Genomic DNA, 45,440 nt, shown 5'->3' on the forward strand with positions numbered 1-45,440 from the left:
TTGTGCATAACGGCCATCAGCATCTTTAGTCGCGCCGAAGTTGCGCCATTGATGACCGTAAACAGGGCCCAGCTCACCTTCAGGACGGCCAAAACGCGCAGTTTGTTCAGCCGTAGCCCATTCATCCCAAATCGTAACTTTGTTGTCTTGTAGATACTGCACATGAGTATCACCTTTGAGGAACCAGAGGAGCTCAATGGCAATCGAGCGGAAATGGACTTTTTTGGTCGTTAACAGCGGAAATCCTTTAGAAAGGTCAAAACGCATTTGGTGTCCAAAGACTGAACGCGTCCCTGTACCTGTACGGTCACCCTTGTCTGCGCCTTGATCGAGGATATGTTGTAGAAGGTCGAGGTACACTTGCATAAACGTTTTAAACTCCACTGAGGGTATGCATAATTGCTATGCAGATCTATTTTTAGGAACGAATCAGTATACTAAAAGCAGCTTGGATTTTATAGCGTATCGGTACGATCAACTCAAACTAAGCGTCCCATCTTTTTGCGCAGTTTGAGTGAGTAAGATTGAATTATTGTTCAATAAGTGAGCGTTATGGCCAAAGAGTAGGCTTTAATATTATCAAAAAAAATTTTTTTTAAATAAAAAGTTAAATGATATTAAAGTCAAAATTACAAGTTTCCTTACATTTTAAAGGGTTGGCTTTTCTTGATAGTCGGTTAGTATCTCAGGCTTGAAATTATTTGCTCGTGTTTACAGTATGTCTTTTCATACTTGAGGACAGTGAGTATTTAGAATGAAACTTGAGAGTTAACAATGCTTATAGACTATAACCCTTATGTGTCGGACCTACATTCAATCGTTGAACCCGCAGCAGAACATCTCGTTGTTAACCACTATACTCCCGAAGCAAAAGCTTATTTAGAATTTACTAATTCAACAAAAACAACAACTCCAGCTACAAACGACAATAATCATCAAAACCCATCTTATTTCAGCACAAAATATTCTTTTGAAAGTATTCAGAATGGCATTTCTGTAAATATCGATAAATTTACACAACGTTTAAAAAATATTTCTGCAACCAGCAGTTCAAGACGCTGTGCACGTAGTATTCGTCTAGCGCTAGAGAGTGCTGGTGCTAAATTTAGTGATCATCCAATTGCAGCGGCTGATTGGGGTAATACATTGCTCAAGATTGGTTATAAGCAAATTAGCCCAGCATTTGATCAGCCCCATGAAGGCGATATTTATATTATTAATCGTACTGCAAAACATCGTTATGGGCATATTGCTGGTTTTTCTGGTTCAGCATGGGTTTCAGACTTTCAGCAACGCAGTCATGATGTTTATAAAGAAGAAAACGTAACTTACACTTACTATCGTTTAACTTCATAACAGCTGATACAAACTTGAGTCTAGGTGTTGGGAGCGCTCCGACGACTGCGCTGACTATAAATAGAAATTAGAAAAAAGCCGAGCAAGCTATAGCCAATGATTTGTATCGCTGCGAGTGATTTATTCACCTCAGGCAGCCAAATAATCAGTCCAACAGCAATAAGACCTAAACCAAGATATAACCAAGTCGAGTAAGACAGATATTTTCTGAGCTTTGAGTGTAAGCGGATTTGATAAATCAAATGCACTGCACAGCCAAGCAATAGGCTAAATAATGCTACACCGCGCGGTATTTCCTGCAACTTTGCACAGTAGTATAAAAGTATAAAGGTGCCGATACAGAGCAAGAGTTTAACTTGCCGTGTGCAACGTGCTGAATACCAAAAATCGAGCATGAACTGTGCCTTGTGCGTTGAGCAATTAAATCTTAGGTTGAGCCAGTGGTCTTTGTGCGATTGAGTAAAGACATCGGTGAGAAAAAACAGACAGCCAAAGCCATAAAGCCTATGCCTTGTGCACCTGGGAGTAGAATCTCACCAGTTTGTATATTTTTTAAAATCAAAGCCAAAATCAACGCAACAGGTATCCATGTCAACAGGCGATAGAGTAAACCTGTTGGATTTTTCTGGGCAAAATGCAATTTCATATAGCGACAAATTAGGAAAATAATTCCTGTCCCAGTAAACATAAGGATTGAAGCGAGATCAAGGGGTTGATTGAGATAAAGTGCGATGGTCAGCAGCGCGATCAAGACAAAAAGCATCAGTTTCTTTGTGACAGAAATAGTCGTATCAAACCAGAATTCAAGCATAGTGATATCAAGTAAATAAGATGAAAAGTACTTTAACATATGTCTGTTCTATACATATAAAAAAGGGGAAAGCATGAATGCTTTCCCCTTAAGTGTTTGGTATCACTTTATACAGAGGTATTTTTCTGAGGACCCCAGTCAAAGATTTTTTTCTGGTAGGCGTACCAGATCATCCAGAGCCCTACTAATATCATAGGAAGTGACAATAACTGTCCCTTAGTGACCCAGCCTAGTAAGATAAAGCCTTGATCTGCATCAGGCTCGCGGAAGAACTCCATGAAGAAACGAGCACAGCCATAACCCATTAAGAAAACGGCAGATACAGCCATGCGTGGGCGAGGTTTGCTACTAAACCACCAAATCACAATGAACAGTATTAGGCCTTCACAAAGCGCTTGATAGATCTGTGAGGGGTGACGGATTAACTGTAGTGGATCAGTTGGGAAGATCATGCCCAAAGCGAAGTTTGGATCCGTGACTGGGCGTCCATAAAGCTCGCCACCAATGAAGTTACCTAGACGACCAAACATTAGTCCAGTTGGAACACAAGGTGCGATAAAGTCTAAGGTTTCAAACCAAGTCTTTTTGTATTTATGACACCAGAACAGCATGGCAATCATGACTCCAAGGAAGCCACCATGAAAACTCATTCCGCCCGTCCAGATCTTAAAGAGCCAAATAGGATCAGCTAAGAATTTATCAAACTCGTAGAACAATACATAGCCAAAACGACCACCGAGGATCACCCCCATTGCCCCATAAAATATTAAATCGGAGAGCATCTCTGGTGACCAATGATCACGCTGTTTCGCACGATAACTTGCAAGTCCCCAAGCACATAGAAATGCCAAGAGGTACATAAGTCCATACCAATGTACTTTGACTGGACCCAAGGATAATGCAATCGGGTCAATGTTCGGATAGGTCAGCATTCAAGATCCTTGATATTCTGTTTTGCACAGATTTTAGCTTAATCATATGAAAAATGTTGTACATTCAATGTGTAAAGTCATAGGAATTACGCGATGTGTATAGTTGCATTGGCATGGCAGGTTTTAGATGGACTGCCGCTTTGCCTAATCTCGAATCGTGATGAGTTTTATCATCGACCAAGTGCTCAGATCGATTTTTGGCCCAATAGTCAGATTATTGCAGGACAAGATTTGCAATCAGGAGGTACATGGCTTGGTGTGACGAAGACAGGGCGGTGGGCGATTATTACAAATTATCGCGATGCACGAGAACAGCAGCAGTATGCCACTTCACGTGGCCATTTGTTGCAACAGTTTCTTGAGTCAGATCAATTACCTTTACGTTTTGCCCAGCAATTAGAGCAGCACCAGTGTGATTACGCGGGGTTTAATTTATTTATTGGTGATCGTCGACAAGCTGTTTATATCAGTAATCGAGGAGAACCACCACAGGTACTGGCTGCAGGCGTATATACCTTATCTAATGGAATTTTGTCAGATGATTGGGTTAAAACACGACATTTACGCAAACGATTTACTCAAGAATTTTTGCCATTGCTACAGCTTGAACATACTCCTGAAGCAACAATTCAACAATTGGCTTGGGATTTACTGCAAGACCAACGTAAGGTTGAGATCGACCAACTACCACAAACGGGTATAGATACAGCGTTTGAATTGTTACTGTCCTCGACATTTATACAAAGTCCAAATTATGGAACGAGATGCTCAAACTTGCTCAGAATGAGCCAAGAGGGGTGGAGTTGGTTGGAGAAAACTCAGTATGGGGCAGCCCAAGGTGAGATTCGAACCATCAATACGATTTGGTCTGAAAAAAAGCCGACTTAAAGTCGGCAGATAAAACAGTTGAGTTTAATTATGTTGCTTCAGTAGGATCTACCTTGCGTTTTTCAATGAGTTTACCTAGCAATAGACCCAGTTCAAACAGCATCCACATTGGAATAGCCAGCATAATCATGGATAAGGCATCAGGTGGGGTTGCAAACATTGCAACAAAGAAACAGCCTACGATAATAAAGCGTCTTTTTTCCGCCAAAGTCTTCGTATCAACAATACCGATTAAAATCAGTACCAAAGTAATAATAGGAATTTCAAAGGTCAGGCCGAAGACCAAAAAGAGCTTTAAACAGAAAGTTAAGTAGCTATTGATATCAGTCATGGGTGCGACAGTATCAGGAGAAACACTGATAAAAAAGTGCAAAATTGAAGGAAGGGCAACAAAGTATGCAAAACAAATGCCTGCATAAAACAGGCTAATGCTACCTAATAATAATGGGATGGCTAAATTCTTTTCTTTTTCGTAGAGGGCGGGTTTGATATAGGCCCAAAGCTGATAAATGATAAATGGCATGGCCAACATAATCGCGACGAAAAAGTTGAGTTTAAAGGGAGCCATAAAAGTGGCAGTAACATCCGTTGCAATCATCGTAGATTGAGCGGGTAACTGCGCACGAAGCGGAGCGGATAAGGTGCTATAAGTCTTATTGGCAAAAGGAAGTAAGCAGAAAAATAAAACTAAGAGCACAGCAACGATTTTAAAAAGATGTTTACGTAGGATCACCAAATGCTTGGTAATTGGCATTTCTTCTAAAGTCGCTTGCTCTGTTGCAGATGGATCATGCAAAGCTGGTGGCTGAGTTTGGGAACTCATGGTATCACTCATACTGCTACCTGAAATTCGGGAACTACATGTGGGGTGTTGGTGCAAAGAATCAGAACACTGCTGCAACTGTGATATTGCAACCAGATCTGTGGTACATACAACATAGGTATAGTCTGTTCAATATATTGGTATTGTGAGCTACTGGGTTGCGGTGTGATCTCTGGTTCTGTGACGAGTGGCTGATTTGCTTGTTGTTGTAATTCTTGCATTTGCCGCTGCATCTTTTCTTCAAGCTCATGAATACGTTGCATTTCTTGATTCATTTGTTCACGTAGTTCAGACAAGCGTAATTCGCGGTCAATATCATTTTGCACGCTACTAATTGCACGTTTAAATTTACTGTACCACTTGGCTGCAAAGCGTGCGGCTTCTGGGAGCTTTTCTGGTCCAAGTACCAAGAGGGCAATGACACCAAACACCAGAAGTTCAGAAAAACCTACATCAAGCATAGCCTTACCTCACCAGTTTATTATTGTTTTACCGTTGAGTTTACATCGCTATTCGTTGTTTGATGCTCAAGCGTACGTGGCTCATTGATTGAAGCTGTAGTTGTGGTTTCTTCTTCTTTGATCGATTTTTTAAAATCTTTCACAGCACCACCAACATCTTTGCCTAAATTTTTAAGCTTTGACGTACCGAACAGTAAAATTACAACGATTGCGAAAATCACAACATGCCAAATTGATAATCCAGCCATGAGAAAAACTCCTAATTGATCAACCGCTATATCAACAGCAAAACGTGACAACGCCGTGACATTAATGTTGCAATTTAGGGACATAAGGACTAGACGAGCAAAAAGGAAAAGGAGCATGCTAAACTTTCTTGGATTTTTCTTAGGTGCTGCCGTTAATGCTTTTTCCGCTGTTCTCTTTTTTGTGTGGTATGGCTTTAGCCAGTGTAAAAGGGCATGCCCAGCTTAAGACAGTGTTATCGACACTCTTAGCGAAAATTCTGATTCCTTTTGTAATCATATATAACATGGTGTTCTATCAGGAGGGCCATCTTGCACTGATTGCTTTGAGTATTCTCGCAGCAGTATCACTTTATGCACTCTATGTGCTGTTATTTAAAGATCGTTTGCAGGCCCTATGTTGTAGCTATACCAATATAGGTTGGTTAGGTTTACCCATTGCCATGTCTATTTTTGGTTCAGAAGTGAGTGGTGCGATGATCGCTTTGTATATTGGGGGATCATTATTTGGCAATATTTGGGCTACGTCAGCAGTAAGTCAAACCGCACAACCTCCGCTCGTCATGATCAAAGGGTTACTGCGTTCACCGCCTGTCATTGCTTTATGTATTGCGGCAATATTGCGGGTACTTGGTGTAGATCACATGGCCCATCATGCACACATGGATTGGGCATATTTGGTTTCGAAGTGGGGTATGAGTTTTGCAGGGATGTGTGTGCTTGGAATGTGGTTAAGACATACACGGGTCAATGTGACTGATTTGATTTTGAGCAGTAAAATAGCGTTATTTAAGCTCTTGTGTGGGGCGCTGTTTTGTCTTGTGGTGTATTTGTTTATTGAGAATGATGCCATACACCAATCGATCGCGGTAATTTTCTTATTATTTTGTCTACCGCCAGCAGCCAATATCGTCGCTTTGGAAACCCATTATCAAGGAACAGGAACATCCGCGAAGTATATTGCTGCTGGTACGATTGTCAGTTGCGTTGTGATTGTGCTTTATGCTGCACTTTGGTATTTATTCGCATCACGTGTGTAATATCAAATTTTAACGTGCTGAATTGAGGCTGGCTTTAAACAATTGCATTGCTTGGCCGCGATGGCTTATTTTGTTCTTATCGGCTTTGCTCAATTCTGCACTGCTACAGCCAAGTTCAGGAAGCCAGAACAATGGATCATAACCAAAACCATTTTCTCCACGTGGAACCTCAAGTAATTCCCCATGCCAAATTCCTTGGAAAATTTGAGGTAATGGGTCTTCGGCGTGTTGTACAAGTACTAAGACACAAACAAACATAGCTTCAAGCGCCTGATCAGGTTTACGTAAAGCTTTAACATCTTCAAGAAGTTTGGTGTTGTTTGCTGCATCGTCACCATGTTCACCAGCATAGCGGGCTGAATAAATGCCTGGTGCACCACCTAAGGCAGGAATACATAGACCAGAATCATCAGCAATTGCAGGATGACCTGAGATTTTGGCAGCATGACGCGCTTTAATAATGGCATTTTCAACAAAACTTAAACCATCTTCAATTGCATCTTCAATGTTAAGTTGGCCTTGTGCAATCACTTGTACAGGTAGCTTAAGTTGTTCAAATAGGTGTTCAAACTCTGTAATTTTACCTTTGTTATTACTGGCTAAAATTAAACGACTTTGAGATAACCAATCTGTTGCTGACATATCGTAAATGCTCTAAAAAATTAATGTGCTTAGTTTAAATGATTTTCTGCAAGCCGTTGTAGCAGGTACAGCAGAATTCTTCAATTGGGAGGGGAGTGTAATGTGGTCATTGAGTCAGAAAAAAAGCACCGTTTCGGTGCTCTAGTTCTTCAATCAAAAATATTGAAATTATTGTGCTTGAATCCAACGGTCAGCACGCTCACGTGCCGTACGGATTTGGTCTTGAGTTAAGTTGGCAGCCAAAGCTGTTTTCTTTGTTTCAGACATATTCATCACTTTATTGTCAAGCATGCCATCACGGGTAGAAAGTTCATACCACTGGTAAGCGCCAATATAGTTTTTCTTTTGCTCTTCCATTACCGCAAGGTTAAAGCTGGCACGGTTGTCACCATGACTTGCTGCTTTTTCAAGATATTGACGTGCTAAGGTTTCGTTTTTAGAAACGCCAATACCATCAGCATACATACGGCCAACGTTGAGCTGTGCAGCAGAGATGCCTTGATCAGCTGCGGCTTTATACCAAGTAAATGCTTGCTTATCGTCTTTTTGAATTTCACGACCGAGTTGGTAGTGAGTTGCTAAATAAAACTGTGCCGCTGCTTGTCCAGATTTTGCCGCTTTAAAGAGGTCTTGAACTGGCATGTGCGCATATTGTGCAGCTAATGCTGAGGTAGAAGGTTTTTGCTGGGGAATATAGTCAGCATGCGCTTGCATACTGAGCATGCCAAAAAATAAGGTACTACCTAATAAAATTTTCTTCATAGAGCACTCACTCGATAAATTGCGACTTCACCAAACAAATTTGGGCTGTACTTACTGAGTAAGCTATCTTTCTGATTCCCATTCACGGCAAGTCGATTAATAATTTGTATACGGTTCTCAGCACAAAGTGCTTCAAAATCTCTAAAAGTACACAGATGGATATTGGGCGTATTGTACCACATATATGGTAAAGCTTTGGAAACGGGCATTTTCCCTTTCAAGGCCAAGTAAGAACGAGTCTTCCAATAAGCAAAGTTAGGGAAAGTGATAATTGCTTGTTTTCCAACACGAACCATATCACGTAATAAAACATCTGGTGCATCAACTGCTTGCAAAGCTTGTGCCATGACTACATAGTCAAAAGATTGATCTGCAAAGCGTTTCAAGCCCAGATTTAAGTCTTGTTGGATGATATTTAACCCTTTGCCCACTGCAATTGCAATCTTTTCTTGATCAATTTCTAAACCATATGCACGAATATTGTGCTTTTGGGTCATATGGGCAAGCATTTCACCATCACCACAACCTAAGTCTAAAACGGTAGAATTCGGTTTAATCCACTTTTCAGCCAGTTGATGATCTATACGCATTATGCCTGCTCCTGCGTTGATGTTTGAGCCTGCGATTTTCCAGCTAGAAATGCTTGCAATGATTTAACATATAAAGGAATCGGGAATAGAAATGAGTCATGTCCTTGTTCTGCATCTATATCTAGATAACTGACAGGCTTTTGATTACTGATCAGCGCATCAACGATCTCTTGTGAGCGTTCAGGGCTAAAGCGCCAATCCGTAGTAAATGAAATAACTAAGAATTTACACTGAGTGTTGGCCATAGCTGCTTTAAGTGATTGTTCGTATTCACGTGCAGGATCAAAGTAATCAAGTGCTTTGGTCATGATCAGGTAAGTATTGGCGTCGAAGTTACGGCTAAAACGTTCGCCTTGATAGCGCAAATAGCTTTCTACTTGGAATTCGACATCAAAACCATACATAAATTTGCCTGATTTTAAATCTCGACCAAATTTTTGCATCATGGCTTCTTCAGAAAGATAGGTGATGTGCCCAACCATGCGCGCTAAGATTAGCCCACGTTTTGGGTAACTGTCTTTTTCTAAATAACGTCCATCATGAAAGTCGGGATCAGATAAAATCGACTGACGTGCGACCTCATTAAAGGCAATGTTTTGTGCTGAAAGTTTAGGTGCACTGGCAATGATCACACATTTTTGTAAACGATCAGGATAGTCCAGTGACCATTGTAAGGCTTGCATACCCCCTAAAGAACCACCAACTACAGCATACCAAGTTTGGATTTCTAAACGATCTGAAAGCATCGCTTGAGTTTTAACCCAATCACGAACGGTGACTAAGGGGAAGTCTGGACCATAGGGGCGGTTGTCATTTTCAGGATTTGGAGATGTCGGGCCTGTAGAACCATGACAGCCACCAATATTGTTGATTGCTACAACAAAAAACTTTGAGGTATCAATAGCTTTACCAGGGCCAATACAGGCATCCCACCAACCAGTTTTTTTATCATTGGCATCATGATAACCCGCAGCATGATGATGTCCAGATAAAGCATGACAAATTAAAATTGCATTCGATTTATCGGCGTTGAGTGTGCCATAAGTTTCAACCATCATCTCAAAACGCGGTAACATTCGACCACACTCCAAGGATAAAGGTTGTTCAAACTGAAATTTTTGCGGGGACACTAATCCCACTGAGTCAGTTGGGTAGGACACAGTCATTATTTGCCTTAAAATGTAAGAATATCAATATGTAAAAGAGGATATCACCAGCGATATCCTTTCCAAAGTCATTTATTGCATAGCGCAGGCCTGTTTCATACACGCCTGCTGATTAAGCCAATATACAGCTAAAGCAAATTAAGCCGTTGCTTGAGCCGATGATTGAAGTACGCCTTGTGCAACCAAACGGTTGATACAAGCGATAATTGCTTCGATAGATGAAGTCACGATGTTGTCATGTACACCAGCACCAAATGCTGAACGTCCAGTACCTTTAACTTGAACTTCAATCAAAGCGAGTGCTTTTGCATTTGCACCTGAGCTAATACCACGCTCTTCATAGTTTAAAACATCGATTGGTAAATCAAGCGCATTTAAGATGGCAGAAATTGGACCGTTTCCTTCACCGCTAAGCTTTTGCAATTCACCATTGATTTCGATATCAAGCTCAATGAATTGATTGCCGTTGTGATCTGACAACTTGTAGCTTTTCGCGTTGTAATAACCCGTTTTACTTTCTACGTAAGTTGTTTTAAATAATTTCCAGATTTCTTGTGCAGTAATTTCAGAGCCTTCTTCATCTGTGACCTGTTGTACCACTTGTGAAAATTCAACTTGCAAGCGACGTGGCAACACGACGTTGTAGTGTGATTCTAAAAGATATGCAATACCGCCTTTACCTGATTGGCTGTTAACACGAATCACTGCATCGTAATCACGGCCCAAGTCTTTTGGATCGATTGGTAAGTAAGGCATGTCCCAAATATCTTGATCTTTTTGGAATTCAAAACCTTTCTTAATTGCATCTTGGTGAGAGCCTGAGAATGCAGTAAAGACTAAGTCACCTGCATACGGATGGCGTGGATGTACAGGTAAACCTGTGCATTCTTCAATAGTAGCAATGACTTCGTTGATATTAGAAAAATCTAAATGAGGTGCTACGCCTTGGGTGTACATGTTTAAGGCAATTGCAGCAACATCGACGTTACCAGTACGTTCACCATTACCAAATACACAGCCTTCAACACGGTCAGCACCTGCCATAATCGCTAACTCAGATGCAGCGATCCCACAGCCACGGTCGTTATGACAGTGTACAGAAATCAATACACCATCACGACGCTCAATATTACGATGCATCCACTCGATTTGGTCTGCATAGACATTTGGAGATGAAACTTCGACTGTTGCTGGTAAGTTCAAGATGACTTTATTGTCAGGTGATGCTTCCCAGATTTCTGTGACAGCATCACAAACATCTTTGGCAACTTCAAGTTCAGTTGCAGTAAAGCATTCTGGACTGTATTGGAAAATCCATTCAGTTTCAGGGTACTGTGCTGCATACTGTTTGACTTTAGTTGCTGCATTCACAGCCAAAGCTTTTGCACCCGCAACATCTACGTTTAATACTTTTTGACGGAAAGTTGGCGAGTTGGAGTTATATATATGGACAATTGCGCGTTTTGCACCAGCCAATGATTCAAAAGTACGTTCAATTAAGTGATCACGTGCTTGTACCAATACTTCGATGTAGACGTCATCTGGAATGTAGTTTTCTTCAATCAACTTACGTGTAAAGTCGAAGTCCACTTGTGATGCTGAAGGAAAACCAATTTCAATATGTTTAAAACCAATTTTGACCAACATTTGGAACATTTTAAATTTCTGTTCAATGTTCATCGGCTCAAAAATTGCTTGGTTCCCATCACGAAGGTCAGTACTCATCCAGATGGGCGCTTGGGTAATTTCATTATTTGGCCACTGGCGGTCGGTTAACTCGACACGTTGATACATACGACGGTATTTTTTACTTGGATCAGCCAACATCATTGCAGAACTCCTTGTGTCACCTAAAAAAACTCAGATCTCGGGGATGAGCGATAGGCGACAATATATATGGTCTCTATTTAAAATGCGTTTAAACTTTAATCTAGGGGGCGAGTGCCAAAATGGCAAAATTATTATGTGCGCGCAAGGCGCAGCATAAGCTGCAAGCTGAGGGTGCTGCTTGCCATTGGGAGGAGGGCGAGAATAGCTGGATATTTATTCATACCGATAAAATTACGACATAAGCACAGCAGTGTCAATGAGATTCGATAAAAATCTTGAGCATATGAAAAATAAACAGTAATTGAAGTGAAATGCGCAGGGCAGTGCGTTAAAGCTCTGCCCATTTTCTAATTAAATTATGATAGATATTGGTAAGTTGGATCACTTCTGCATGTTGATCACCGAGCGTGGCGCGCAGTTTTTGTATGCTTTGGTCAAGGTTAAATAACATATGACGATTGGCATCATCACGGATCATACTTTGTACCCAAAAAAATGAAGCAACACGGCAACCTTCTGTAATTGCAGTTACTTCATGTAGGCTGCTCGCTGGGTAAAGAATTAGGTCACCTGCTGGTAATTTAATGTCATGAAAACCATAAGTGTCCTCAATCACTAATTCACCACCTTGATATTCTTCTGGTTCAGACAAGAACAATGTACAAGATAAGTCCGTTCTTAAACGATCATTGCTGCCACGAATGCGTCGAATGGCATTATCTACGTGCTTACCAAAAGCTTCGCCAGCTTCGTAACGATTAAACAAAGGCGGGATTATATCCAGTGGAATGGCTGCAGAAAGAAATAAAGGGTGCTGTCCGAGTTGTTCTAAAATAATGGTGCTGAGTTGGTGCGTTAAAGGATGATCTTCTGGTAGTTGTTGATTATGTTTTACCGTCGCAGAGAGCGTGCCAGCAGTCACCTTACCGTTGACCCACTCAATTTTATTCATTTCGCTACGAAAATATTCAACTTGTGTTTTGCTGAGGACGCTTGGAATATGATGAATCAAAATAGCACCTACTTATGGATATAAATATAAAAACAGCCTCGACTGAGGCTATTTTAGTATAAATCCCCTATTTTAAATAAGGGATTATGTTATTAATTGGATTAATATTTAAAGTTCAATGAAAGTACTGCACTGCGTCCTTCAGCTTCTGTTGCATAGTGAGAAGCATAAGCCTTAGTAAAGTAACGTTTATCAGATAGGTTGTTGACATTTAACTGTAAGTTAACATCTTTGTTGATGTTATAACGTGCCATTGCATCATAACGCACGTAACTTGGTACCCACTTAGTATTGGCTAAATCACCATAAACTTTGTCACTATACACTGCACCACCGCCAATACTTAACTGAGGTAATACTTGGTAAGTAGTCCAAAGTGTTGCACTGTTTTTAGGTACATTCTGCATTTGATTGCCATTAAACACAGATTGGTCTGTACATTTATCGCCACGGCAAGACTTTCCGTTTTTGATTGATTCACTGTCTAGGTAAGTATAGCCCGCAGACACAGCCCATTTATCAGTGATATTACCGTTAATACCCAACTCAACACCATCAACTTTACTTTCACCACCATTGGTATATGTGGTTGGATCGAGTTGAATACGTGTATTTTGTTTTTCAGTACGGAAGATTGCAGCAGTTAGATTTAAGCGTTTGTCGAGTAGATCCCACTTCGTACCAATTTCGTAGGTACGTGCTTTCTCTGGATCAAGATCACTTAGATTTGCATTGAGTCCAGTCTCAGAACCATCACCCGCATCAGCACCTACTGGGTTTGCTGAAGTTGCAAAACTTGCATAAATTGAACCATTCTCTACAGGTTTGAAGGTTAAGCCAGTTTGGTAAGAGAAGAAGTCAGTATTGTTCTCAATTTTCTCACCTGTTGCATGGGTTTTAAGCTCGGTATTGAATTTATCCCAACGTACGCCTACATCGACTAACCATTGTGGGTTAATTTCAATGTTGTCGAGTAAATAAAGAGAAGTGGTATCCGCTTTTGTGGTTGTGACTTTTTTATTTTTGGTCGTACTACCTAACCATGGATCATATGGATTTGGATTATAGGCATCGGTACACCATGCATCATTAATTTTGCAGTCGCTGTTGAATCCACCAGATGTAGAACCAGTATAGCCTGGGTATTGAGTCGAGTAGTTACCTTTATCAGATTGCTGGTTGCTATATTCTATGCCCGTATTAAAACTGTGTTTAATACTTCCTGTTTTAAACTTTCCTGTGAGAGCAAGTTGGTTAGAGAAAGCATCTGTATCTGTTATACGTGAGTTAATACGGCGCCAAACTTTATCGTTGGCAATATTCCCTTTACTGTCATCTGGCTGAGTCCAGAGGTAGTCATTTTTAGATTTGTTGTATACAGCAGTATTACTAATGGTCAAATCATCAGTAATGTCATGTTCCAACTTAATCGTACCGATATGATTTTCTTGTTTTTGGAAATCACGGTCTTTTAAACCATAGTAAATACCTTGTTTAGCATCTAGAGGTTTACCCGTTGCGGTATTAGTTTGATGGTTCCAATATGGTACGCCTGAGTCAGGCGTGTCATCCGACTTTAAGTAGTAATAACTTAAAGTGGCACGTGTTGGGCTACCTAAACCAAAGCTAATACTTGGTGCAATACCAAAACGTTTATATTCAGCACCATCATTTTGACCTGCTTTATCGTTTTGATGTCCCATGATTGCTACACGAGCAGCCGTACCGTTACCAAAGTCTTTGTTACCATCTAAGGTAATACGTGCATAGTTATCAGTTCCGCCTTGTACAGAACCTTCAATAAAGTTTTCTTGTTTAGGGAGCTTAGAAATTAAGTTGATGCTACCACCGACACTTCCTGCACCACCTAATGCCGAGGCAGAACCTTTAGTGACTTCGACTTGTTCAACTGCAAACATTTCACGATTTTGTGATGTTGAGTTACGAATACCATCAACATAAATTGAACTTTCTGAACTATAACCACGAATAAATGGACGATCACCATTTGGATTACCGCCTTCACCAGCACCCAGAGTGATTCCTGGTACTGTACGAAGTGCATCACTGAGGGTATTTACTTTAGTATCACTAATTAGCTGTGGTGAAATTACATGAACTGACTTGGCGACATCGAGTAGGGGAACCGTAAATTTATTATTTGCTGACTGATCAACTTTTAAAGACTTATCTGCTTGTGCTTCTAAGTGGATCGTTGGCAGTTGTACGTGTTCTTGCTCTTGAGCCATCGCTTGTGTAGCGATTACTGAGATTGAAGAGACAATCGCAGAGGAGACTATTTTCTTCCGTGTTTTTATGAATGACATCATTCGGCTCGATAGGTAATCTAAAATAGAGTGCAAATAATAATGATTATTGTTTTTTAAGACTGGCTTAACTAAATTGAAAAAATAGATTAAATATTGAGAATTAAAAGAAAAAAATACTGGTGGGAAGTATAAGATTTTACTAAGGTATTGATTTTATTTTTTATTAATAATTCCTTTAATCATGAATTAGTTTATTGTTTTTTTTACTTTAAAAAATGGAGAAGTGCTTGGATGTGCAGTATGAAGAATGTTTGGGCTATTTTTGACGTAAAAAAAGCCCCGTGAGTACGGAGCTTTTTAATGGTTTTTACGACTTAGAATTTAAACGTAGTGCTTAATTGCACACGGCGACCTTCTTGAGTGTTGCTATAACGGTTGTAGTAACTGCTTCCGACTTTCTCGTAGTCAGTAAAGTTTTTATCAAATACGTTATAAAGTGCTACACCGATATCCCAATTGTCTGTGACATTAAAATTAGAACCAATATGGAGTAGACCGTAAGCTTTATAATCACCTAAAGCATCATAAGTTGCTTTTTCTTTGTTTGAAAGACTGTCATAACTTGAAAGGAAGCGGGCTCTTTCACTGCGATATTCACCACGAGCCCATAGTTGAATATTGTCATCTGCTTGCCATTTTAATGTTGCATTGACGATATGCTTAGGTGTGTCATTTAGAGGAGGATTACCCAGTTTACTGTCTTTGATCTCGGTTTCAGTCCAAGTGTAGTTAACACCTAGTTTCCAATCTGGATGGAATGTCCAGTTAGCACCTGTTTCAATACCATAAATTTCGGCTTTTTCCGCATTAACGGGACGTCTTACAACCCATGCTTTATCTCCAGTATCACCTGGTTGCATTACCCATGGTGTGCCTAAGTCAGCCATCATTTCTTCGCAGTTAGCTTTGTTTAGACTAGCATCACATGTTTTTAAGATATTACCATTCATGATCTTGTCTTCAATCTGGCTATAAAAAGCTGTGATATTAAAGTCAAAATTATCGTTGTTGCTAAAGTAGGTGCCAAACTCGAGGTTATTACTGGTTTCTGGCTTGAGATCTGGATTGCCAAATAATGGAGTACGGCCTTGACCACCTACGTTATAAATGCCATCAGTCAGACGCTCTAGACGTGGTGCTTTATAGCCTTCACTATATCCACCTTTAAAAGTCCATTGGTCATTAGCATTCCAGACTAAGTAAGCGCGTGGTGTCCAAAAACCACCAAAAGTATCATGATCGTCATAACGTAAGCCCAGTGTTAAAGCTAAGCGGTCATTGATAGCCCAAGTGTCTTCAGCAAAGATCCCGAGTTGTTTAAATGAGACTTCTTGTTTGGCGCGTAGACCATCTTTAATACTGGCATCCCACCATTGTCCACCAACGGCAATACTATGATCACTAAAGTGCTGTGTAGTAAACTTGGTGTCAAAAATAGTATCTTCACTTTCAAGTAAACGTGGCGTAATTGCCTTTGAACCATTTTGAGCTCTTGAAGGAATTAAACGACCTTCAGTTTCTGTTTGGGTATTACTGATACTTGATTCTAAAATGCCAAATTTATTACGCCAAGTATGCGCAAGAATCATTTTTTCACGATTATATTCCTGCGATTCATCATAGCCACCATCTGCACCGAGTGTACCCAGTTGGCTCTTACTGTTGTCATACCATTGGTTGGTTTGTTCATATTCAGCAGAGATATCATGATCTTTAGTTGGTGTTAGGGTGAATCTTACGCCAACAGTATCTAAATCGGACTTCGTAGGGTTGTTGCCCATATTGAGTTCTGTTTGATCATCTTTATCATCTATACGAGCAACATGTGATTGATCTCGTTCAGTCATACGCCCACGGATTTGTACACCTAATAGGTCAGGAATTAAAGGACCCATAACAAAGGCATCAATCGCACGTTGGTTACCGAAATCTGAACTATTCGGTAGGATCGTGCTGTCTAGTGTGACAGAGCCAGTCCAAACATCTGAAACTTTCTTAGTAATAATATTCACTACACCACCCATGGCATCAGAGCCATATAAGGTAGAAGCAGGCCCACGTATGACTTCAATACGTTCAATTGCTGAAACTGGTGGAATAAAACTATTATTCGACTCACCGAAACCATTTGGAGTGATGTCACCTGTACTGTTTTGACGGCGGCCATCGACCAGTACTAAAGTATATTCTGAATCCATACCGCGGATACGAATGTTTAAGCCCCCTGTTTTACCAGCCATTGGACTGATATCAACACCTTCAACATCAACTAATGCATCAGCAACTGAGTTGATACGTTTATCTTTTAAATCTTGCGCAGTAATGACTGTAACACTGGCAGGTGCATCTTTTAATTTTTGCTCATATCCAGATGCCGTCACGACAATTGTTGGAAGAACAACACGTTCCGAATCCGTTGGTTTTTCATTTTCATTGGCATAGGCAGTGCCTGCCATCAGTGCAAAGACTGCAACTGCTAAAGGGCGAGCAGTAAAATTCATCATCGATTAAATCCCATTAAAGAAGAAATTACTAAAAAATAGGCACAATCTTAATAATAAGCATTATTATTAGCAATAAAATTTATACAGTAATTGAATAAAAACTCTAAATTTATTCACAGCATATTTAAAAGGTGTGGATATATATCTTTTACTTAGTAAAACTAATGTAATTTTGAGCAGATCTCATGGAAAAAAGTAAAAAGCGCAAGGTATTAAAGATTGTTGTTCTAGATTGTCATGAGGGTGAGGGAAACGGCAGTTATAACGTGTTGAATGCTAAATGTAATGGGATTGTTGGTTAAAAAATAAAAAAAATACCAGTTTATGCCCAAGGATTTTGTATATCTTGCATTGTTGGCATATAATGTAGCACTTTTTAAAACTGTAATTACTACTTAATATATCGAGGAAGCCATGCAAGTAACTTCTGAAGCGGTTTCGGGCGTAGCCCGTCGTTTAAATGTATCTGTACCGACGAGCCGTGTGAACGAACAGTTTGAAGCTCGTTTAAAGCGCACTGCAAAAACTGCGAAGATCAACGGCTTCCGTCCAGGTAAAGTGCCATTAAATGTTGTACGCCGTGAATATGGTGCAGGTATTTACCAAGAAGTGGTAAATGATGTAATCCGTGACACAGTATTTGAAGCAATTCAACAAGAAAAAATCAATGCTGTTGGCATGCCAAACATTGAGAAAGTTGAAAACAAAGAAGACGCTTTGGTTTATGAAGCGACTGTAGAAGTTTATCCAGAAGTTAAAGTAAATGCATTTGATACTTTAGAAGTTGAACGTAAAACTTCTGAAATCAAAGATGCTGACGTTGACACTATGTTAGAAAACTTGCAAAAACAACGTCAAACTTGGGTTGAAACCAAAGGTATGGCGAAGAAAGACATGCAAGTGACTTTTGACTTCGAAGGTACTGTAGACGGTGAAAAGTTTGAAGGCGGTGCTGCTGAAGACTTTAAACTTGTTTTAGGTTCTAACCGTATGATCCCTGGTTTTGAAGACGGCATCATTGGTATGAAGAAAGGCGAAGAGAAAGTTATCGATGTAACTTTCCCTGAAGATTACCAAGCTGAAAATCTAGCTGGTAAAGCTGCTCAATTCAAAATCAATGTGAAACTTGTTGAAAAAGCAAAACTTCCTGAAATTGATGCTGAATTCTTAACGATCTTTGGTCTTTCTGAAGAAGATGGCGTTGAGAAATTAAAAGCTGACGTACGTAAAAACATGGAACGTGAAGTTAAAAATGGCTTACGTAACCAAGTTAAAGGCGCTGCATTTGATGCACTTGTTGCTGCAAATGAAGTTGAAATTCCAGCATCTATGCTTGCTCAAGAAATTGACCGTCAACGTCAACAAATGATCCAGCAGTTCACTCAACAATTTGGTGCTCAAGGTGCGCAAGCATTTGACAGCAGCATGTTGCCAGATGAGCTTTTCAAAGAACAAGCTGAAAAATCTGTGAAACTTGGTGTATTGGTGAGTTCAATTTTAGCTGAGTCTAAACTTGAAGTAGATCAAGCACGTGTTGATGCTTATATCAACGATATGGCTTCTTCTTACGAAGATCCTACTGAAGTTGTTGAATACTTCAAAAATGACGAAAAACAACGTGCTCAAATCGAAGCTGTTGTTTTAGAAGATCAAGTTGTTGATCACATCCTTGCGTCTGCTAAAGTAACTGATAAAGCTGTAAGCTATGATGAATTGTTGAAAGAACAACAAGCACGTCAACAAGCTTAAGTTTTATTTGACTAAAGAAGGCGCTTAGTGCGCCTTTTTTATTGTGAACATGACAGTGAAAAACTATGAAATTGAGGGCAGTAGAAAAATGTTCGCTCTTTTATAGGGAATATTTTGCAATTTTGAATATTATCCCGCATATTGTGGGAATGAATCTGAGAAACAAAAATCAGGAATAAATAACGTATGTACGTTCCAACTATTGAAAATGCATTAGTCCCCGTTGTTATCGAACAGTCTTCTCGCGGTGAACGCTCATTTGATATTTTTTCACGTTTGTTACGTGATCGTGTCATTTTCTTGACGGGTGAAGTTGAAGACAATATGGCCAACCTTATTGTGGCGCAGATGTTGTTTTTAGAGGCTGAAAATCCAGATAAAGATATTCACCTTTATATCAACTCACCTGGTGGTTCTGTGACTGCGGGTATGGCGATTTATGACACCATGCAGTTTATTAAACCTGATATCGTGACTTATTGTATGGGACAAGCTGCTTCTATGGGTGCGTTCTTACTCAATGCGGGTACAAAAGGTAAGCGCTATTGTCTTGAAAATGCACGAGTAATGATTCACCAACCTTTGGGTGGCTTCCGTGGTCAGGCTTCTGATATTGAAATTCATGCACGTGAAATTATCTTTATCAAAGAGCGCTTAAACCGCTTAATGGCGCAGCATAGTGGACAGGATTACGAGACAGTTGCACGTGATACAGACCGTGATAACTTTATGACAGCGCAACAAGCAAAAGAATATGGCTTAGTTGATGAAGTATTGTCAAAACGTCCTGAAAACTAAGATCTAAAAGTAAAGCTAGAATATTTGGAGTAAAAATGTCCGATAATCCTCAAGGACAAAAGCATTGTTCATTTTGCGGTAAGACGCAGTCTGAAGTCGGTAAGCTGATTGCAGGCGAGGACGCATTTATTTGTAATGAATGCGTGGACGTGTGCATGGACCTAGTTCAAACCAGTCAACAAGTAGAAAGTGGTGACTGGGCAACTCGTCCTTTGCCTAAGCCGCATGAAATTCGTGCTGCACTTGATCAATATGTTATTGGTCAAAGCACTGCGAAAAAGACTTTGTCAGTAGCTGTTTATAACCATTACAAACGCTTAAAAGTATCTCAAACTGCACAAAAAGAAGATGCAATTGAAATTGCTAAATCTAATATTTTGCTGATTGGACCAACAGGTTCAGGTAAAACATTACTAGCACAAACTCTTGCACGCTTACTTGATGTGCCATTTGCAATGGCTGATGCAACCACCTTAACCGAAGCAGGTTATGTGGGTGAAGATGTTGAAAACATCGTGCAAAAGTTACTGCAAAAAGCCGATTATGATGTGGAAAAAGCACAAAAAGGCATTATCTACATCGATGAGATTGATAAAATCACACGTAAGTCTGAAAATCCATCTATCACACGCGACGTATCTGGTGAAGGCGTACAACAAGCACTCTTGAAAATGATTGAGGGTACAGTTGCTTCAATTCCACCTCAAGGTGGACGTAAGCACCCACAGCAAGAATTTATTCAAATCGATACATCGAATATCTTGTTTATCTGTGGTGGTGCGTTTGCTGGTCTTGAAAAAGTCGTACAGCAACGTCAAGAGAAAGGCGGTATTGGTTTTACTGCAGATGTGCGTAGTAAAGATGATACTAAGAAAGTCTCTGAGTTGTTTAGTCAAGTTGAAGCCAATGATTTGGTGAAATTTGGCTTGATTCCTGAGTTTATTGGTCGTTTGCCTGTAATTGCGACTTTGGAAGAGTTAGATGAAGATGCATTAATGCAGATTTTAACTGAACCAAAAAATGCTTTAACTCGCCAATATCAATACTTATTTGAAATGGAAGATGTTGATCTGATTTTTGAAGATGATGCATTGCGTGCGGTTGCACAAAAAGCCTTAGATCGAAATACAGGTGCACGTGGTCTACGTTCAATTTTGGAAAATGTATTGCTTGAAACAATGTATGACCTACCAAGTCGTGATGACGTGGGTACAGTCGTCATCAATGCTGCGGTGATTACCGATCAGGCACAACCTGAGTATAAGAAAGAGCGTCAGCCAAAGACAGAACAAAACACTCAAGACAAAGCTGAATTAAAAGTCATTAAATCAGCTTAATCTTGTTTGAATAAAAAACCGTGCAATGATAGTTGCACGGTTTTTTTTATTTTTTAATTTATTTATTGGGTTTTTTCTGCTCAACCAAAGGTGCAACAATTTTACTGAGTTGGCGCATAAATTCTTCTTTCTGAGCTGGATCGTTATAAAGTTCAGAGGCAACTTGAGTCGATTGTTGCATCATATCAGCAGTTAATTTAATGGTTTTTTTACTAATTGACTGACCCAGTGGTGAGCTCAAAAATGTGATATAAGCTTGGGCTTCTTCTTCCGTATAAGTTTTTTGATAAACATCTTTAATGGCTTGTATGAATTTTGGATGCTTTAACATTTCTTGGTTTTTAGAGAGCATAAGCTGAGAAAGCTGTTGAGCAGCTTGTTGTTGCTTAGCATCTAGTTTTTCAACATCAAGCGCTTGTTTGATGATCATATCAGCTTGTTGATCAAATATAGGGCGCATTTCAGTTGTACTATTTTTTAAGAGGTCTTCAACATTAGAGAGTTGCATTAATTTTTCAAGTGATGCAGATTGCATTGGTGCTGCATATAAATTGGCGCTTGAGCCAAGAAGAGTGACGAGTAGTAATGAGGAAAGACGTTTATGCATAGTAAATCTCTAATGTTTGAATATTCTGAAGGATCAGTGAACTGAGTCTTTGATCATAACAGCATTTATAAGCAAATTTAGTCAATAGATTTTATTTGAATGAGATTTATTCGCATTATTTTCGCTGATCTACTTCTTGATCGCGTCCTGTATATTTCTTATGCTTTTTTATATTCCTTTTGCTACTGAGTTTGCTGATGTCGAAAACTTTTGTGTTAGCTCCAGATTCATTTAAAGAAAGTATGACTGCAAATGAAGCCTGTCAGGCCATGCGTTTAGGCATAGCGCGTATATTTCCTGATGCAAATATTATTAGTGTGCCTATGGCTGATGGTGGCGAGGGTACAGTTGATGCCATACTTGCTGCATGTGCTGGGGAAAAGGTTAAATGTGAGGTCATGGGGCCATTAGCCGAGCAGTGTGTTGAGGCTTATTTTGCATTACTCGATCAGGGCCAGACGGCAGTCGTTGAAATGGCTTTGGCCAATGGGATACAGCTGCTTGATGTATCAAGACGAAATCCACTTTATACCAGCAGTTATGGTACAGGACAACTGATCAGTGCTGCCTTAGATCAAGGTGTAAAACGGATTATCATTGGTTTGGGTGGGAGTGTAACCAATGATGCAGGTATTGGCATGGCACAAGCATTGGGAGCACGTTTTTATGATATCAAAGGGCGAGAACTTAACTTAGGTGCTGAGTGCTTGCTGCAATTGGATCGAATCGATATCACTGGATTAGATCCGCGTTTGGCACAGACAGATATCGTGATTGCAAGCGATGTGACCAATCCCTTACTTGGACCTAATGGTGCTTCGTATATTTATGGCCCACAAAAAGGAGCAACTGCTGCTCAAGTACCGTTTCTAGATCAGTCATTGGCTCATGTGGCAGCAATAGTACAGTCTCAGTTAGGTATAGATGTACAAGATATTGCAGGTTCAGGTGCTGCTGGTGGCTTAGGTTATGGATTGATGGTGTTTGCCTCGGCTAAGATGTCTTCAGGCGTGGAGACGATGCTCGATCTGGTACAACTTAAGCAATATTTACCCCAAGCAGACTATGTCTTTACTGGTGAAGGTGCAATCGATCAACAAACTTTACAGGGCAAAACGCCATTTGGTGTGATGCGTATAGCCCAACAGTTCAATGTGCCGGTTATTGCTTGTGCAGGGCGTGTAGGAGAGGGGATTGATGCGCTTTATACAGCAGGTTTTTCTGCTATTTTTTCGATCGTTCCAGAGTGTTGTACGGTTGAACAAGCCTGTTTGCATGGTGCTGAAAATCTAGAGCGTTGCTGTGAAAATATTGCGCGTATAATGCGAATGGCTGAATCTTAACTGAGCACAGCTATTTAAAACCATTAGTTTAATATTGATCCTGAGGATGAAAATCTAGCATGGGCTTGGTTGAATTCAGCTTTTCGCTGTTGGCTCTGTTAAACTGCCTAGATCAAAAATATGTTGGGTGGTTATGAGTTTAAATGTCCTAATTGATGAGTTAAATGCTCAGCAAAAACAAGCAGCAACCACCGAATCTCAACATAGCTTGATTTTAGCAGGAGCAGGCTGTGGAAAAACTAAAACAATTGTAGCGCGCGCCGCCTATCTAATTGAACAAGGTGTCCCTGCGGATCAAATTCAAATTTTAACTTTCACTCGAAGAGCTGCGAGTGAAATTGTTGCACGAGTTGAGTTGGCACTTGGAGATGTTGCTAAGGGGTTAAGGGCCTCTACATTTCACACCTTCTGTACGTATTTGTTGCGTCGAGCACCTAAGGCATTTGGTCTTGAGCAATTTTCAATTATTGATCGTGATGATCAAATGCTCATTTTTCGTTTATTGCGTGGCAAAGACGATAAAAATCACCTTAATGACTTGCCTAAACCTAAAGAGCTTTGTGACTTATATTCTTTTGCGCGCAATACACGGCAGTCATTAAGTCAGGCATTAGAGGCACAGCTTCCTGAGTATCTAGAGCAAAAAGATGCAATTAAACACATCATGCAAGATTATGAGCAACGAAAAAAAGCGCGTAATTTCCTTGATTATGACGATATATTAGCCTTTGTTGCTGTTGCATTGGCTCAGTCCGAGGGGCTGGTGAATTATGTCGCGTCGATGTGTAAGCATCTGCTGGTCGACGAAATGCAGGATACCAACCCTTTGCAATGGGCCTTACTTGAGCCATTGTTGCAAAAGGTCAATTTATTCTGTGTGGGAGATGACGCACAGTCGATTTATGCGTTTCGTGGTGCAGATTTTGAAAACATTCATCATTTTAAAGAACGTGTACCTCAAGCAAATATATTTAAGTTGGAACAAAATTATCGCTCCACTCAAGAAATTTTAGATCTTTCAAATTGGCTGTTAGCACAAAGTCCTATTGAATATAACAAGCAATTACAGGCACAGCGTGGTGCAGGGCTAAAACCTAAACTGCATATTTTTCGCAATGAATTTGATGAAGCAGCATGGATTGTTGATGACATAAAGCGACGCCATCTGACTGATGGTGCTGCGTGGAATGAACATATGGTGTTGTTGCGCTCGTCCTTTGCAGCACGACACATTGAGGCCGCTTGTATACAAGCAAATGTGCCATATCGTTTTATCGGTGGCATGAAATTACTTGAAACAGCCCATGTAAAAGATTTACTGAGTATGCTGCGCGTCATTGCCAATCCACAAGATGACATTGCATGGATGCGCTTTTTAACACTCTGGCCTGGGGTGGGTGATGTAGGGGCGAGTAAGCTTGCATTGCAGTTGCTTAAAGCAGAAGACTTTTCGGCGATCGTAAAAATACTTGAAAAATTTGGTCGAGTGTCGCCACAAGCAATCTTAATCATGCAGCAAATGTCGGTATTAAAAGATCAAGTACATGCTTGTGTTTGTTTGGCAATTGAGGCGTTGCAAGATCAGCTTGCCGAGAACTATGCCAAGAAAGATTGGTCTAAGCGACGCAATGACTTTGACTTAGTTAAACAACTTGCAGAAAAACATCATCAGCTCAGTGAATTCCTTGAGCAGTATGTACTTGATCCTATTTCTATTTCAGAGGTAGAGCGATTACAGCAAGATGATGTAGTTACACTGATTACAATCCATTCGGCAAAAGGGACTGAGCAAAAAGTGTGTTATGTTGCCAATGTTAGCCCTGGTCAATACCCGCATGCACGGGCTTTGGAAAGTTTTGCTGAGGTTGAAGAAGAGCGTCGAGTGCTTTATGTGGCTTTAACCCGCGCTCAAAATGAATTAATTCTGACTAAGCAAAACTTAAGCCAGTGGACCACTGAAAAATATGATGAGCAAGGCCGTAAAATTGAAAATTATTTTTTAACAGGCTTAACACGTCAATTATGTATCAGTGAAACTCATCATCAACAGAGTACATCACATCGGACTAAGTCATATTCATCAGGTAGAATAGATTTCGATTTTGGATTAAATCTAGATTAAACTTAATCAACCGTATCTGTGAATTTTTCATAGTGTACTTTTTTTGTTGTTTGAACTTATTGTTGTTTAAAAGGTTGTGAAATGAAAATACTCGTGCGTAATTTAGAGCGATCAATTACTGAAGCAGAATTGTTGGCTCTATTTGAACCTTTTGGGCAAATAGACTCTTGTGTGATTGTGTTGGATCAGGGGACTGGTAAATCTAAAGGCTTTGGTTTTGTTGAAATGACCAATCCTCGTGAAGCAATTAAAGCGGTTAAGGCTTTGAATACTTTAAAAGTTAAGGGTATTGGTATCCGAGTTAAAGTTGCTGAATAAGTCAGTCTAATGATTTTGATATGTCAGAAGAGTGAGTAAGTCAAAGCATCGAATTTTTTCAAATTATTTGATTGATGGGCTTTGATGACATATTAAAAAAAAAGCATTTAAATACTTTGTTTTTTGGCAAAGTATATTTAAGCTAAAGCAGAGTGCTATTTGGAAATGAATTATGTCCCGTGTTGCGCGCTATCACACTGATCGTACCAATCAAAAACTATATTTTGCGCGTTTGGCTTGTCAACAAGCAGAGCAATTAGATCATGTTCAACAAGCTCAAGCTGCTCGTGAAGCTGCGGTTTTTCATTTACATGGTGCACTGTTGGCATTTTTACAAGAGTTGGCGCGTTATTATCGTTTAAACGATCCCTATCCAACATTAAAGTCAATAGAAATAGAAATGGCACAAAAAGGACAGGTATCACCAGAAGTTACGGTGATGCAACAATTGGCCAAACAAGGGCTTATTGCAGAGTTGAAGCGTGCATATCGACTGTGCCAGTACGCGACTGAACCTGCAGCAATTGAGCCCGAACCTGAAACTTCATCCAACTTGATTATTAAAGTGACTCAATCTCCACAAGCATGGTTGCCAGACAGTGCAATTTTGCGTGAGTGGCATCGAGATTTATCACAGTTGTTCGATGGATTTCGTAATGAGATGGTCGAATTCTAACTTATAAACGGGATGACTTGAATTGTACGATGTCTATCCCGATATATCATCGCACTACACTGCAAAATTAATATTTTGTATTGTGTTGAGCATGGAGGATCTATGACTATAGAACAGTTAAAAGAATTATTCGGCAATCAAGAAGTCATTCTCGAATTAGTTCAACTTGAAGGTGGTGAGCTGGCACTACGTAATGCTGGTTCTGAAAAAGAGCCATTAATTACAATTCAGTTTAATGCTGAGGTTAAACAGATGTTAGGTGAGCAAACAACTGTATTGGCTCAACACATGATTCAGGCTGCATTATTTAGCTTGATGGAAAAACAAGTAGGCGAATGGCAAGCTGAGGTTGTAGATGAAAAACCTCAATTTCTAAGCTAAGCGATTGCGAATATCTTCCTATCTTGTCGTTTAGACAAGATAGGTTTTTTTGTGCCTGAGATTTAAACTGTGCAAAGGTACATTGTTTAGTGATGACGACTGTTGCTCGTGTCTTCAAAAATTTGGGATAGTGGAATAGACAGGCGAGCATTTAAAAAGTCATCAGACTCTGATAATGCTGGGCCAAGGTCTTGTAGCCAAACTTTGTTGACAGCAACCTCAAGTAGATCCTGACGTCGAGGTAGTGGATACGGCAACATATTGTAAAACTGCCAAAAATCAACTTCGTTTAGATTACGCACAAGTACGAACTGGTCATCACCTGTACATTTTACTAGGTTGTTTTTCACGAGGATATTGATATACGTTGGCCAACGTCCAATTTCTTCGCGCCCTAAGACTTCAAGGCCTTCAGCATCTGAAACGGCTTCGCCTTTTTTCTGTTTATTGTAAAAGAGTTGCAGTAGGTCCATGAGCATAATGACTGGATGGTGATTTGACTCTTTATGCGCATTAAAAGCGGTTAGCGCATAGCTAATCTCAACACCCAATAAAACGATGTTCCAAGATAAAAATATCCACAGTAGGAAAATAGGTACAGCGGCAAAAGCACCATAAATAATTTCATAACTGGTGAAGTTGGCCATGACAAAGCCAAATAGACTTTTGAGTAAAACGAAAATCGTGGCACTAAATGCCGCGGCGATCATGGCTGCTTTTGCAGGCACAGGGCGATTGGGTATCGTCCAATATAAAATAAAGAATCCGAGTATGGTTAAAGTAAAGGAAATTAGGCTGAATAAATAAGCACCATCAAGTTGATAGCCTGCAAAGTTACTGCTGAGCACATTCATCGATGCAATGGTTGATGAGATTACAAAGGCGCTGCCCAGCAAAATTGGACCCAGTGAAATAATTGTCCAATAACGCATAAACCCGATAATTCCTCCGCGTGTTTCACGTACTCGCCATATTCGGTTAAATACAGATTCAATGCTCGTTAACATTAAGACTGTAGTTACGAATAAGAATAAGATACCAATAATCGTTAAGTTACTGGATTTAGAGGTAAAGGCATTAAGTGCTTTGTCAAAAGCGATCGTGGTTTTAGGCAGAAAGTTACTGTAGATCAGCTGTTGTAATTGTTGTCTTGCTGGTTCTAAGGCATTGATAGAGGAAATAATAACTAAAAAAACGGTCAGCATTGGCACGACTGCAAAGAGCGTGGTATAGGTAAGAGAGCCTGCCTGTTCTCGGCAGCGATCTGCTTCAAAACGTTTAATCACAAATAGCATAAATTGAAACCATGTGTGATCGTAAAAAGGAAGTTTCTTAAAATACTTTTCAAACATATAGATGCCGTCTCATTCTTTTATTTAAATTCTTACATTATTCAAATGCATAGAGATGTCCCAAAAAGAGAAAAATAACGTATAGTTTTCTCTTTTATCGTAGTCTAGCAAAATATGCAGCCATATATCCTTGTTTTATATTACAGTAAATACGGTTCAGTGAAGAAAATGGCTGAACTGATTGCAAAGGGCATTGAATCTACAGGGTTAAATGTAAAAATTAGAACTGTCCCTCAACTTGCTACAGTGGTCACTGAAGCTGCTGCAAGTATTCCAGAAGAGGGGGATTTGTACTGTAGTTTAGAGGATTTAGCCAATTGCTCCGGACTTGCACTGGGTTCGCCAACACGTTTTGGCAACATGGCAAGTGAAATGAAATATTTTTGGGATCAAACGACAAGTCTATGGCTCAGCGGTGCTCTACACGGTAAACCTGCATGTGTATTTACAGCATCAGGTTCAATGCATGGTGGCCAAGAAAGCACCTTACTGACTATGCTGCCGCCATTATTTCATCATGGCATGATGATCATGGGCTTGAGTAATGCAGAGCCTGCCTTGTCGAATACGAAAACGGGCGGTACACCATACGGGGCGAGTCATGTGAGCGGTTCTCGACACGATCAAGCATTGAGTGAAGATGAGCGTATCTTGTGTGAAGCTCAGGGTAAGCGCCTTGCTGAAGTGGTACAACGCTTAGCTTAAAAATAAGCATATAGCAACATGGATGTTTAAGCTTTCAAATTGATAAATCGTTAGAGGGAATCATGACACTACATCATTACGCTGTTCAAGTGAGATGGCAGGGCAACACAGGTACAGGAACTTCATCTTATCAGGCTTACCGCCGTGACTTTGATGTAGAGCATCCCAATAAGCCGATTATTTCAGGATCAGCAGATCCAGCCTATTTAGGTGATGCAGCGCGTTGGAATCCAGAAGAGCTACTTGTTGCAGCTGTTTCTTCTTGTCATAAGCTTTGGTACTTACATTTGTGTGCAGACCACAAGATTTGTGTATTGAGCTATGTCGATGAAGCACTGGGTGAAATGCAAGATAATGATCCGGTAAAACGTGGACATATTACTCAAGTGACTTTGCAGCCCCATGTGATTATTCAGGATGCGGAACAATTAGAACTTGCGCAAAGCCTACATGCACTAGCTCATCATGAGTGTATGATCGCCAATTCTGTAAATTTTCCAGTGTACTGTCAGCCGCGGTGTGAAGCACAGTCTGAACAGAAATGAAGTTTAAGCTTGAGCTTCTAACGACCAATTGAGCTAATGCTAAAGTGGTTGGAGTATGTCAAAATTATCTGGTATTAGATGAATGATTTGATACTTATATTTGTATACATACAGATAAAGTGGTGAGTATAAAAAATAAACTTATATTGGCTAGATTTATCGAAGATTTTGAGACTAGGGTAAAAAATGAAAAAGCTGACAATTGCGTTGTGTGGTAGTGCTGTACTAACTTTAACAGCATGTTCTACAACAGAAACATCAAGAAGCATTCAGGCACCACAAGTGACCGCAGCAACTTCTGCTGTGAAATATCAGGGTCCAAAAACACCTGTATCTATCGGTAAATTTGATAACCGTTCAAGCTATATGCGTGGCATCTTCTCCGATAATGTTGATCGTTTAGGTGGCCAAGCCAAAACAATTTTAGAGACACATTTACAGCAAACGGGTTATTTCACGGTATTAAATCGTGATAATTTGTCTGAATTACAACAAGAAGCAGATTATACCCAAACAAGTCAATCGATTAAAGGCGCACGTTATGTGTTAACGGGTGATGTATCTGAATTCGGTCGCAAAGAAGTGGGCGATCAACAACTATTTGGGATTTTGGGCCGCGGTAAAGAGCAGGTTGCTTATGCCAAAGTGAATCTGAATATTGTCGATGTAAAAACCTCAGAAGTTGTCCACTCTGTACAAGGTGCGGGTGAATATGCATTAAGCGCACGTGAAGTATTAGGTTTTGGTTCAACAGCCTCTTATGACTCTACTTTAAATGGTAAAGTACTTGATTTAGCTGTACGTGAAGCAGTCAATAATCTTGTTTTAGATCTGCAAACTGGCAAATGGTCATTGAAATAAGGCAGTTTAAAAAATAATGAAAAATTTATTTTTGCTACCTCTTATTGGGTTGGCCTTGGTGGGCTGTGTATCAACGCCAAGTGCTTTGTATAGCTGGGGTTCTTATCCTGAGCAAAGCTATTTAATGTACAGCCAGCCACAGAAGGCATCACCGAGCGCACAAATCCAAAAGCTTGAAGCTGAGGTTGAAAAAAGTAAAGCCAAGAACTTAGCCGTTCCACCGGGTCTTTATGCTCATTTGGGTTTGATGTACGCAGAAGAAAATAACATGAATCGAGCAGCTGAGTATTTTCAGTTGGAGCGTCAAGTCTATCCAGAATCTACTGTGTTAATGGATCGTTTATTGAAGCAACTAACGGGCAATAAAGGAGCTGCGAAATGAAATTGAATTTCAAATGCGCAGTATTGTTAACAGCCGCTTCTTTGTTGGGAGGCTGTGCGACCACAGCAACCACGCAAAAAGATATGTCTGACTTCCGTGCACATATGCCGCGTTCGATCTTGGTTTTACCGCCTGTAAATGACTCTCTTGATATTAAAGCAGCATATAGTGTGTGGTCAGGAGTTACTGTGCCGATAGCTGAAGCTGGCTATTATGTTTTTCCGATGGCTGTTGTTGACAGTATGTTTAAGGAAAATGGTGTGCATAGTGGTGCTGAGGCACAAAATATTCCAGCAAAAAAATTGCAGGAAATATTCGGTGCAGATGCTGCGCTTTATATTCGCATTAAACAATATGGTGCGAGTTATCAAGTTTTACAAAGCGTTTCTACTGTTGCAGCAGAAGCCAAACTCATTGATTTAAAAACAGGTACTCTATTGTGGTCGGGGTCTAAATCACTTTCACAATCAAGTAATAATGGCGATAGTGGTTTAATTGGTGCATTGGTTGGTGCAGTGATCGATCAGGTTTCAAATAGCTTAAGTGATCGTTCATATCCTTTAGCTAATCAAGTGAATATGATGATGTATACACCTACACCATCACGACCTGGTACAGGGCTATTGTATGGTCCACGCTCACCGCAGTATCAGCAGGACGTACCAACAAAATAACTTGAGTCATACTTTTTGACTGCGTATTAAAAAAGCCTTGATGTTAAGACATCAAGGCTTTTTTGTGATGATTTACACTTAGGCGTAAATCATCATGTGTTTAGACAACTCATTCGTCGCGAACAAACTGTACTGTGCTATCTTGGAGTGATTGGACACGTGCCAAAGATTCTACACGGTAGCCTTTTTCTAATAAAAGCTTGCGGCCTGGTTGGAATGATTTTTCAATTACAATCCCAATACCTAAGACTTCAGCTTGTGCTTGATGAATTAAATCAGCTAAACCAAGTGCTGCTTGACCATTTGCAAGGAAGTCATCGATCACTAATACGCGATCAGTTGCAGCGATGTGCTTGTTAGAAATGGCGATAGTACTTTCAGTTTGCTTCGTAAATGAAAATACTTTAGAGCGGTAAAGATCATCTTTAAGCGTTAAAGATTGATATTTACGAGCAAAAATAACAGGTACACCAAGTTCTAAACCCGCCATAACCGCTGGTGCAATACCTGAAGCTTCAATGGTGATGATTTTAGTGACGCCTGCATCTTTAAATCGACGAGCAAATTCTTGACCAATTTGCTGCATAAGCACTGGGTCAATTTGATGGTTGAGGAAGGAGTCGACTTTCAAAACCTGATCAGAAAGAACGATACCTTCCGCTAAGATTTTCTGTTCGAGTGCTTGCACAGGGAGAATCCTCTAGAAGTCAGATGCTTTTAGCAAATGCGTATTTTAAAAAGCACCTGAAAAAATGCAAGCTTAATTGAGTTGAATCGCAAAAATTAAGCAAGCTTTTTTGAAAATCTTATTTTTTATAATTTGTAAGTAACAAACTATAAGAGGTTTTTCCATCTTGGTGGGTCATTTTTACAGGTAAATAATCCAACTGAGGCGCTAACCAAAAAATAGAGCTCTTGGTTGCATTGTCATGTTTTAATAAGACCTTAATCGTACTGTAGGTACCATAAGGTGTCGTAACAGACTCGGTTCCTTGCTTAATAAACTGACGCGCATCAGCTGATTTGGCATCGGCAATATAATAAGTTCCTTTAAGACCACCGCCTTTGAGGTCTTCACGAACCTGTAATTCAGCATTCAGTTCATCAAGTACACCGGCTCTCCAAGCAAATGAACGTGCTTTATCATCTTTTTGAGTGCTAATGACTTTGCTGCTTGGGTTAAAGGTGATATTGAGTTTGTTACTATGAACCAATACTTTACTTGTTCGACTAAAACTGCTCGATTGAATTTGTCCATTACTTAAACTAAAACGGCTGGTTTCATTGGCTGAAGCCAATGCTGCTGCCTTAGCCGAGAATGAGTATGTCCAGCTATTGCCATTTTGTGCAAGTTGACGTGTGGCACTACCTACATTTTTTCCATTATATGAAAACTGGTAACTGGCATTAAATGGACTGAGTGCGAAACTACTACTTGATACGCCTCCGAGTAAGACCAAACTCGTAAGGGCTGTAAGCAAACGTGAAGAGTTTGAAGTAAACAAATTCATTATATTGGTCCTCGAAAAGGGTTGTTCTATGACACAGTGTACAGTTCAATTCTGAGTAAATTCTGAATTTTTTAATGATTATTGTGAATTTTCACATGGTTATAAGTACCAAAACCATGAATTAACCATTCTTTTGTTCAATAGGTGTAACCAAGGATTCGAGTTCATCTGGGTCAGCATCGGTTTGAATTCGGTCAAGACGACTAAACAAGGCCATTAAATTAATATTACCTTGTACGCGTAACTCTGTTTCTGCGAGCACAGCATGATTAATACGAACTTTGTTCAATGTATCCAGAATAGCTGGTTTACCTAACCAACGGTTAAGATCTAGATGCAGCAATTCATTTTCAACATAGACGATATTGTATTTTGACAATATTTTACCAAGAGGGTCACGTTTAAGAACTTTTTGGTAAAAGAATAACGCTGAATTGACAGCAAGCTTTAACCATACTTTGGCAAATTTTGAGTCAAGCACTCGAGTCTCACTGATTTGTTCAAAAACAATGAGTTGAACATCTTTATTCATTTTCATTGAGACGAGTTTTAAATCTACAGATAAACTGGCATAGATCCCAGCAACATCAACTGTAGCGTAAAGTCTTAGCCAATCGTCATGCAAGTCTGCATGTAGATCTTTAAGTAATCTAACATTATCGGTTACATAGCGTTTAAAAGTCGCATTGAGAAAGACTTGAGATATAGGGAACTCTCTTTCCTCTTCAATGAAATCACCTGCTTTAAGGCATGCATGTCGTGCTCGATTGGCAAGATTAGACAGCAGTGTCTGCATAAATTATGTCCCCGATGATGTCATCATAGTGAGCAGCCATCTTAAGGGCTGAACATGGTTTAAGTTTGACGACGAAATCTAATGAAATCGTAGCAAAAAACTGTTTTATTCAAATTATTCAGTTTGATTTTTTAATTTAAACATAAAGTAGTATAAAAAATAAGGCCAGAATAGGCCATGATTACTGTCACTCTAGCGCATATTTTAAAGCTGAGTGCAGTAATCATAAGATTTGAATCAGTTGCTGTTATGAAATATAAGGATTGTCGAAGCCAAGTTTAGCTAATATAGCGATTTCTATTGCTTCCATTTGCTCTGCATCGGCTTCACTGGTTTCGTGGTCATAACCCATCAAATGCAAAACACCATGTACAAGCATATGACTAAAATGTTCGATCGGTGTTTTGTTTTGTTCTTGTGCTTCAGTTAAGACAACTGGAATACAAATGACTAAATCACCAATGGGTAGGGCATCTAACAGCGCCACAACTTCTTCAGGAATATCGCTTGGAAAAGACAGCACATTGGTTGCCTTGTCTTTTTGGCGATATTCTAGATTTAAGCGATGACTTTCATCATGATCTACACAGGCGATACCGATTTCGCAATCTTCATCGACATCAATATAACGTAATGTGGTTTCAATGACTTTTTTTAAATAAGCACGTTTGAGTGGCAAAGTGGCTGATTCAAACGATTGTTGCAAGCTAAGACTAAGTTTCAAAATAAACCTTTTTATGTGTGAGGTCGAACAGATAAAACGAGGGTCTTGACTGAATTAACCAAGACCCAAGCTGTTATTCGACTGCTTGGTGCTGTGCATCTGCAGCATTGTCATTGGCTTGAACTAACGCTTCCTGACGTGCTTTACGTTCGGCACGAACTTCAGCTGAAACACGCTGTTGTTCACAATCCCAGCCTTCATAGGCTTCAACGATTTTCTGTACCAATTGGTGACGCACCACATCACGCGAATGAAAACGAGTGATGTGAATTTCTTTAATGGATTCAAGTACTCGAAGTGCTTGAGCAAGACCTGATTGTTGTCCACGTGGTAAATCAACCTGAGTAATGTCACCAGTAATGACCGCACGTGATCCAAAACCTAAACGGGTTAAGAACATTTTCATTTGTTCAGGTGTGGTATTTTGCGCTTCATCCAAAATAACAAAAGAATGGTTGAGCGTACGACCACGCATATAGGCGAGTGGAGCAACTTCAATAACTTGACGTTCGATCAATTTAGCCACTTTTTCAAAACCAAGCATTTCATACAAGGCATCATAAAGTGGGCGTAAATAAGGATCGATTTTTTGTGTGAGATCACCCGGTAAGAAACCGAGTTTCTCTCCTGCTTCAACAGCAGGGCGAACAAGGAGGATACGCTGGATTTCATTGCGTTCTAGCATATCGACTGCAGCAGCAACTGCGAGGTAGGTTTTACCTGTACCCGCAGGTCCTATGCCAAAGGAAATGTCACTTTGTAAAATACGCTGTACATAGCGCTTTTGATTTGCGCCGCGTGGATTAATACGGCCTTTACGAGTTTGTAACCAAACCTCGTCTAGGCCAGTATGTTCTTGATCAGGATCTTGTTGTAACTCACGGTCAGTTTGGCTGCCCTGAATCATCAGGTGCAACGTATCTGCACTGATTTGCTGCACATTCTCAGCTTCATCATACAGACGCTGCAACAAGCCTTCTGCTCGCTCAACAGCATCTAACTCACCATCTACATAGAAGAAGTCACCTCGATGTGAGATTTTGACTTCTAAACGTTGTTCGATTTGTTTCAAGTGACCGTTGTATGCGCCGAGCATACTCTTAATACGTTCCATTGAAACACCTGGGAAAGCTACCGTACGTCGAATCTCTGCAGTCAAGGTATATCCTTTTTATTAGTAAAGTTATAGGGCTACATTACGCTACGTCGGGTTCGAGATTCAAGAGTTCACCATAAACTAAATTTAAAGTTTTAATTTCAGTGATTTCGATCTCTGCGAAGCGTCCGACCCAACTAGCATCGCCTATAAATGTTACCAAACGAGTATTATCAGCAGTACCTACTAAAATATTTGGTTCTTTATCAGATACTTTTTCTACCAATACACGCTGAAGAGTGCCAAGCATGGCATCAGTTTTTTCAATACTTGATTGTTTGATCCATTGTTGAACTTTCGCTAAACGTTCTTTTTTCACAGCTTCAGGAGTGTCATCTGCAAGTGTCGATGCTGGTGTACCAGGGCGTTTTGAATATACGAAACTATAAGAGTGGTCAAAGTCTAAATCTTGAATAAACTGATAAGTTTCTTCGAAGTGTGCATCTGTTTCACCTGGAAAACCGATGATGAAGTCACTTGATAAATGCATGTCAGGACGAACTTTACGCAACTTTTTAATTTTATCGATATAAACATCAATACTGTGGTTACGTTTCATGCCTTGTAAAACATCGTTCGATCCACTTTGTACAGGCAAATGTAGGTGTGACACCATTTGTGGGAGATCGCGATAACATTCAATAATGTCATCAGAAAACTCCAATGGATGTGAAGTCGTATATCGAATTCGTCCAATTCCTGGGATTTCAGCAACTAAGCGGAGTAATTGGGCAAAGCTACAGATTTCACCATCAAAAGTTTCACCACGATACCCATTGACGTTTTGGCCGAGTAGGCTAATTTCACGTACGCCTTTTTCTGCCAGACCTGCAATTTCTGCAAGAACATCGTCAAGTGGTCGAGAGACTTCTTCACCACGAGTGTAAGGTACCACACAGAAAGAACAGTACTTTGAACATCCTTCCATAATTGAGACAAAAGCTTTATAGCCATTGACACGTGGTTCTGGAAGGTAATCAAATTTTTCAATTTCTGGGAAAGAAATATCCACCAATTTGATTTTATCTTTCTTCGGTTTCTCTAGTTGAGACTGGTGTTGGTCCAAAATTTGTGGAATACGGTGCAAGGTTTGTGGGCCAAAAACCATATCAACATAAGGCGCTCGTTTTTGAATATTGTCGCCTTCCTGAGACGCCACACAACCACCGACACCGATGACAAGGTCGGGATTTTTTTCTTTCAATTTACGCCAGCGGCCAAGTTCAGAAAATACTTTTTCCTGAGCTTTTTCACGGATAGAGCAGGTGTTCATCAAGAGCACATCTGCTTCGTTAGGGTCTGTGGTTAAGATGTAACCGTGCGATTCACCTAGAAGATCTGCCATACGGTGACTGTCATACTCATTCATCTGGCACCCTTGAGTTTCGATGTACAGTTTTTTAACTGCATTGATCGAGTCAGAGTGCTGAGGCTGGGTAACAGTGTTTTCTGCAGCAGCTTTAGTCGCATTGGGGATGAAGGTTTGAACCGTCATGTAGGCTCCTTAAAAAGGTCAGCATTAGCTTAGGTCTGGCGAGAAATTGGCTAGACGCGTAGTAAAAAACGGAGCATTTTACCGCATTTGTCGACAAAGAGCGAAGAATTAAATGTGTTCATAATGCTGTTGAATGTGAACTAAAAAAAGATATTATTAATGCCCTTGAATCAGAAGGTTACACAACAGAACAGTAGCTAGGGTTAGGAATACTTAAACTATGTGTTTTGATACAGTGTGATTATTAAAAGGTCAGTCATGCAGCTAGGAAACGATATTGTGTATAAGCATCAACATTTTAGAACAATGAAAACCTGTCTGTTTAGCTGTCTTGCACTCTTGGGTGTGCAATGTACACACGCCGATGAAACGCAGTTTAATGATGCGCTTCGTGCAGCAAATTCTGGAAATAGCGCACTGTTAGAACAGTATCGCGTATCAATGCAAAATGACGTATTGGGGTATTATCCTGAATATTGGTCTCTAAATACCAATCTAGGTTTTCAGCCTGCCAGTAGTATTATTAGCTTTGCGCAGCGTTATCCACAGTCTGCGATGGCAGAAAAACTCGCAGCAGATTATGTTGAAGAAAAAGTAAAACAAGCCGATTTTGCAACAGCCAAACCTGTATTAAATTATGTATCTAATCCTGACCAAGCTGAAAGCTGTGCCGTAGCACAAGTGCGTGCGCGTACAGGAGACAGTTTGGTTTATGCTGAATATAAAGACATTTGGTTAGCAACGAACACTCAACCTGAGTCTTGTAATGGCCTTGGGCGTATGATGTTGTCTAGCCCTTTAATGACCAAAGATGATCGTGAACAGCGTTTATACGCTCAATTACGTGCAGGTCAGTCAGGCCCTGCTATGGCTACAGCACAAACTTTAAATAGTAATTTATCTTTAGCACAGCTAAACCAAATTCAAGCAAACCCTGTCAACTACTTATGGACAGCACCTAAAACCAGTATGACGGATTATGCATATTTGGTTTTTGCGCTTGGTCGTGCTGCTGACACTGATTTAAATACAGCGTTACAAACATTACCTCGTTTAACTCAAGATGTACCCGCAGATGTGCAGAAGTATTTGTATCGTACTGTTGCTTATGTTGGTGGTACTACAGTCATGAAAAATAACTTTAATCGTGCTGTGCTTGATGCCTTTGATCAAAGTTATGGTGTACCGTTTACAGATGAAGAAGCTGAAATTTATGCACGTCAGGCAGTACGCTTTGGACGTTGGGAGAGCGTCATTCGTGCTGTAGAGAGCATGAGTATTAATCAGAAGCAAAGCGAACGCTGGCAGTATTGGTTGGCCCGTGCTTTAGAGCAACGTGATGACCGTAGTGCTAAGAAAACTGCACAAGAAATCTATAATAAACTCGCCAATGCAGGTGATGATTATCATAACTTATTGGCTAAGGATCATTTGGGGCAGCGTTATAATGCGACAGCACCTACCGCACAGCCTTCAAGTAGTGATCTACAGCGTTTAAACCAGGATGTTCATTTCCGTCGTGCATTTACGCTACGTAATATCAATGCGCCAGCGAACTACGTCAATCGCGAATGGAACTGGGCAGTACGTCAAGCCTATTTAAAGCAAGATGATGGTTTGCTACTTGCTGCGGCAAAACGTGCAACTGAAATGGGATGGTACGATCGTGCAATTTATGCAGCCGATCGAACGGCCAAAACACATAACTATGAGTACCGTTATGCAACTCCACATCAGGCAACCGTTGTGAGCTATAGTCAAAAAGCAGGTATTGACCCATCTTGGGCTTATGGCTTGATGCGTCAAGAAAGTCGTTTCGTAACCAATGCCCGTTCTCATGTGGGTGCTGGAGGCTTAATGCAAATCATGCCTGCAACAGCTAAACATGTCGCAGCGAAAATGGGTGAGAGTTATAATCCAGCGGTATCTTCTGATCCTAATACGAATATTCGTTATGGTACTTTTTATTTGTCGATGATTCATTCGCAGTTAAGTGCGAACCCTGTATTGGCTACTGCAGGATACAACGCTGGTCCTAATCGTGCTAAGCGTTGGCAACCTGAGCAACAACCATTGACTGCAGATCAATACGTTGAATCTATTCCTTTAGCTGAAACGCGGGACTATGTGAAAAATGTGATGACCAATGCGGTGCACTATGGCATTTTGCTCAAACAAGGGCCACAAGTGATTGAAAGTCGTATGCCAGTTATCCCAACACGTACCCCGTAAACTAGGTGTGTTATTGCGGTCGATGAGCAATTTAATTTTAAAAAAGTTTAGTAGCCCATATTGGCAGCTTAAAAGTTTCATTTTGCTGGCCCTATGGATGATCTGCGGTGAGACATTTGCCGCGGATGCTCAACTGCAGGGCTATGTCATGCAGATTCAAATGACACCTGCGGTTTGTTCAATGGACCAAAGTAGTGCAAAACAACGTAAGTGTATGGAAGGTTATTCATTAACAATTACGGGATTGCTACCAGAGGTACGACCAGGCACAAACTGTCGAACCAATAGTTCTGCGAATTTATCACCCATTCAAACCAAGGTCATTGCTAAGGTGATGCCTGATGAAAGTGGCCGTAGCCAGTTGTGGCATGAGGTCGGTGGTTGTGTGCCGATGAATGCGAGTCAATATTTTAGAACCGTGATTAGCTATGCTGAAAAACTAAAGGTGCCAAGTGACTTAACCGGATATGAAAATAAAGTTGTTGATCAAGCGAAGTTGCGTGCTCAATTTTTAAGACTAAATCCTAGTTTGCCAAGCCAAGGGATTCGATTTAGTTGTCAAAATCGGCAAGAACCTGCGGTACTTACAGAGGTGAAAGTGTGTTATCACGTCAATGGTCACTATAAACAGTGCTCAAGCCGTGTAGTAGCCAATTGTCCAAATGATATTTTGATTAAATCGAGTTATTAATTTTATTAGCCAGATGATTCAACTCGGCAAGTTTGTGTAGTTTTTTAACTCAGCTTTGATTCTTTGAGTGTTGCTGTAATTTTTGTGTTGGTTCTCAATATCTGTTTATTAAATTTGTTGAAAGTCACATTTTCTTAATGTGTCTTTTTTGACAATAGTTTGGACTGATTTATTTTTTCTATCAGACTTTTGTTGAATATCCACGGTTTTTTATGCAACTGCAATTGGATTGGAGTACAATAATGGCCGTTTATGATAATTCGGTTAGGCAGAATACCTGCTTAATCACATTAGCGATCCTCAATTGGAGATGATGATATGAAGCAACCCGTTCGTGTTGCCGTTACTGGCGCTGCAGGTCAAATTGGTTATAGCTTGTTATTCCGTATTGCTAGCGGCGAGATGTTAGGAAAAGATCAACCAGTTATTTTGCAAATGCTTGAAATCCCAGTTGAGAAAGCTCAACAAGCGCTTAAAGGCGTTATGATGGAGCTTGAAGATTGTGCATTCCCATTATTGGCGGGCATGGTCGGTACTGATGATCCGAATGTTGCGTTCAAAGATGCTGATTACTGCTTACTTGTTGGTGCTCGTCCTCGTGGCCCAGGTATGGAACGTGCTGATCTTCTACAAGAAAATGCTAAAATCTTTACGGTTCAAGGTAAAGCAATCAACGATCACGCTAGCCGTGACGTAAAAGTATTGGTTGTTGGTAACCCAGCAAACACAAATGCTTATATCGCTATGAAATCTGCTCCTGATTTAAACCCAGGTCAATTCACAGCTATGCTTCGTTTGGATCACAACCGTGCGTTGAGCCAAATTGCAGCTAAAACTGGTAAAGCAGTTAAAGACATTAAAAACTTGGTTGTTTGGGGTAACCACTCTCCTACAATGTATGCAGACTACCGTTTTGCTACGATCAATGGTGAAAATGTTAAAGACATGATCAACGATCAAGAGTGGAATGAAAACGTATTCCTTCCAACTGTTGGTAAACGTGGTGCTGCAATTATCGAAGCACGTGGTCTTTCTTCTGCTGCTTCAGCTGCAAATGCTGCAATCGATCATATGCATGATTGGGCGCTTGGTACAAACGGCGAATGGGTAACTATGGGTATCCCTTCTGACGGTTCTTATGGTATTCCTGAAGGCGTAATGTACGGTGTTCCAGTGACTTGTGAAAACGGTCAATACACTCGTGTTGAAGGTCTAGAAATTGATGAATTCAGCCGTAAGTGCATGGACAAAACTCTTCAAGAATTAGAAGAAGAGCGTTCAGCTATCGAACATTTGTTTAACTAAGCAATATGTTGATCGTCTGATCACAAAAAAGCATCCTTTAAGGATGCTTTTTTTATGGCTTAACGCTTTCTTGGCTGAGTTGGGTCTGTATGACTTTATGAAACTAGTTTAAGTGTGCTTTGATTAAAGTCGCAAACCATTCATGTTGTTTTAAACTTTGAAAGGCAGGGTGCTGATTTAACAAAATCGGATCGAATTGGTTCGATTTTGAATATTTGTTCAGCCAATGTCTGGTCATTGCAGTTTCATTTTTACCAAGTGAAGCATGGGCCAACAGGAAGTAAATCTCAGCATTTTCATAAATAGTCAGAGGTTTTAAGATTTGCTGAGTAATTAAAGCAAAACGTTGTTCCTGACTAATTTCAAAATAGCTCAGATAGGTTCTCGCCAGTTGAATCGATAGCTCAAGATAAAGATTCAAAGGCATTTCTTCAAATTCAATACGTGCTTGTTCAAGTAGTACGATCGCTTCTTGTAAAAAATGAATTTGTTCTGCACGTGAATGACTTACATGTACCAGTTGTAAACGTAAGCTTGCACGTTCTAACGCAAGTGCAGGAGTATTTTGCTGTAAAAATAATTGATCTGTTTCACCAATACGGGAAACGATCATGCGTGAATCTTCAGCCATTAAATGTATTCCTTAAATGAGCGAAGTTTTACTTGATATTCGGTGAGAGTATACATATTGCAATAATAGCATACTCATGTGTGATTTAAGTTTAGCTTAGTATAGGCTTGAACCGCTACGCAACCAGGCAGTAATGGAGAGGCGTTGTTGTTGAGCAGGCTTTACTTCATGTAATAAGTCACTTTGAAATATCGCGATACGGTTTGCTGTAGGTTGAATAATATGCCACTCGCCCTGTTTATCTTGTAGGTGTAGTTGTCCACCCCAATTTTCTTGCCACTGATCATGTAAATAGTAAACACTCGAAATCATTCGGTCATTTTTTTGCTGAGGGTTATCTCTGTGTAATGCATAAAACTCTCCGCTGTTATAGCAGGCAAAATGAGCCTCAACGTGTTGTATGCCGAGAAAAAAATGACGGTTAAATTGTTGTGATAGTTGTTCTAAAGCTTGAATATGTTGTTGTGCAACTGGAAATTGGTCTTGGTTAATCCAGAGAATGTGGTCGCTGCGAATATTTGAAACGACGCCATTTTGTATTGCCGCTTTACGGAATTGATCGAGGTTTTCTGTACACTCCAAAATAAGTTCTTGTTGATATTCATGGGAATAAGCTTGATCAATAATTGCAAAACCAGATAGGGCAATTTGGTCTAAAACCTGATCAATTTCCCATGCTACAGGGAGAAGCATCGCTTCCATAGAACCTCGTAAGTTCAATAAAATAATTAGAGACAATATTTTAGAACATTGACGGACAGTGAAGAAATCTTTTTTCGTGCTAAAATACGTGCTGAATACAGGAAGAATACATACATGAATTACCGTCACCATTTCCATGCAGGCAATTTTGCCGATGTCATGAAACACGTGCTTTTATTACAGTTGTTGACACGTTTAAATGCCAAAGACAAACCTTATCGTTATATTGATACGCATGGTGGTGCGGGTAAATATGATTTGTCTACATCTGAAGCACAAAAATCAGGTGAGTTTTTAAATGGAATTCATCGTCTAGTTAAATTAGATGACTCTATTAAACGAAATGCCCCTGAAGGTGTCAAACAATACCTTAAAATCGTCGAAGATATGCGTGCAGGCTCAGGGAAGGGGGCTTATCCTGGTTCACCATGGTTTGCACTTGAAGGTATGCGTGATATTGATAAGGCAACTATTTTTGAAATGCAGCGTGATGTGTTTCAACAGCTTTACTTTAATATTCGTGATAAACGTGCTGGTTTGCATGAGCGCGATGCATATGAAGGTCTTTTGGGTGTTATTCCTCCAAAAGAAAAGCGCGGTTTGGTCATGATTGACCCGCCATATGAGATTGAGCGTAAAGATTTTCCACAACTGGTTGAACTGTTGCAAATGGCCCATAAAAAATGGCCAACAGGTGTGATTGCATTATGGTATCCGATTAAAGATCGTGCCATGATTGATCGATTCGAAAAGAAAATGATGAAAACAGGTATTCGCCGTCAATTGATTTGTGAAATTTGTGTTTGGCCTGATGACACTCCAGTCGGTTTAAATGGTTGTGGTTTGTTGGTGATTAATCCACCTTGGCAATTTTCAAATCAAGCAGATGAAGCATTGCAATGGCTATTCCCTCATTTACGTATGAACGAAAATGGTGGACATGCAGCAGTGCGTTGGTTGGTTGGTGAATAAGCGTATTGTTATAAATTAGACTAAAGCAAAGCTAAAACATCAGAAAGTTGAATTAGGAAAACATAATGACAAGTACCCAACAGCAAAAATCAGATGACTCGAAACCTGATGATCTTTCTTTTGATGTCATCACATTTGAAGTTGAAGAAGAAGAGCATACGCATGAAGGGCATAAAGTAAAACGCCGTGGGATTTATTTATGGCCTAATTTAATCACCACGGCTGCTTTGTTATCTGGTTTTTACTCGATTATTGCGAGTATGAATCATGATTATCTTCATGCAATTTATGCAATTTTTCTTGCTGCTTTATTGGATGGCTTAGATGGGCGTGTGGCTCGTGCTATTGGTGCACAAAGTGCATTTGGTGAGCAGTATGATTCACTTTCTGATTTGCTTGCTTTTGGTGTGGCACCCGCAATCTTAATGTATAGCTGGGGCTTACATAGTTTAGGTCGTATTGGTTTAGCTTGCTGCTTTGTTTATACCGCTTGTGCTGCATTTCGATTGGCACGCTTTAATGTGCAGATTGGTGTGGTCGATAAGCGTTACTTTATCGGGATTGCCAGTCCACTAGCAGCGATTATCGTGATTTCATTAATTTGGGTCAGCCGAGATTATTCAATGATCTTAGATCCTAGTTCACAATTTATGAAAGTTACTTATGCAGCGTTCATGGTAGTTATTGGCTTATTGATGGTCTCGAATATGAAGTACTATTCATTTAAGCAGGTTGATCGTAAACGTGTACCATTTGCTGTGATGTTGCCAGTTATTTTAGTCTTTGGTATTGTCATGTATGACATACCGCTGGGTATCTTGGTGGTATCACTTTTATATGTATTGTCTGGTTTCTTAACCACCTACTTGGCACGTAATCAAACCGAGTAAGGAACAATATATTTGGCGTGAGGAGGGCTTGTGATGAAGTTGTCTGTGGATCATCAAGATATGCAACCACAATATGCACAAGTTCCTTTCAAGCTGAAGCTTGCATATCAGCCACCCAATGCATGGTTTAAAATAGTACAACATGCATTAGTCATCGCAGATTTACCCGCTCCATTACATTATTTTAATTTCAAGGCCCTTGTTGGCCAGCCCAATATTCCAATATTTAATACCCATCAACAGAGCAAGCATACATTAGATATCGTGACAACGATTAATAGTGTTAGCCCACACATGCTTGGACATTCGGCAACGTTTTCGGTTGGCCAAGACTGTCATTTACAAAAAGATGCTTATCAATTTGGTTCAGATCTAAAACTCACAGGCAGCTTTCCCTTTTTTAAGTTAATTCGTCACGACGCTGAACTGACTGTTGATTTAAATATTCATACCCAACCTGTGATTAGTCATTTTTCTAAACTGAAATTTGGTCTGGGGGTGTATCAACATTGGTCACTCTTATGTCAGTGTCAAGGTACTTTGACTTATAAGGGGCAGCGTATTGAGGTGAATCAATTAGGAAGTTTTGAATATGCCCGTGGCATTAATGTGCCATTTTTAGCTGTGTATTTTTATACGTACCAAGTGATTCAGCTTAAAGATCTGCGGCAGTTAATTCTTTTACAAGTTCGTAATCAATATAATCAAGTCCTACGTTCTCAGATATTTTTAAGAACTGAGATTGAAAAAAATACATTATGTTTTGATCATCAAGTGCAATTTATTATTCATCGGGTATATCCCAAGGTGCAAACACCTTGTTTAAACATGATGTACTTACCACGTGAATTTGAATGGCGAGCTCAGCAGGGAAAACACCGTATTGAAATCTATGCTAAAAGTCGTGGTGACTATAAGTCTGGTTTAGGACGTGGTTATGTTGGAAGTTTTCAATATCAAATCAAAATTGACGATTATTATGAGGAGGGGAGTGCTGGTTATTGTGAGTTTATTGATCTAAGGCCTTTCAATTGGCAGGAATCAGACCAGCCTGAACGCGCATTAGCGTTAGATTCTTTACCCTCATCTGCTC

General features: G+C 40.0%; 47 protein-coding genes. 22 read left to right on the forward strand and 25 right to left on the reverse strand.

Translation table 11 applies throughout. The features are described from left to right. Positions 1–366: thymidylate synthase (gene thyA, locus Aru01_RS10680; protein ID WP_042111343.1), on the reverse strand; the 366-nt coding region annotated here is incomplete at its 3' end. 408 nt (positions 367–774) lie between these two features. Between thyA and Aru01_RS10685 the strand changes: the two genes are divergently transcribed. After that, the gene (locus Aru01_RS10685; protein WP_016654930.1) at positions 775–1,356 is read left to right on the forward strand and encodes a hypothetical protein; all 582 of its coding nucleotides are present in this window, start codon (positions 775–777) and stop codon (positions 1,354–1,356) included. A 20-nt stretch (positions 1,357–1,376) separates the two neighbouring features. Here the strand turns inward: Aru01_RS10685 and Aru01_RS10690 are convergent, their stop codons facing one another. From Aru01_RS10690 to lgt, 3 genes are all read right to left on the reverse strand, one after another. Then, the gene (locus Aru01_RS10690) at positions 1,377–1,751 is read right to left on the reverse strand and encodes a hypothetical protein (RefSeq protein ID WP_016654931.1); all 375 of its coding nucleotides are present in this window, start codon (positions 1,749–1,751) and stop codon (positions 1,377–1,379) included. Positions 1,752–1,783: 32 nt separating this feature from the next. Further along, the gene (locus Aru01_RS10695; RefSeq protein WP_040331034.1) at positions 1,784–2,167 is read right to left on the reverse strand and encodes a hypothetical protein; all 384 of its coding nucleotides are present in this window, start codon (positions 2,165–2,167) and stop codon (positions 1,784–1,786) included. A 107-nt stretch (positions 2,168–2,274) separates the two neighbouring features. Continuing rightward, positions 2,275–3,099 (reverse strand): prolipoprotein diacylglyceryl transferase, encoded by an 825-nt coding sequence (lgt, locus tag Aru01_RS10700; RefSeq protein ID WP_016654933.1) that lies wholly within the window; start codon positions 3,097–3,099, stop codon positions 2,275–2,277. A 93-nt stretch (positions 3,100–3,192) separates the two neighbouring features. Between lgt and Aru01_RS10705 the strand changes: the two genes are divergently transcribed. Further along, positions 3,193–3,987 (forward strand): NRDE family protein, encoded by a 795-nt coding sequence (locus tag Aru01_RS10705; RefSeq protein ID WP_016654934.1) that lies wholly within the window; start codon positions 3,193–3,195, stop codon positions 3,985–3,987. Positions 3,988–4,015: 28 nt separating this feature from the next. On the opposite strand, the gene tatC is transcribed toward Aru01_RS10705, so the two are convergent. Genes tatC through tatA form a run of 3 tightly spaced genes read right to left on the reverse strand, consistent with a single transcriptional unit; the run spans position 4,016 to position 5,519 of the window. Further along, positions 4,016–4,810, reverse strand: coding sequence for a twin-arginine translocase subunit TatC (tatC, locus tag Aru01_RS10710; RefSeq protein WP_228128713.1), 795 nt, complete (start codon positions 4,808–4,810; stop codon positions 4,016–4,018). Positions 4,811–4,818: 8 nt separating this feature from the next. Continuing rightward, positions 4,819–5,271, reverse strand: a complete 453-nt coding sequence (tatB, locus tag Aru01_RS10715) for a Sec-independent protein translocase protein TatB (RefSeq protein ID WP_016654936.1) — start codon at positions 5,269–5,271, stop codon at positions 4,819–4,821. A gap of 20 nt (positions 5,272–5,291) precedes the next feature. Continuing rightward, positions 5,292–5,519, reverse strand: coding sequence for a Sec-independent protein translocase subunit TatA (tatA, locus tag Aru01_RS10720; protein WP_016654937.1), 228 nt, complete (start codon positions 5,517–5,519; stop codon positions 5,292–5,294). A 155-nt stretch (positions 5,520–5,674) separates the two neighbouring features. On the opposite strand from tatA, the gene Aru01_RS10725 reads away from it, so the two are divergent. Then, on the forward strand, positions 5,675–6,556 hold the full coding sequence (locus tag Aru01_RS10725; protein ID WP_016654938.1) for an AEC family transporter: 882 nt from the start codon (positions 5,675–5,677) through the stop codon (positions 6,554–6,556). A gap of 9 nt (positions 6,557–6,565) precedes the next feature. Here the strand turns inward: Aru01_RS10725 and rdgB are convergent, their stop codons facing one another. From rdgB to Aru01_RS10765, 8 genes are all read right to left on the reverse strand, one after another. Beyond that, positions 6,566–7,198, reverse strand: a complete 633-nt coding sequence (gene rdgB, locus Aru01_RS10730) for an RdgB/HAM1 family non-canonical purine NTP pyrophosphatase (RefSeq protein ID WP_016654939.1) — start codon at positions 7,196–7,198, stop codon at positions 6,566–6,568. A 168-nt stretch (positions 7,199–7,366) separates the two neighbouring features. Continuing rightward, on the reverse strand, positions 7,367–7,960 hold the full coding sequence (locus Aru01_RS10735) for a tetratricopeptide repeat protein (RefSeq protein ID WP_016654940.1): 594 nt from the start codon (positions 7,958–7,960) through the stop codon (positions 7,367–7,369). Continuing rightward, positions 7,957–8,550 (reverse strand): methionine biosynthesis protein MetW, encoded by a 594-nt coding sequence (metW, locus tag Aru01_RS10740; protein WP_016654941.1) that lies wholly within the window; start codon positions 8,548–8,550, stop codon positions 7,957–7,959. Before metW ends, Aru01_RS10735 begins: the two co-directional genes overlap by 4 nt. After that, positions 8,550–9,710 (reverse strand): homoserine O-succinyltransferase MetX, encoded by a 1,161-nt coding sequence (metX, locus tag Aru01_RS10745; protein WP_040331036.1) that lies wholly within the window; start codon positions 9,708–9,710, stop codon positions 8,550–8,552. Before metX ends, metW begins: the two co-directional genes overlap by 1 nt. Before the next feature lie 144 nt (positions 9,711–9,854). After that, complete coding sequence (gene leuA, locus Aru01_RS10750) at positions 9,855–11,546, reverse strand: 2-isopropylmalate synthase (protein WP_016654943.1); 1,692 nt, start codon at positions 11,544–11,546, stop codon at positions 9,855–9,857. Between the two features lie 328 nt (positions 11,547–11,874). Next, positions 11,875–12,558 (reverse strand): Fe2+-dependent dioxygenase, encoded by a 684-nt coding sequence (locus Aru01_RS10755; protein ID WP_016654945.1) that lies wholly within the window; start codon positions 12,556–12,558, stop codon positions 11,875–11,877. 101 nt (positions 12,559–12,659) lie between these two features. After that, positions 12,660–14,885, reverse strand: a complete 2,226-nt coding sequence (locus Aru01_RS10760; RefSeq protein WP_016654946.1) for a TonB-dependent receptor — start codon at positions 14,883–14,885, stop codon at positions 12,660–12,662. Between the two features lie 317 nt (positions 14,886–15,202). Beyond that, positions 15,203–17,392 (reverse strand): TonB-dependent receptor domain-containing protein, encoded by a 2,190-nt coding sequence (locus Aru01_RS10765; protein ID WP_016654947.1) that lies wholly within the window; start codon positions 17,390–17,392, stop codon positions 15,203–15,205. 414 nt (positions 17,393–17,806) lie between these two features. Between Aru01_RS10765 and tig the strand changes: the two genes are divergently transcribed. The 3 genes from tig (at position 17,807) to clpX (ending at position 21,276) form a co-directional block, all read left to right on the forward strand. Continuing rightward, entirely contained in the window at positions 17,807–19,141 is a 1,335-nt protein-coding gene (gene tig, locus Aru01_RS10770) for a trigger factor (RefSeq protein ID WP_016654949.1), read from the forward strand. Positions 19,142–19,327: 186 nt separating this feature from the next. Further along, a complete protein-coding gene (gene clpP, locus Aru01_RS10775) occupies positions 19,328–19,939 on the forward strand; it encodes an ATP-dependent Clp endopeptidase proteolytic subunit ClpP (protein WP_016654950.1) in 612 nt (203 codons plus the stop codon). 35 nt (positions 19,940–19,974) lie between these two features. After that, positions 19,975–21,276, forward strand: coding sequence for an ATP-dependent Clp protease ATP-binding subunit ClpX (gene clpX / locus Aru01_RS10780; RefSeq protein ID WP_016654951.1), 1,302 nt, complete (start codon positions 19,975–19,977; stop codon positions 21,274–21,276). Positions 21,277–21,334: 58 nt separating this feature from the next. Here clpX and Aru01_RS10785 read toward each other — a convergent pair whose 3' ends face one another. Next, positions 21,335–21,883, reverse strand: a complete 549-nt coding sequence (locus Aru01_RS10785) for a DUF2059 domain-containing protein (protein WP_016654952.1) — start codon at positions 21,881–21,883, stop codon at positions 21,335–21,337. 197 nt (positions 21,884–22,080) lie between these two features. Here Aru01_RS10785 and Aru01_RS10790 point away from each other — a divergent pair, with 197 nt between their 5' ends. The 5 genes from Aru01_RS10790 to Aru01_RS10810 all read left to right on the forward strand — a co-directional run bounded on the left by Aru01_RS10790 (position 22,081) and on the right by Aru01_RS10810 (position 26,723). Beyond that, on the forward strand, positions 22,081–23,226 hold the full coding sequence (locus Aru01_RS10790) for a glycerate kinase (RefSeq protein WP_016654953.1): 1,146 nt from the start codon (positions 22,081–22,083) through the stop codon (positions 23,224–23,226). Positions 23,227–23,359: 133 nt separating this feature from the next. Further along, on the forward strand, positions 23,360–25,348 hold the full coding sequence (locus Aru01_RS10795; RefSeq protein WP_016654954.1) for an ATP-dependent helicase: 1,989 nt from the start codon (positions 23,360–23,362) through the stop codon (positions 25,346–25,348). 81 nt (positions 25,349–25,429) lie between these two features. Then, the gene (locus Aru01_RS10800) at positions 25,430–25,666 is read left to right on the forward strand and encodes an RNA recognition motif domain-containing protein (protein ID WP_016654955.1); all 237 of its coding nucleotides are present in this window, start codon (positions 25,430–25,432) and stop codon (positions 25,664–25,666) included. Between the two features lie 172 nt (positions 25,667–25,838). Beyond that, the gene (locus Aru01_RS10805; protein WP_016654956.1) at positions 25,839–26,342 is read left to right on the forward strand and encodes a DUF6586 family protein; all 504 of its coding nucleotides are present in this window, start codon (positions 25,839–25,841) and stop codon (positions 26,340–26,342) included. 102 nt (positions 26,343–26,444) lie between these two features. Continuing rightward, positions 26,445–26,723, forward strand: coding sequence for a hypothetical protein (locus Aru01_RS10810; RefSeq protein WP_016654957.1), 279 nt, complete (start codon positions 26,445–26,447; stop codon positions 26,721–26,723). A gap of 86 nt (positions 26,724–26,809) precedes the next feature. Here the strand turns inward: Aru01_RS10810 and Aru01_RS10815 are convergent, their stop codons facing one another. Further along, positions 26,810–28,075 carry a YihY family inner membrane protein gene (locus tag Aru01_RS10815; protein WP_016654958.1) on the reverse strand — a complete coding sequence of 422 codons (1,266 nt, stop codon included), beginning with the start codon at positions 28,073–28,075 and terminating at the stop codon, positions 26,810–26,812. Between the two features lie 114 nt (positions 28,076–28,189). On the opposite strand from Aru01_RS10815, the gene wrbA reads away from it, so the two are divergent. From wrbA to Aru01_RS10840, 5 genes are all read left to right on the forward strand, one after another. Beyond that, positions 28,190–28,780, forward strand: coding sequence for an NAD(P)H:quinone oxidoreductase (wrbA, locus tag Aru01_RS10820; protein WP_016654959.1), 591 nt, complete (start codon positions 28,190–28,192; stop codon positions 28,778–28,780). A gap of 62 nt (positions 28,781–28,842) precedes the next feature. Then, entirely contained in the window at positions 28,843–29,325 is a 483-nt protein-coding gene (locus Aru01_RS10825) for an OsmC family protein (protein WP_016654960.1), read from the forward strand. A 186-nt stretch (positions 29,326–29,511) separates the two neighbouring features. Further along, a complete protein-coding gene (locus tag Aru01_RS10830) occupies positions 29,512–30,186 on the forward strand; it encodes a CsgG/HfaB family protein (RefSeq protein WP_016654961.1) in 675 nt (224 codons plus the stop codon). 16 nt (positions 30,187–30,202) lie between these two features. Continuing rightward, entirely contained in the window at positions 30,203–30,568 is a 366-nt protein-coding gene (locus Aru01_RS10835) for a DUF4810 domain-containing protein (protein ID WP_016654962.1), read from the forward strand. Then, positions 30,565–31,242 carry a DUF799 domain-containing protein gene (locus tag Aru01_RS10840; RefSeq protein ID WP_016654963.1) on the forward strand — a complete coding sequence of 226 codons (678 nt, stop codon included), beginning with the start codon at positions 30,565–30,567 and terminating at the stop codon, positions 31,240–31,242. Before Aru01_RS10835 ends, Aru01_RS10840 begins: the two co-directional genes overlap by 4 nt. 109 nt (positions 31,243–31,351) lie before the next feature. On the opposite strand, the gene Aru01_RS10845 is transcribed toward Aru01_RS10840, so the two are convergent. The 6 genes from Aru01_RS10845 to miaB form a co-directional block, all read right to left on the reverse strand. Beyond that, positions 31,352–31,930 (reverse strand): xanthine phosphoribosyltransferase, encoded by a 579-nt coding sequence (locus tag Aru01_RS10845; protein WP_016654964.1) that lies wholly within the window; start codon positions 31,928–31,930, stop codon positions 31,352–31,354. A 118-nt stretch (positions 31,931–32,048) separates the two neighbouring features. Then, positions 32,049–32,753: a DUF3108 domain-containing protein gene (locus tag Aru01_RS10850; RefSeq protein ID WP_016654965.1), complete on the reverse strand. Its 705-nt coding sequence runs from the start codon at positions 32,751–32,753 to the stop codon at positions 32,049–32,051. 121 nt (positions 32,754–32,874) lie between these two features. Then, the gene (locus Aru01_RS10855; RefSeq protein ID WP_016654966.1) at positions 32,875–33,549 is read right to left on the reverse strand and encodes a hypothetical protein; all 675 of its coding nucleotides are present in this window, start codon (positions 33,547–33,549) and stop codon (positions 32,875–32,877) included. Positions 33,550–33,796: 247 nt separating this feature from the next. Then, entirely contained in the window at positions 33,797–34,273 is a 477-nt protein-coding gene (gene ybeY, locus Aru01_RS10860) for an rRNA maturation RNase YbeY (protein ID WP_016654967.1), read from the reverse strand. A gap of 73 nt (positions 34,274–34,346) precedes the next feature. Continuing rightward, a complete protein-coding gene (locus Aru01_RS10865) occupies positions 34,347–35,432 on the reverse strand; it encodes a PhoH family protein (RefSeq protein WP_016654968.1) in 1,086 nt (361 codons plus the stop codon). A gap of 37 nt (positions 35,433–35,469) precedes the next feature. Beyond that, the gene (gene miaB / locus Aru01_RS10870) at positions 35,470–36,924 is read right to left on the reverse strand and encodes a tRNA (N6-isopentenyl adenosine(37)-C2)-methylthiotransferase MiaB (RefSeq protein WP_016654969.1); all 1,455 of its coding nucleotides are present in this window, start codon (positions 36,922–36,924) and stop codon (positions 35,470–35,472) included. Positions 36,925–37,230: 306 nt separating this feature from the next. Here miaB and Aru01_RS10875 point away from each other — a divergent pair, with 306 nt between their 5' ends. The 3 genes from Aru01_RS10875 to Aru01_RS10885 all read left to right on the forward strand — a co-directional run bounded on the left by Aru01_RS10875 (position 37,231) and on the right by Aru01_RS10885 (position 41,152). Next, complete coding sequence (locus tag Aru01_RS10875; RefSeq protein WP_228128718.1) at positions 37,231–39,156, forward strand: lytic transglycosylase domain-containing protein; 1,926 nt, start codon at positions 37,231–37,233, stop codon at positions 39,154–39,156. Between the two features lie 22 nt (positions 39,157–39,178). Next, positions 39,179–39,847 carry a ribonuclease T2 family protein gene (locus tag Aru01_RS10880; protein ID WP_016654971.1) on the forward strand — a complete coding sequence of 223 codons (669 nt, stop codon included), beginning with the start codon at positions 39,179–39,181 and terminating at the stop codon, positions 39,845–39,847. 318 nt (positions 39,848–40,165) lie between these two features. Continuing rightward, complete coding sequence (locus tag Aru01_RS10885; protein ID WP_016654972.1) at positions 40,166–41,152, forward strand: malate dehydrogenase; 987 nt, start codon at positions 40,166–40,168, stop codon at positions 41,150–41,152. Between the two features lie 103 nt (positions 41,153–41,255). On the opposite strand, the gene Aru01_RS10890 is transcribed toward Aru01_RS10885, so the two are convergent. Then, on the reverse strand, positions 41,256–41,783 hold the full coding sequence (locus Aru01_RS10890) for a hypothetical protein (RefSeq protein ID WP_016654973.1): 528 nt from the start codon (positions 41,781–41,783) through the stop codon (positions 41,256–41,258). 96 nt (positions 41,784–41,879) lie between these two features. Continuing rightward, positions 41,880–42,485 carry a 2OG-Fe(II) oxygenase gene (locus Aru01_RS10895; RefSeq protein WP_016654974.1) on the reverse strand — a complete coding sequence of 202 codons (606 nt, stop codon included), beginning with the start codon at positions 42,483–42,485 and terminating at the stop codon, positions 41,880–41,882. 114 nt (positions 42,486–42,599) lie between these two features. Between Aru01_RS10895 and Aru01_RS10900 the strand changes: the two genes are divergently transcribed. The 3 genes from Aru01_RS10900 to Aru01_RS10910 all read left to right on the forward strand — a co-directional run. Further along, entirely contained in the window at positions 42,600–43,457 is an 858-nt protein-coding gene (locus Aru01_RS10900) for a 23S rRNA (adenine(2030)-N(6))-methyltransferase RlmJ (RefSeq protein ID WP_016654975.1), read from the forward strand. 65 nt (positions 43,458–43,522) lie between these two features. Beyond that, a complete protein-coding gene (gene pssA / locus Aru01_RS10905; RefSeq protein WP_016654976.1) occupies positions 43,523–44,347 on the forward strand; it encodes a CDP-diacylglycerol--serine O-phosphatidyltransferase in 825 nt (274 codons plus the stop codon). Between the two features lie 33 nt (positions 44,348–44,380). Beyond that, the coding region (locus Aru01_RS10910) for a DUF6670 family protein (RefSeq protein WP_052475371.1) at positions 44,381–45,440 on the forward strand (1,060 nt) is incomplete at its 3' end.

The organism is Acinetobacter rudis, from assembly GCF_000829675.1.
GTDB classification, from domain to species: Bacteria; Pseudomonadota; Gammaproteobacteria; order Pseudomonadales; family Moraxellaceae; genus Acinetobacter; species Acinetobacter rudis.

What these genes read in the sequence shown, in the direction of transcription:
- Aru01_RS10840 (WP_016654963.1), top strand. Translation starts at nt 30,565, where the DNA reads ATGAAATTGAATTTCAAATGCGCAGTATTGTTAACAGCCGCTTCTTTG.
- miaB (WP_016654969.1), bottom strand. Translation starts at nt 36,924, where the DNA reads ATGACGGTTCAAACCTTCATCCCCAATGCGACTAAAGCTGCTGCAGAA.
- tatC (WP_228128713.1), bottom strand. Translation starts at nt 4,810, where the DNA reads ATGAGTTCCCAAACTCAGCCACCAGCTTTGCATGATCCATCTGCAACA.
- Aru01_RS10805 (WP_016654956.1), top strand. Translation starts at nt 25,839, where the DNA reads ATGTCCCGTGTTGCGCGCTATCACACTGATCGTACCAATCAAAAACTA.
- Aru01_RS10790 (WP_016654953.1), top strand. Translation starts at nt 22,081, where the DNA reads ATGTCGAAAACTTTTGTGTTAGCTCCAGATTCATTTAAAGAAAGTATG.
- leuA (WP_016654943.1), bottom strand. Translation starts at nt 11,546, where the DNA reads ATGATGTTGGCTGATCCAAGTAAAAAATACCGTCGTATGTATCAACGT.
- Aru01_RS10835 (WP_016654962.1), top strand. Translation starts at nt 30,203, where the DNA reads ATGAAAAATTTATTTTTGCTACCTCTTATTGGGTTGGCCTTGGTGGGC.
- Aru01_RS10895 (WP_016654974.1), bottom strand. Translation starts at nt 42,485, where the DNA reads ATGGAAGCGATGCTTCTCCCTGTAGCATGGGAAATTGATCAGGTTTTA.
- Aru01_RS10685 (WP_016654930.1), top strand. Translation starts at nt 775, where the DNA reads ATGCTTATAGACTATAACCCTTATGTGTCGGACCTACATTCAATCGTT.
- Aru01_RS10850 (WP_016654965.1), bottom strand. Translation starts at nt 32,753, where the DNA reads ATGAATTTGTTTACTTCAAACTCTTCACGTTTGCTTACAGCCCTTACG.
- tatB (WP_016654936.1), bottom strand. Translation starts at nt 5,271, where the DNA reads ATGCTTGATGTAGGTTTTTCTGAACTTCTGGTGTTTGGTGTCATTGCC.
- Aru01_RS10890 (WP_016654973.1), bottom strand. Translation starts at nt 41,783, where the DNA reads ATGGCTGAAGATTCACGCATGATCGTTTCCCGTATTGGTGAAACAGAT.
- Aru01_RS10785 (WP_016654952.1), bottom strand. Translation starts at nt 21,883, where the DNA reads ATGCATAAACGTCTTTCCTCATTACTACTCGTCACTCTTCTTGGCTCA.
- Aru01_RS10825 (WP_016654960.1), top strand. Translation starts at nt 28,843, where the DNA reads ATGACACTACATCATTACGCTGTTCAAGTGAGATGGCAGGGCAACACA.
- metW (WP_016654941.1), bottom strand. Translation starts at nt 8,550, where the DNA reads ATGCGTATAGATCATCAACTGGCTGAAAAGTGGATTAAACCGAATTCT.
- clpX (WP_016654951.1), top strand. Translation starts at nt 19,975, where the DNA reads ATGTCCGATAATCCTCAAGGACAAAAGCATTGTTCATTTTGCGGTAAG.
- rdgB (WP_016654939.1), bottom strand. Translation starts at nt 7,198, where the DNA reads ATGTCAGCAACAGATTGGTTATCTCAAAGTCGTTTAATTTTAGCCAGT.
- Aru01_RS10880 (WP_016654971.1), top strand. Translation starts at nt 39,179, where the DNA reads ATGAGCAATTTAATTTTAAAAAAGTTTAGTAGCCCATATTGGCAGCTT.
- tatA (WP_016654937.1), bottom strand. Translation starts at nt 5,519, where the DNA reads ATGGCTGGATTATCAATTTGGCATGTTGTGATTTTCGCAATCGTTGTA.
- clpP (WP_016654950.1), top strand. Translation starts at nt 19,328, where the DNA reads ATGTACGTTCCAACTATTGAAAATGCATTAGTCCCCGTTGTTATCGAA.
- Aru01_RS10735 (WP_016654940.1), bottom strand. Translation starts at nt 7,960, where the DNA reads ATGAAGAAAATTTTATTAGGTAGTACCTTATTTTTTGGCATGCTCAGT.
- lgt (WP_016654933.1), bottom strand. Translation starts at nt 3,099, where the DNA reads ATGCTGACCTATCCGAACATTGACCCGATTGCATTATCCTTGGGTCCA.
- Aru01_RS10885 (WP_016654972.1), top strand. Translation starts at nt 40,166, where the DNA reads ATGAAGCAACCCGTTCGTGTTGCCGTTACTGGCGCTGCAGGTCAAATT.
- Aru01_RS10810 (WP_016654957.1), top strand. Translation starts at nt 26,445, where the DNA reads ATGACTATAGAACAGTTAAAAGAATTATTCGGCAATCAAGAAGTCATT.
- Aru01_RS10830 (WP_016654961.1), top strand. Translation starts at nt 29,512, where the DNA reads ATGAAAAAGCTGACAATTGCGTTGTGTGGTAGTGCTGTACTAACTTTA.
- Aru01_RS10875 (WP_228128718.1), top strand. Translation starts at nt 37,231, where the DNA reads ATGAAAACCTGTCTGTTTAGCTGTCTTGCACTCTTGGGTGTGCAATGT.
- tig (WP_016654949.1), top strand. Translation starts at nt 17,807, where the DNA reads ATGCAAGTAACTTCTGAAGCGGTTTCGGGCGTAGCCCGTCGTTTAAAT.
- Aru01_RS10760 (WP_016654946.1), bottom strand. Translation starts at nt 14,885, where the DNA reads ATGTCATTCATAAAAACACGGAAGAAAATAGTCTCCTCTGCGATTGTC.
- Aru01_RS10690 (WP_016654931.1), bottom strand. Translation starts at nt 1,751, where the DNA reads ATGCTCGATTTTTGGTATTCAGCACGTTGCACACGGCAAGTTAAACTC.
- Aru01_RS10695 (WP_040331034.1), bottom strand. Translation starts at nt 2,167, where the DNA reads ATGCTTGAATTCTGGTTTGATACGACTATTTCTGTCACAAAGAAACTG.
- Aru01_RS10705 (WP_016654934.1), top strand. Translation starts at nt 3,193, where the DNA reads ATGTGTATAGTTGCATTGGCATGGCAGGTTTTAGATGGACTGCCGCTT.
- Aru01_RS10765 (WP_016654947.1), bottom strand. Translation starts at nt 17,392, where the DNA reads ATGATGAATTTTACTGCTCGCCCTTTAGCAGTTGCAGTCTTTGCACTG.
- Aru01_RS10725 (WP_016654938.1), top strand. Translation starts at nt 5,675, where the DNA reads ATGCTTTTTCCGCTGTTCTCTTTTTTGTGTGGTATGGCTTTAGCCAGT.
- Aru01_RS10900 (WP_016654975.1), top strand. Translation starts at nt 42,600, where the DNA reads ATGAATTACCGTCACCATTTCCATGCAGGCAATTTTGCCGATGTCATG.
- Aru01_RS10815 (WP_016654958.1), bottom strand. Translation starts at nt 28,075, where the DNA reads ATGTTTGAAAAGTATTTTAAGAAACTTCCTTTTTACGATCACACATGG.
- Aru01_RS10855 (WP_016654966.1), bottom strand. Translation starts at nt 33,549, where the DNA reads ATGCAGACACTGCTGTCTAATCTTGCCAATCGAGCACGACATGCATGC.
- pssA (WP_016654976.1), top strand. Translation starts at nt 43,523, where the DNA reads ATGACAAGTACCCAACAGCAAAAATCAGATGACTCGAAACCTGATGAT.
- Aru01_RS10795 (WP_016654954.1), top strand. Translation starts at nt 23,360, where the DNA reads ATGAGTTTAAATGTCCTAATTGATGAGTTAAATGCTCAGCAAAAACAA.
- Aru01_RS10800 (WP_016654955.1), top strand. Translation starts at nt 25,430, where the DNA reads ATGAAAATACTCGTGCGTAATTTAGAGCGATCAATTACTGAAGCAGAA.
- wrbA (WP_016654959.1), top strand. Translation starts at nt 28,190, where the DNA reads ATGCAGCCATATATCCTTGTTTTATATTACAGTAAATACGGTTCAGTG.